This is a genomic window from Colwellia meonggei (assembly GCF_057537295.1).
Genome location: NZ_BAAJLZ010000005.1, coordinates 288,358 through 330,704, shown reverse-complemented (window position 1 = coordinate 330,704; position 42,347 = coordinate 288,358). Strand labels below are relative to the sequence as shown.

At 35.6% G+C, this 42,347-nt stretch carries 56 protein-coding genes and 1 tRNA gene (1 of these 57 running past the window's edge); 52 read left to right on the top strand and 5 right to left on the bottom strand.

Features of this window, described 5'->3' with window-relative positions; translation table 11 throughout:
* The first annotated feature begins 358 nt into the window (after positions 1-358).
* From AC27E9_RS14380 to AC27E9_RS14175, 42 genes are all read left to right on the top strand, one after another.
* Positions 359-610, top strand: a complete 252-nt coding sequence (locus tag AC27E9_RS14380; RefSeq protein ID WP_487131306.1) for a zinc ribbon domain-containing protein — start codon at positions 359-361, stop codon at positions 608-610.
* Between the two features lie 530 nt (positions 611-1,140).
* Entirely contained in the window at positions 1,141-1,437 is a 297-nt protein-coding gene (locus tag AC27E9_RS14375; RefSeq protein ID WP_487131304.1) for a hypothetical protein, read from the top strand.
* Between the two features lie 107 nt (positions 1,438-1,544).
* A complete protein-coding gene (locus AC27E9_RS14370) occupies positions 1,545-1,943 on the top strand; it encodes a hypothetical protein (protein WP_487131302.1) in 399 nt (132 codons plus the stop codon).
* A 235-nt stretch (positions 1,944-2,178) separates the two neighbouring features.
* Positions 2,179-2,655, top strand: a complete 477-nt coding sequence (locus tag AC27E9_RS14365) for a helix-turn-helix domain-containing protein (protein ID WP_487131300.1) — start codon at positions 2,179-2,181, stop codon at positions 2,653-2,655.
* 125 nt (positions 2,656-2,780) lie between these two features.
* The gene (locus tag AC27E9_RS14360) at positions 2,781-3,824 is read left to right on the top strand and encodes a hypothetical protein (protein ID WP_487131298.1); all 1,044 of its coding nucleotides are present in this window, start codon (positions 2,781-2,783) and stop codon (positions 3,822-3,824) included.
* Positions 3,825-3,952: 128 nt separating this feature from the next.
* Positions 3,953-4,213 carry a hypothetical protein gene (locus AC27E9_RS14355; RefSeq protein ID WP_487131296.1) on the top strand — a complete coding sequence of 87 codons (261 nt, stop codon included), beginning with the start codon at positions 3,953-3,955 and terminating at the stop codon, positions 4,211-4,213.
* 134 nt (positions 4,214-4,347) lie between these two features.
* Complete coding sequence (locus AC27E9_RS14350; RefSeq protein WP_487131294.1) at positions 4,348-4,812, top strand: hypothetical protein; 465 nt, start codon at positions 4,348-4,350, stop codon at positions 4,810-4,812.
* 116 nt (positions 4,813-4,928) lie between these two features.
* Positions 4,929-5,462, top strand: a complete 534-nt coding sequence (locus AC27E9_RS14345; protein ID WP_487131292.1) for a hypothetical protein — start codon at positions 4,929-4,931, stop codon at positions 5,460-5,462.
* A gap of 118 nt (positions 5,463-5,580) precedes the next feature.
* A complete protein-coding gene (locus tag AC27E9_RS14340) occupies positions 5,581-6,681 on the top strand; it encodes a serine hydrolase domain-containing protein (protein WP_487131291.1) in 1,101 nt (366 codons plus the stop codon).
* 127 nt (positions 6,682-6,808) lie between these two features.
* Positions 6,809-7,201 carry a hypothetical protein gene (locus AC27E9_RS14335; protein ID WP_487131289.1) on the top strand — a complete coding sequence of 131 codons (393 nt, stop codon included), beginning with the start codon at positions 6,809-6,811 and terminating at the stop codon, positions 7,199-7,201.
* Between the two features lie 110 nt (positions 7,202-7,311).
* Positions 7,312-7,662, top strand: a complete 351-nt coding sequence (locus tag AC27E9_RS14330) for a hypothetical protein (RefSeq protein WP_487131287.1) — start codon at positions 7,312-7,314, stop codon at positions 7,660-7,662.
* A 121-nt stretch (positions 7,663-7,783) separates the two neighbouring features.
* Positions 7,784-7,948 (top strand): hypothetical protein, encoded by a 165-nt coding sequence (locus AC27E9_RS14325; RefSeq protein WP_487131285.1) that lies wholly within the window; start codon positions 7,784-7,786, stop codon positions 7,946-7,948.
* 151 nt (positions 7,949-8,099) lie between these two features.
* On the top strand, positions 8,100-9,437 hold the full coding sequence (locus tag AC27E9_RS14320; RefSeq protein ID WP_487131283.1) for an SNIPE associated domain-containing protein: 1,338 nt from the start codon (positions 8,100-8,102) through the stop codon (positions 9,435-9,437).
* Positions 9,438-9,581: 144 nt separating this feature from the next.
* Positions 9,582-10,094 (top strand): hypothetical protein, encoded by a 513-nt coding sequence (locus AC27E9_RS14315; RefSeq protein WP_487131281.1) that lies wholly within the window; start codon positions 9,582-9,584, stop codon positions 10,092-10,094.
* 121 nt (positions 10,095-10,215) lie between these two features.
* Positions 10,216-10,551 (top strand): hypothetical protein, encoded by a 336-nt coding sequence (locus AC27E9_RS14310; RefSeq protein ID WP_487131280.1) that lies wholly within the window; start codon positions 10,216-10,218, stop codon positions 10,549-10,551.
* Between the two features lie 142 nt (positions 10,552-10,693).
* On the top strand, positions 10,694-11,131 hold the full coding sequence (locus tag AC27E9_RS14305) for a hypothetical protein (RefSeq protein ID WP_487131278.1): 438 nt from the start codon (positions 10,694-10,696) through the stop codon (positions 11,129-11,131).
* Between the two features lie 116 nt (positions 11,132-11,247).
* Complete coding sequence (locus AC27E9_RS14300; RefSeq protein ID WP_487131276.1) at positions 11,248-11,529, top strand: hypothetical protein; 282 nt, start codon at positions 11,248-11,250, stop codon at positions 11,527-11,529.
* A gap of 120 nt (positions 11,530-11,649) precedes the next feature.
* On the top strand, positions 11,650-12,024 hold the full coding sequence (locus AC27E9_RS14295) for a cytochrome c oxidase assembly factor Coa1 family protein (protein WP_487131274.1): 375 nt from the start codon (positions 11,650-11,652) through the stop codon (positions 12,022-12,024).
* A 143-nt stretch (positions 12,025-12,167) separates the two neighbouring features.
* Positions 12,168-12,872 carry a hypothetical protein gene (locus tag AC27E9_RS14290; RefSeq protein ID WP_487131273.1) on the top strand — a complete coding sequence of 235 codons (705 nt, stop codon included), beginning with the start codon at positions 12,168-12,170 and terminating at the stop codon, positions 12,870-12,872.
* 102 nt (positions 12,873-12,974) lie between these two features.
* On the top strand, positions 12,975-13,670 hold the full coding sequence (locus AC27E9_RS14285; protein WP_487131272.1) for a type II secretion system protein GspG: 696 nt from the start codon (positions 12,975-12,977) through the stop codon (positions 13,668-13,670).
* A gap of 114 nt (positions 13,671-13,784) precedes the next feature.
* Entirely contained in the window at positions 13,785-14,066 is a 282-nt protein-coding gene (locus tag AC27E9_RS14280) for a hypothetical protein (RefSeq protein ID WP_487131270.1), read from the top strand.
* A 125-nt stretch (positions 14,067-14,191) separates the two neighbouring features.
* The gene (locus AC27E9_RS14275) at positions 14,192-14,746 is read left to right on the top strand and encodes a hypothetical protein (RefSeq protein ID WP_487131268.1); all 555 of its coding nucleotides are present in this window, start codon (positions 14,192-14,194) and stop codon (positions 14,744-14,746) included.
* A 101-nt stretch (positions 14,747-14,847) separates the two neighbouring features.
* Positions 14,848-15,270 (top strand): tetratricopeptide repeat protein, encoded by a 423-nt coding sequence (locus tag AC27E9_RS14270; protein WP_487131266.1) that lies wholly within the window; start codon positions 14,848-14,850, stop codon positions 15,268-15,270.
* A 115-nt stretch (positions 15,271-15,385) separates the two neighbouring features.
* Positions 15,386-15,808, top strand: a complete 423-nt coding sequence (locus tag AC27E9_RS14265; protein ID WP_487131264.1) for an Imm50 family immunity protein — start codon at positions 15,386-15,388, stop codon at positions 15,806-15,808.
* Positions 15,809-15,939: 131 nt separating this feature from the next.
* Entirely contained in the window at positions 15,940-16,194 is a 255-nt protein-coding gene (locus tag AC27E9_RS14260) for a hypothetical protein (protein WP_487131262.1), read from the top strand.
* Positions 16,195-16,335: 141 nt separating this feature from the next.
* Complete coding sequence (locus AC27E9_RS14255) at positions 16,336-17,007, top strand: hypothetical protein (RefSeq protein ID WP_487131260.1); 672 nt, start codon at positions 16,336-16,338, stop codon at positions 17,005-17,007.
* Positions 17,008-17,119: 112 nt separating this feature from the next.
* Positions 17,120-17,917 (top strand): enhanced serine sensitivity protein SseB, encoded by a 798-nt coding sequence (gene sseB, locus AC27E9_RS14250; protein WP_487131258.1) that lies wholly within the window; start codon positions 17,120-17,122, stop codon positions 17,915-17,917.
* A 111-nt stretch (positions 17,918-18,028) separates the two neighbouring features.
* Positions 18,029-18,388, top strand: a complete 360-nt coding sequence (locus tag AC27E9_RS14245) for a S1 RNA-binding domain-containing protein (protein WP_487131256.1) — start codon at positions 18,029-18,031, stop codon at positions 18,386-18,388.
* Positions 18,389-18,497: 109 nt separating this feature from the next.
* Complete coding sequence (locus AC27E9_RS14240; RefSeq protein ID WP_487131254.1) at positions 18,498-18,836, top strand: carbon starvation protein CstA; 339 nt, start codon at positions 18,498-18,500, stop codon at positions 18,834-18,836.
* 109 nt (positions 18,837-18,945) lie between these two features.
* The gene (locus AC27E9_RS14235) at positions 18,946-19,311 is read left to right on the top strand and encodes a hypothetical protein (protein ID WP_487131252.1); all 366 of its coding nucleotides are present in this window, start codon (positions 18,946-18,948) and stop codon (positions 19,309-19,311) included.
* A 510-nt stretch (positions 19,312-19,821) separates the two neighbouring features.
* On the top strand, positions 19,822-20,244 hold the full coding sequence (locus AC27E9_RS14230; RefSeq protein WP_487131250.1) for a hypothetical protein: 423 nt from the start codon (positions 19,822-19,824) through the stop codon (positions 20,242-20,244).
* A 113-nt stretch (positions 20,245-20,357) separates the two neighbouring features.
* On the top strand, positions 20,358-20,714 hold the full coding sequence (locus tag AC27E9_RS14225; protein WP_487131248.1) for a hypothetical protein: 357 nt from the start codon (positions 20,358-20,360) through the stop codon (positions 20,712-20,714).
* Positions 20,715-20,825: 111 nt separating this feature from the next.
* Complete coding sequence (locus tag AC27E9_RS14220) at positions 20,826-21,473, top strand: hypothetical protein (RefSeq protein ID WP_487131246.1); 648 nt, start codon at positions 20,826-20,828, stop codon at positions 21,471-21,473.
* A gap of 65 nt (positions 21,474-21,538) precedes the next feature.
* On the top strand, positions 21,539-22,042 hold the full coding sequence (locus AC27E9_RS14215) for a GNAT family N-acetyltransferase (RefSeq protein WP_487131244.1): 504 nt from the start codon (positions 21,539-21,541) through the stop codon (positions 22,040-22,042).
* A 528-nt stretch (positions 22,043-22,570) separates the two neighbouring features.
* Positions 22,571-23,650 (top strand): serine hydrolase domain-containing protein, encoded by a 1,080-nt coding sequence (locus AC27E9_RS14210; RefSeq protein ID WP_487131242.1) that lies wholly within the window; start codon positions 22,571-22,573, stop codon positions 23,648-23,650.
* 128 nt (positions 23,651-23,778) lie between these two features.
* On the top strand, positions 23,779-24,183 hold the full coding sequence (locus AC27E9_RS14205) for a hypothetical protein (RefSeq protein WP_487131240.1): 405 nt from the start codon (positions 23,779-23,781) through the stop codon (positions 24,181-24,183).
* Between the two features lie 103 nt (positions 24,184-24,286).
* Entirely contained in the window at positions 24,287-24,805 is a 519-nt protein-coding gene (locus AC27E9_RS14200) for a GNAT family N-acetyltransferase (protein ID WP_487131239.1), read from the top strand.
* Between the two features lie 756 nt (positions 24,806-25,561).
* Entirely contained in the window at positions 25,562-25,936 is a 375-nt protein-coding gene (locus AC27E9_RS14195) for a DUF4870 domain-containing protein (RefSeq protein WP_487131237.1), read from the top strand.
* A gap of 123 nt (positions 25,937-26,059) precedes the next feature.
* Positions 26,060-26,596, top strand: coding sequence for a DUF998 domain-containing protein (locus AC27E9_RS14190; protein WP_487131235.1), 537 nt, complete (start codon positions 26,060-26,062; stop codon positions 26,594-26,596).
* Between the two features lie 622 nt (positions 26,597-27,218).
* Entirely contained in the window at positions 27,219-27,749 is a 531-nt protein-coding gene (locus tag AC27E9_RS14185; protein WP_487131233.1) for a hypothetical protein, read from the top strand.
* A gap of 1,029 nt (positions 27,750-28,778) precedes the next feature.
* Positions 28,779-29,081 carry a hypothetical protein gene (locus AC27E9_RS14180; RefSeq protein ID WP_487131231.1) on the top strand — a complete coding sequence of 101 codons (303 nt, stop codon included), beginning with the start codon at positions 28,779-28,781 and terminating at the stop codon, positions 29,079-29,081.
* A 550-nt stretch (positions 29,082-29,631) separates the two neighbouring features.
* Positions 29,632-30,228: a glutathione S-transferase family protein gene (locus AC27E9_RS14175; RefSeq protein WP_487131229.1), complete on the top strand. Its 597-nt coding sequence runs from the start codon at positions 29,632-29,634 to the stop codon at positions 30,226-30,228.
* A gap of 107 nt (positions 30,229-30,335) precedes the next feature.
* Here the strand turns inward: AC27E9_RS14175 and AC27E9_RS14170 are convergent.
* The 3 genes from AC27E9_RS14170 to AC27E9_RS14160 form a co-directional block, all read right to left on the bottom strand.
* Positions 30,336-30,412, bottom strand: a tRNA-Pro gene (locus AC27E9_RS14170).
* Between the two features lie 109 nt (positions 30,413-30,521).
* Complete coding sequence (locus AC27E9_RS14165; protein WP_487131228.1) at positions 30,522-32,207, bottom strand: DUF3413 domain-containing protein; 1,686 nt, start codon at positions 32,205-32,207, stop codon at positions 30,522-30,524.
* A 67-nt stretch (positions 32,208-32,274) separates the two neighbouring features.
* On the bottom strand, positions 32,275-32,496 hold the full coding sequence (locus AC27E9_RS14160; protein WP_487081911.1) for a YejL family protein: 222 nt from the start codon (positions 32,494-32,496) through the stop codon (positions 32,275-32,277).
* 80 nt (positions 32,497-32,576) lie between these two features.
* On the opposite strand from AC27E9_RS14160, the gene yejK reads away from it, so the two are divergent.
* The 10 genes from yejK to tehB all read left to right on the top strand — a co-directional run bounded on the left by yejK (position 32,577) and on the right by tehB (position 41,372).
* The gene (yejK, locus tag AC27E9_RS14155) at positions 32,577-33,665 is read left to right on the top strand and encodes a nucleoid-associated protein YejK (protein ID WP_487131226.1); all 1,089 of its coding nucleotides are present in this window, start codon (positions 32,577-32,579) and stop codon (positions 33,663-33,665) included.
* Positions 33,666-33,747: 82 nt separating this feature from the next.
* Complete coding sequence (gene pyrC, locus AC27E9_RS14150) at positions 33,748-34,776, top strand: dihydroorotase (protein WP_487131224.1); 1,029 nt, start codon at positions 33,748-33,750, stop codon at positions 34,774-34,776.
* A 14-nt stretch (positions 34,777-34,790) separates the two neighbouring features.
* A complete protein-coding gene (locus AC27E9_RS14145) occupies positions 34,791-35,672 on the top strand; it encodes a 6-carboxytetrahydropterin synthase (protein ID WP_487131222.1) in 882 nt (293 codons plus the stop codon).
* Positions 35,665-36,495: a M23 family metallopeptidase gene (locus tag AC27E9_RS14140; RefSeq protein WP_487131220.1), complete on the top strand. Its 831-nt coding sequence runs from the start codon at positions 35,665-35,667 to the stop codon at positions 36,493-36,495. Before AC27E9_RS14145 ends, AC27E9_RS14140 begins: the two co-directional genes overlap by 8 nt.
* Before the next feature lie 33 nt (positions 36,496-36,528).
* Positions 36,529-37,287: a substrate-binding periplasmic protein gene (locus AC27E9_RS14135; protein ID WP_487131218.1), complete on the top strand. Its 759-nt coding sequence runs from the start codon at positions 36,529-36,531 to the stop codon at positions 37,285-37,287.
* A gap of 95 nt (positions 37,288-37,382) precedes the next feature.
* Complete coding sequence (locus AC27E9_RS14130) at positions 37,383-38,456, top strand: endonuclease/exonuclease/phosphatase family protein (protein ID WP_487131325.1); 1,074 nt, start codon at positions 37,383-37,385, stop codon at positions 38,454-38,456.
* Between the two features lie 123 nt (positions 38,457-38,579).
* Positions 38,580-39,884: a DEAD/DEAH box helicase gene (locus AC27E9_RS14125; protein WP_487131216.1), complete on the top strand. Its 1,305-nt coding sequence runs from the start codon at positions 38,580-38,582 to the stop codon at positions 39,882-39,884.
* 34 nt (positions 39,885-39,918) lie between these two features.
* Positions 39,919-40,242 carry a hypothetical protein gene (locus tag AC27E9_RS14120; RefSeq protein ID WP_487131214.1) on the top strand — a complete coding sequence of 108 codons (324 nt, stop codon included), beginning with the start codon at positions 39,919-39,921 and terminating at the stop codon, positions 40,240-40,242.
* Positions 40,243-40,270: 28 nt separating this feature from the next.
* Positions 40,271-40,669, top strand: coding sequence for an NUDIX hydrolase (locus AC27E9_RS14115; RefSeq protein ID WP_487131212.1), 399 nt, complete (start codon positions 40,271-40,273; stop codon positions 40,667-40,669).
* Between the two features lie 136 nt (positions 40,670-40,805).
* Positions 40,806-41,372, top strand: a complete 567-nt coding sequence (gene tehB / locus AC27E9_RS14110) for a tellurite resistance methyltransferase TehB (protein WP_487131210.1) — start codon at positions 40,806-40,808, stop codon at positions 41,370-41,372.
* Positions 41,373-41,417: 45 nt separating this feature from the next.
* On the opposite strand, the gene AC27E9_RS14105 is transcribed toward tehB, so the two are convergent.
* Entirely contained in the window at positions 41,418-41,708 is a 291-nt protein-coding gene (locus AC27E9_RS14105) for a hypothetical protein (RefSeq protein WP_487131208.1), read from the bottom strand.
* 107 nt (positions 41,709-41,815) lie between these two features.
* Positions 41,816-42,347, bottom strand: partial view of a hypothetical protein gene (locus AC27E9_RS14100; protein ID WP_487131206.1) — the final stretch only. Its footprint extends 542 nt past the window's final position; the window shows 532 of its 1,074 coding nt (coding positions 543-1,074); its start codon lies off the right edge, out of view; the stop codon is at positions 41,816-41,818.

The window sequence follows — 42,347 nt, the reverse complement described above, 5'->3', positions numbered from 1 at the left end:
TCCCGTTAACAGAAAATTTGACGGGATTTTTGCTTTCTAGAGGTTTAAACCTCTAAACAACCTTTAGGGTTTGTAGCATAGCTCCTATTGGTAGAGTTCAAACCTCTATCTCACAGCCATATATAAAAAAGCCCGTTACGAAAGTGACGGGCTTTTTGCTTTCTAGCTTAAAGCTAAGGGAGCATAGCACTCTAAGTAGTTTTCAAACGTACTCAGCTTTTCTTTGATGTGTGGATAAGCATTCGCAAAGAAATAAAAGAAATAGCGTAAGTGCATATTTTAACGTAGTGAATTTTAGGTAACTCGTAGAAAGTGTACCTAATTCCTACTAATAAGCTGTTAGGTATACGGAGAAAGCATGGATGATTTCGATTGGATTGATACTGGCTCAGGAGAGCGATTCCATTCAGCTATTTACAATTGTCCAGATTGTACTAAAAAAGTATCATTCGGTGATAACTTCTGTAGGCATTGCGGTATAAAATTTACACCTGCAATGTGTAATCACATGAAGAAAAATTTAAAGCTTCTTGGTAGCTCTAACTTCAAACATTTAGTTATCATTATGTTAATAGTTATGGTTATTATATTTGTAACTGTACTTTCTTAGTGTGGTGGCCTTGTATACCTAACAAGGCAATCAAGCAGGACTGCTAAAGCTTGGCTCAGTTTCGCTCCGCTACACAGTTTAGCCAAGCATTATCAGCCCCTTATTGGGGCGTTAGTTGCCACAACTAGTTCTTAAAATGTTTGTTTGTAAATTGTGGTATTTCACATCAAAGGATTGGTGTTTGTTTCTCTTCCTTTGTTGTTCAAACTCTAGTTTTGATCGTTGCTCTTGTGCTCGTGGTTACACAGTTTTCGCCTTTCACTTTTAGTGTTCTTAATTTAAAGAAGTGTTAGCGGCTCAAAGGGTAGGTTTGCGGCTAAGTTGCGGTGGGGGTTTGTTGTATCTTCCGAATAACCCACAAACATGGTAACTTGTTGTTAGGTTTGGTGTTCTTAATTAAAAATCAACTAACAAGGCATTAAACAGGGACAAAAAACAGTTGGCTTTTTGCTCCTGCGTCGCTAATTTTAGCCAACAATTTTTCGCCCATTAATGAGGCGTTATATAACCTCAATAGAATGGAGTCTAAATTGAAATATTTCGTACTAATCCTAGTATCAATAATGTCTTTCGCTGCTGGAGCGTTTTGGTTCAAGTGGCAATTATTAGAATCCGATCCTGTATCTTTAACTCAAACCTTAACTGTTCAAGCGTCACCAGAGAATATCGGTGTTTTACCTAAAGGCACAATCCTTTACCCATATTCAAATGGCCCTGATATTGAAACTTATTTTATCTTTGTAAATTCAAAGTATTTAAATTCAATTGAACCTGCAAACTTTCAAAACAGCATGACAGTTGCACCATTAGATGGTTATAGTCAATAGGTTATATAACAAGCTAATTAATAAGGACAAAAAACAGTTGGCTGTTTTCGTTCCTCAACATTTTAGCCAACAATTTTTTGCCCATTATTAGGGCGTTAGGTATCGCAATGAAGTTTGTTATCACTTTAATATCTTTATTTTGTATATCCACAAGTGTTTGGTCTTGTTCTTTTCCCATGAGCGGGGAAAAATACAATAAGCAAATAGAAATTATTAGCACTAAAGATAAAGGTGTTTATAAATTCATTATTCCTTCCGAAATGGAGGGACTAGATGAGTTAGAAATTAATTTGGGTTACTCACCTAAAAGTGCTGAGGGTTTCAAGTTTATGCAAGAATCTCTAAAACTTGATTTTAAGGTTATTGATGGTAACGCTGTAGGCACTTTCACAGTGGTGCAAAAAGACAATTTATTACCTTTCTTGCATGTTATGTGGTGGCCTGAAACCGCTGGGTTATGTGGAGTAGCGGCAAGTAGTGATATTATTGGTGTAAGCAATACCTAACAAGTCGCTTAAAGTGGACGCAAAACAGTTGGCTTGCGCTCATTCTTCGCTAATTTTAGCCAACAATTTTGCGCCCGTTAGCGAGGCGTTAGTTGCCTAGAAATGTTCTGGCAGCGGCTTGTCATAAACCTGTCAGGTTAATGTCTTGAAATTGTCCGGACTGTTTTGAATAATTGTAATTACTATGGCCCTTCACTTAAAGCGAAATAAGTAAGGTCAAATCATGAGTAACGATGTGAAGTTAAATAAAGATACAATTCAAAAACTAAGAGCTATTAAATGTTGGAGCCAAGATGAGCTTGCAACTGCTAGTGGGTTAAGTGTAAGGACTATTCAGCGCGTTGAAAAAAGTGGTATTGCATCTTTAGAAACAACTAAAGCGCTAGCTTCTGTTTTTGTTGTAACACCTGATGAGTTGCAATCGTCTCAAAAGATAGAAAACGTCACTTTCAACTTTATTTGTAAATATGCTTGGCTTGTTGCGTTTGCTGTTTCAAGTGTTTTCTTCGGCCTTTGGATAGTTGATATTCTTATACCAACTTTAAAAGGTGCAGATTTTAATCAGCAATATGAAATTAATGGTAACTTTAGGTATCTTGATTTTGGTGGTATAAGTTTCTTTATAGGCTTTTTATTTTTAGGTTTAAATGTTTCTTTAGAGTACTTTACCAGTAAAAGGTTACTTAAAAACTCAGCTAGCATCGGCAACTAACAAGCCACTAAAGCAGGACAAAAAACAGTTGGCTTTTGCTCCTGCGTCGCCTATTTTAGCCAACAATTTTTTGCCTCTTAGTGGGGCGTTAAGTGCTTAGATCGTTCTAAAACCTAAGGAAGGCCATGAAGTCGATATATACAATTATAACGTTTTTCTTAATTGCACTTTCATTTCATGCTGTATCAGAAGATGCAGTTTCAAAGAATAAGTCTAAAGATAGCGAGATTGTAGAGGTAAAAGAAAAGTCTGAAATTCAGCCTAAAACCGAAGCCAAGTCCTCTATTCAAGACGATAAAAAGAGTGAAATACAGGAGAATAAGAAAGAAGAATTTAAACCCGCTTGGTGGGTTCCGCATCTTGTTACAATTTTGGGATTTGTTATTGGTGCAATAATTGTAGTATTTCAGCTAAATAGACAGCAGAAGAATTCTTTAAAGTTACAAAGTGAAAATAAGATAGAGGAATTAAAGTTACAGATTTACCATGATTTTGATGAAAGATTAAATGATCTTAGTGATTCATCTATTAAGGCGAGCAACTATTTGAACCGGCTTCCAGAGAATTTATTGCTTTACCATAAACAGCTTTCAAATAATGAAGTTCCAATTGAGATTACTCAACGAGCAGATGAATTCCTTTTAGTATTGAATGATCTGCTATCAAAAATTTTGAAAGTCATTCTTTTAATCGAAAAATATGAAGTGGTAGAGCCAAGGCTGAAAATATTTCAGTCTGCGTTCAATTCAGTACATCACAATTTAATGGAGTTCTATAAAGATCTTTTCTTGGCACTCGTTGCAGTCTTACCAAAAAATGTTAAGCCTGAAGACGTTGAGAAGTTCGGTTGTAATGTGATTACGCCACCCCCAATAAGCTCTTCTGATTTTGATATTTTAAAAAGTCTATGTGATAAGTTTAGTGATGCTGTAGGGGAAGTCGGTGAATATCACTATGATCTTAGAGTCGAATCTCAAAACTTATTTCTTGGTGAACTATTTGGAAATGTAGTTCCTCCACGTGAACCAATTGATCCAAAATGTAAAGTTGTTAGAATCATAGAGCCAGAATATTCAAAAGTTAAGTATTACTTTGACCATGAATCAGCCTGGGGGAGGAACTGTGATGAAGTTACTAAAGAGACGAAAGAATCCTTTAATCAAGGCTAAGATTGAAAAATGCACTTAACAAGCGGCTGCAACGGACTCGTCAAACTGTCACTTGTTTTGCAAAAAACCGCAAAACAAGCGCCAATTTAACTCACCGCTGAGCCGGGCGTTAGGTAGCAAAGGAAGCTATGCATATATCTTACGAGTTTTTGCCTAGGTGGAAAGAAGAGTTGGTCTGTAAGTGTAGCCAAGGTGACTTCATTCTAGATTATGCAATGGGAACACCTACGGTTTATTTACCTGCAAAAGATCGCTGGGTAATGGTGGCACCTAGTTGGTCACATAAGCATTGGGACAGTATTTATGCTCAACTTTCTGATTGGTGCTCCGAAAACAAAGTTGCTCTAGCTATTGATGCATATGCAGAACACAAGTTGGAGCAAGTATAGCTACCTAACAAGCGCATTAAGCACGGGACTGCTAACAGTTTGCTCGGTTCCGCTTCGCTTCACATTTTAGCAAACTATTATCAGCCCCTTATGCGGGCGTTAGGGTTAAATGGAATTCAGGTTTAAATTCGAATATGGAAGAAGAAATTAAATTCAAAACTAAAGGAATCTTTGATCGTTCATTAGAAATCGAGTGGCCGTCCGAAAAGTTTGAAGGTTTTGATATTTCTCAAATTAATGAATCCTTTTTTATAAGTTGCAACAATAGTGTTTTATCAAAAATTGATAACAGGCAACGTGTTTTTATAGATAAAAATTGCACAATAAAAAAGGATATGTACAACGTTGAGATAGTAACAGAAGAATATGGAGAGATATTCATTTCACTGGATACTGAAAATTCTCACTCTAAAACACTGGTATTCAATGTTAGTTTAAATGGTAATCCAATTGGTATTGCAACAATGGTTGGGGCTTGGTTTCATTGGAATAGAAGGTTTTCTTTTTTAGTTAAAAATGTGGCAGATGAAAAGCTACTTGCTTCTATTTCTTTGTTCATTTGGGATTTTAGTGTAACACCACAATTTTATACTATTTAGGTGCAGTTTAACCCTAACAAGTTACTCAAAAGGACGCAAAAATGCTTGGCTTGTGCTCCTTCGTCGCTAATTTTAGCCAAGCATTTTTCGCCTCTTAGTAAGGCGTTATATTACCTATGCATATTCTCCGCTTAATCTCACATACTTATATATTATTTTTAGCGCTGTCTTTTCTGACATGTGTTTTAATTTTGGATGATTATTTTACTAATTCTAATTTTACGATTTATTTTCTACCTTTAGGGCTTATCTGTTCTTTAGTTTATGCCCCTTTAATTATTAGTAAGCCGAATAGTGATTTGCCTCCTTTAAAATATAGGGTTAAACAATGCATTAGGTTTGTTATTACACCAATGGTGTTTCTATTTATACTTCTCTTCATAAGTGTAGCGTCGAGTGTTGCCTTACATATGGGGCTACACATTCTTTCGGATAAAGAAAATGAAACTTTTGTGCTTACAATAAAAGAAAAGCGCATCCCATATAAACGTTACGGATATTATGGTCATGTAATATTTGAAGAATTTGAATCAGGAACTTATGAGGTAAATGAAAGTACGTTTTCTAAAATTAGTACGGGCCAAAAAATACTAGCTAAAGGATACAAGTCAGCTTATGGTGTTGAATTAAGTAAAATTGATTTTCGGTAATATAACAAGCTGTTCAAGTGGGACTTTAAACAGTTGGCTGGCCTCACTTCGTTCGTTATTATAGCCAACATTGTTTAAAGCCCCTTAACAGGGCGTTATATGCCACAAGGAACGTTCGGTGAAATCTTCAATTTTAGCTTTAATCCTAGTTTTAGGTATTAGTTTTCCTTGTTCAGCAGACTCATCGCTGGAATCAAATTTCAATGAAAAAGAAAGTTTAAAGTTACTCGATAATCGAATTGAAGAACTAAGTAGAAATGGAGAAGTTAGCGGAAGCTTTTTGTTCGCCCGTAAAGGGGAAGTTCTACTTGAAAAAATAGTAGGTAAGCTTCATCCAAAAAGAAATGATTTAATTTCTTCAAGTTCTCCTTTTAATTTAGCATCCATATCTAAGCAGTTTACTGCAATGGCTATTATTCAGCTACATCATAAAGGTAAGCTCAAGTACGACCAGAAAGTAAAACAGCATATCCCACAATTTCCATACGAGAATATCACTATCAGACACCTACTCAATCATACATCAGGCATGATTGACTACGAGGAATTAACTGATAAACATTGGGATAAAAGAGACTTTACTAATCAAGATATGATGATGTTATATAGTCTTCATCATCCTAAGTTAGAGTTTACTCCTGGTGAAAAATTTGAATATAGCAATACAGGCTATGTTGTTTTGGCTCAGATTGTTGAGAGTATAACCAACCAGTCACTTGAGGATTATTCTGAAGAACATATTTTTAAACCTCTAGGTATGAGAAATACACGTATTTTTACAGTTCTCTCTAAACGTAATAAATTCAAATCAAGAGTTTATGGGCAACACGAAAATAAAATTTTCGATCTATACCATCTTGAAGGCATAACAGGTGACGGCTCTGTTTATTCCACAACTCGTGATTTATTAAAATGGCATAATGGGTTACTTCATAACGAACTAATACCTGCTTCTCTAAAAAAAGAAGCTTTTTCACCTGCGGTGCTAAATGATGGATCGCTATCTTATTATGGGTTTGGTTGGTCAATAGATTCAGACTATCCCTCTATAGTTGCACATTCTGGTAGCTGGGTTGGTTTCACTACTTATATAATTCGAAATATAGAAAAAGATGAAGTTCTAATCTTTTTAACGAATAGCACTGGAGGAATTCGCTTTAAAGATCTTAGGGAGTTAATATATTCCGCATTAGACACAAAGCTTAGTTACATATTATAACTTGTTGAATTAATGTGGCATATAACAAGAATTTCAAGCGGGACTGCTAACAGTTTGCTCGGTTTCGCTTCGCTACACATTTTAGAAAACAATTAACAGCCCCTTAAATGGGCGTTAGCAGTATCATATGATTTGGATTAAACGATTTAGCATAGCAATATCAATCTTAGCTTTTTTAGCATTGGTGTTCTTTTATTCTGTTTTATATTTCATCGGTGGGAATGATCCTTTTGATGATAAAGCATTCAATAAGCAAGTTTGGGTTTCTATGCACGAACAAATGTTGCCAGATAACCCTAGAGGTCAAATGTACCAAGATATTATCGAAAATCATATAAAGCTTGGTATGTCTAAAGCACAAGTATTAGAGTTGCTGGGAACACCTGATTTCAAAAATGAAATTGATTTTGTTAGTTACAACTTGGGTATGTGGTCTGGCATGGGCATAGATTACGATTCATTTGATTTATATTTTTCAAAGTCTGGTATTCTTACTAAAACAAGAAAAGTTCAGCACTAAATACTGCTAACAAGCCACTCAAGCGGGACTGCTAACAGCTTGCTCAGTTTCGCTTCGCTACACATTTTAGCAAGCTATTATCAGCCCCTTAGTGGGGCGTTAGGTGCAATGTGAAAAAGTCGGCCATTTATATATCAACAATAGCTTTGTGCCTTTCTGCATTTTATCTGTTTATTTATGCTCCTTACTTTTCGCCACCTATGTTTTTGATTACAAACCAAACAAATCAAGAAGTTCATGTGACTGCATACTGGCGTGACAAACAGAAAGTTGTTGGTGTAATTATGCCAAATCAGTCACTTCCTCTTAGTGTTAATGACGAAGCAGCGATGAAATTCAAAGTTAAATTTAAAAATAACGCACAACTAGAAAGTGAAGAAATATATTTTACTTCTGGTATAACTGTAATTTGTAATATTACAAATCAAGAAGTTACAGTTAAATATAGGTCTAGCACCTAACAAGCTGTTCAAGCGGGACTGCTAAAGTTTGGCTCGGTTTCGCTTCGCTACACAAGTTTAGCCAAACATTATCAGCCCCTTAACAGGGCGTTAGCAGGCACTAGAAAACGGAGAATTAAAAATGGATTTTTTGGAAATGTTAGGGTTAGGTTTAATTCTTGGTCCTATGAAAGAGTTAATCGATTCAATGCGTCAATCTAAAGCACTGACAATAATGGTTATCGTTGGTATAACTTTTTTTATAGGCTTTGCTTGGTTTTTAATAAAAATGGCAGGTTCGCAATAAATACTTCTATAGAAGTGGTGCCAGCTAACAAGTCACTCAAGCGGGACTGCTAAAGCTTGGCTCAGTTCTACTTCGTTTCACAGTTTAGCCAAGCATTTACCAGCCCCTTAGTGGGGCGTTATGTTCCTTTCTAAACTATGGAGTCAATTAAATGGAATTTCCCTTAGAAGCAATGTTAACAGCTTTAGCTATTGCTGTTTTTATTCTTGCTGCTTTATTAATTAAGTCTCGCGCTAAATTAAAAAAAATCAAATATAAGTATTCTGCAATTATCGATGTAGATGCGGAAGTCGAAAAATCCAAAAAACAAAAAACTGAACTTGATATCGATATAGCAGAGCTTCGAGAGAGCTATAAAGAAAAGAGAGCAGTATTTGATAAGCTAGTACGAGAAGCAGCAATATATGATGAAGAAATACAGCTTGCTGAATTAGGTTTTTATAAACCTCATTTTGATTTCGAGACTTCTGAAAAATATAAAGAAGAAATTTCCAAAGTTAAAAAAGAGCAAAAGGAAATGGTTTCTTCTAAAGAAGCTATTTATTGTACTACCGAATGGACAGTTGAAGGCAGCAAAGCTAAAGGCAGAACCATGACTAATCGAGGTATAAAATTAACTGCAAGAGCATTTAATAATGAATGCGATGCAGCTATTTCTAATACTCGTTGGAATAATGTTGAAAGAATGGCGCAACGCCTAGAAAAAGCATTCGATGCAATTAACAAAATGAACCAATCTAACGCAATATTCATATCTAACGACTATTTTAACCTAAAGCTTAAAGAGCTTAGGCTCGCATATGAATATGCAGATAAAAAGCAACAAGAAAAAGAAGAACAGCAAGAAATTAAAAGGCAAATGAGAGAAGAAGCTAAGCTTCAACAAGAACTGGATAAAGCAGAAAAAGATGAAGATAAATTCAAAAAGCTTCTTGAAAAAGCTCAACTTGAAGCAGAAAAATCAGCAGGTTCTAAATTAGAGGCACTAAATGAAAAAATAGCGTCACTCAGCCAAGAGTTACAAGAAGCTCATGAAAAAAGTGAAAGAGCAAAATCAATGGCGCAACAAACAAAAATTGGCCATGTTTATGTTATTTCCAATGTTGGATCATTTGGTGAGGATGTATATAAAATAGGGATGACTAGGCGCTTGGAACCTTTAGATAGGGTAAAAGAGTTAGGAGATGCAAGTGTACCTTTTATTTTTGATGTTCATGCAATGATACACTCAGAAGATGCTCCTGCACTTGAAAATGCACTACATAAAAAGTTTGATCTTAAGAGGTTAAACCTTGTTAATAGTAGAAAAGAATTCTTTCGTGTTAATTTAAGTGAAATAGAAGAAGAGGTTCATAATATCTCACCCGATGCTGAATTTATTGAAACAGCAGAAGCTAGAGATTACAGAGAGTCACAAAGTATCCTTGCTCAGCAGAGTGAATTAAAATCTAAACAAGAAAATTTAGATGAACTACCACTAGCTATATAACCGGAACATAACAAGTTACTCAAAAGGACGCAAAACGCTTGGCTTGTGCTCCTTCGTCGCTAATTTTAGCCAAGCATTTATGCGCCCATTAGTAAGGCGTTATACGAACTTCAGGTTTCGGTGTACTTTAATGATTCATAGGATATGACTAGTATTAAAAACCATATTACAACCCACTATAAATATGATGGATTTAGTTTAAGTTCCATTTTCTTTAAGGCTCGTTACTTAATACTTATGGGGCTTACAGCAACAGTGGGTGGCTATTTGTCAGGTGCGCCATTGGATTGGTTGTTAGTATGCATTACAGTTTTGCTAGGTCTTATTGTATCTCTAGTATTTAAGCAAAGAGAAGAAAATGGATTTCCTACCTTTAAAGTTAGTAATGAGTTCATTGAAATATATTATAAAAAACAAACTAGACGCTATTTATTAACTGATCTCAAATGTATTGAAAAAATTGATCCTAAATATGGTAGTGAAAAAAGACTAGGATTCAATATTGTCTTTAAAGATGGTACACAATATATTGTTCTGCAAAGAATTAGTGGCTATTTACAGTTTTATGAGTTTTTTAGGTTGCATAATATTCAAGGGGCTTCAAAGCCTATTTGTATTCACGATAATGTTAATGAATATGGCATTACCGTTGATTAAAGGTTCGTATAACAAGTCATTCCAAAGGACAAAAAACAGTTGGTTTTTGCTCCTGCGTCGCTTATTTTAACCAACTATTTTTTGCCTCTGAATGAGGCGTTATGTTTCACCTGGAAGGTTGATGTATTTATTTAGAATCATGGTTGAAGTCACTCACATGAAAGAAACGCAATTACCGCTCGATTGTGGTGGTGCATTTGTTGGTGTGTATTTGCGTTCGTCAAATATTCTAGAGGCAATAAAAAATGCAGAAAATGAGCTTCTTGATGATAAATATTTACCTGTGAGAACATTTGAAGCTGTTGAAATTGATATTGAAGATTTAACCGATGAAAATGAAGAATATGCATCTGAAGGTGATCCTGAATCATCTGATCTTATTGATATATATAATAACGGCGGGCTTTGGTATACAGCGTTCAATACTTTTCCAATACAGGAAGAACAGGCACACTGAAACATAACAAGGCAATCAAGCGGGAAAATTTACAGTTGGCTTTTTCTCACTTCGTTCGATATTTTAGCCAACTACAAACTTCCCCTTATTGGGGCGTTATATTGCTAAAACAGTTCAGTGTATTTTCAGCTACGGAGAACAGATGAAAAAGGTACTTACAGATATATTTGAAGTTGATTCAGTATTAAAGACTCTAGCTCTTTGTATACTGACTATCGGCTCATATTTGATATATAAGCTCTACCGTTTTTCAGGCCAAATCAATCAGCACACAGAGTTTAAAATATCTAAAATTTTTATCCTTACTACTATGATTTTATTTACTATCTCATTTGGCAGTTTAATTTATGGTTTAGTTAACATTCACGATACATCAATTTTAATAAGTTCTATTGGCATTCATATGGTTTCAAGTATTTTTGATGTAACTTGGATAGTTATGGTACGTAATCGTATCAATCTAATTTCGGGTTCAAATAAAGGTGACACACTTTGGTTAAATCCATTTATTACATCAATTTTTCATGTGATCTATATGCAACATAAAATTAATCAAAGCTCGGTTAAAGCCGCAATATAACAAGCTGTTCAAGCGGGACTGCTAAAGTTTGGCTCGGTTTCGCTTCGCTGCACATTTTAGCCAAACATTATTAGCCCCTTAACAGGGCGTTATAAGTATTAAAAAAGGAAGTGTTTATGTCACCGGATGAGCTCAAATCAATTGTTAAAAAATATAAGTTTAAGTCAGCTAAAATCTTAATGGGTTTTCTATTTATTGCTATAGCTACAAACTGGTACTCAATTAACTCAAACATTGATCGTCATTCAGAACTAGGTTTACCTTACGTAAGTAGTGATTCAGGATTTATTTGGGGCGCAATAATTATGGGGCTTTATACTGTTTTGTATTTATGCTTTTATTCAATTGAAAAAATACTACTTGAACTCTTAACTCAATCAACAGAGCTGTCTGAGTAAAATACTTATAACAAGGCGCTTAATGGGACGTTTAAAGTTTGGCTCGTTTCGCTGCGCTCACAATTTTAGCCAAACAGTAAACGCCTATTAGCTTGGCGTTAGGCATACAAGGAACCGTAAGTGTTAACTAAAGCTATTGATTTTCAAACTCTCCCAAAAACAACGAAATTGTTTCTCGTTATGGTATTTATACCGTCGTTCTTCCTATTTGTTAATCACCTCCTCAAAAATGAGGTTTACGATTTGTCTTTAGATAAAATTAACAACCACGATCAAGTTTTGCTTTATCTTGGCTCCCCTATAGAAACAGGGTATTTTGTATCGGGTGAAGCTAGCAGCATTGAAACAGAATTAACTTATACTGTTTACGGACCTTTAGGTTCAGCGGACGTTTATTTATATGCCGAAGTCATAAATGGATATTGGGTATTTCAAGATTTAGAGGTCACTGTAAATAATATTAACAAAAAGTTAGATGTATTAGATATGCAGTAGTGTATGCCTAACAAGCCAATTAAGACGGGACTGCTAACAGCTTGCTCAGTTTCGCTTCGCTTCACATTTTAGCAAGCTATTATCAGCCCCTTATTGGGGCGTTATATTTTCTTTTAGACCATCGTAGCCATGAATAAATCCATATGAAACAACAATTAGACCAAAAATTATTTGATGGCGAAAAAGTTGAAATATCTTTTGAAACTTTTCTATTTGATTCTAATGTCCATATTTACCATGAAGGTAAGTGGGTTAGAGAAGTAGCTAGCAAATCCTTTGTGTTTGATTTTGAATTATTAAATGGGACTCCTGTCAAACTAATAGTTGATGGAATACATGAAAATAAAGTGAAAATTTTAGTGAATGACTCTGTCACGTATATAGCGAGACATACTGAAGAAGAAAAACAAAAATTTAAAACTAACTCGATATTTGGAATTAGTCTTCTTTTCTTTTGTTTCTTTTTAATAGCCATATATTCGGGAATTCCTGATAACAGCGAGTTAAAGTCAAGAGAAGGGAAAGTTATTGGCTTTGATAGAGAAAGATTAGGTAAACATAAGACTGATTTCGTTTTATTATCTAACAAGCTATACAAGACAAAGCTGATTGAACCTTCAGGTAACCTCCAAATAGGTGACCAAATTAAGTTTAAAGGAAAATATAACTCAAATAATAAGGCATATAAAGCTTACGAATTGTATATAAATGGCAAGATTAAGAAGACATATGGCAGCAGTTTCTTCTCATATTATGTCTTCGATGTATTTGGTTCTCTATTTGTATCAATTGTTCTATTATGCTGGGGAATTGAGAGAAAGAAAAAATATAACAAGCCATTACAGTAACGGGACTGCTAACAGCTTGCTTAGTTTCGCTTCGCTACACATTTTAGTAAGCTATTATCAGCCCCTTATTGGGGCGTTATAAACCACAGGAGAAGTTCCGGCATGGATTCCAATATTGATTACTCAAAATATTCCCTTGATGAACTTATAGATGTTCGGGAGAACATCGATCAAGAAGCGCACCCAGATCGTTTTAACGAAGTGAACAGACTCATTACGGAGCAAATGCTAGATAAAAATCATGTGACTGAGCAGCCAAAAGATTCTACTGGATGTCTAGGTTATGTAGTTGGAGGAATGTCTTTTATCCCATTAATAGGTGTTTTGTTTGGGATCATTGCAATTATTTGGGGCTTCATAGCTAAAAATACTAAGCTCAAATATGTAGGTGCAGCTGGCATTTTATTTACAGTCATTATATATGGTTCTCTTGGATATATGGGGCTGGTCCAAGAAGATGGAGTTTACGACGAACTTAGATCTACAATGGCAAAAACTCAACTGACTAGTGCAGTTCAAGCGATTGAGTTTTATAAAGTTCAAAATGGTGCTTACCCAGAAACATTGGAAATATTACAAAAATCACTACCTGAAAATTCCATGGTATTTTTAAATGATGCCACTCAAGTTAATATGGATGAGATGAAGTTATATTACTATAAAGTAATTGATGAAAACTCTTATCATATTCGCTCTTACGGTAGAGATGGGTTAATAAATACGAAAGACGATATTTTACCAACACCAATCGAAAATGTTGGTTTAGTAGCTGATTATCAAGTTGTAAGTGGTTTATAACAAGCTGTTCAAGGCGGGACTGCTAAAGTTTGGCTCAGTTTCGCTTCGCTACACATTTTAGCCAAACATTATCAGCCCCTTAACAGGGCGTTATACGTAAAGGAGATTCAGCAGATGGAATTGAATTCATTAGATGATGTTAAAGCACTTACTGAATATCAAAAAATAGAGCAGATTCAAAGTATTGAGAATAAAATTCATAAGCTTAGTTTTGTTCCTATTTCTTTGTGTGCCATATTAATAAGTTGGGCGTTTGGGGGAATGTGGTTTGGTCAAACTACTTGGTCACCTATGTACTTTGTTCTTATTGCTATAACAATTGGTAGTGTTGGGTATTCAAATGTGCAGCGTACAGACTTACTAAGAAAGCTATTTGAGCTTAAGTACGGTAAGTAGTTTACGTATAACAAGTCGTTAAAGCAGGACAAATAACAGTTGGTTTTTGCTCGTGCCTCGCTTATTTTAACCAACTATCATTTGCCTCTTAACGAGGCGTTATATTGCTATAGAGTATTTCGAATATGGATGTAGATCTAATAATAAAAATATCAATGCCAATCGTAACTTTGTTCCTTGGTATATTGATAAATAGATTTATTGAAAATCGCGAGAAATTAATAACTCACCTAAGTTATATAGCGTCACATAAACTTGCCCCAAAAGAAGAGGGTCAAGAACCAACAACAGTAAATACTCATTCGGTTATCCTTAGAAATAGCGGTGACAAAGCTGCAAAAAATGTCCGTGTTGGTCACAACTTTTTACCTGACTTTAATGTATATCCAGACATAGAGTATTCTGTTAATGAATTACCGGGTGGTGGAAAGGAATTGTTATTTCCAACCCTTACACCAAAAAAAGAAATAACCATTTCATACTTATACTTTCCGCCAGATACTTGGGCGGGCATAAATACGCATATTGAATCAGATGAAGGTAAAGCAAAGGCTGTACATGTTTTACTTCAAACTCAGCCAAAACCAGTCGTTCTTAAAATTATTTGGTTTTTTATTATTGTTGGTTTAATTGCTTCATTTTATGGTGCAATAGAGCTAATAAAGTGGTTAGCAATATAACAAGAAAATTAAGCGGGACTGCTAACAGTTTGCTCGGTTTCGCTTCGCTTCACATTTTAGCAAACTATTAATCAGCCCCTTATTTGGGCGTTAGGTGAATCATGGAAGTATTAGAGTTAGCCCCACTTATAGAGTCAATTGATTCTTTATCATTTCGTTTCAAATGGATCGCTATCCTACTTTCATTGTTGTATTTTACTCTTTGTTTTGCTGGATGTTTATTCTGGTTTAAAGGAAAAGCATCAGATACACCAACGGAGTTTCAAAATGCTGATTTACTATTAGAGCAAGCAAAATATGAAGAGTTGTTTAAAAAAAGCCATAGAGTTTTAAAGCGCCGTCCAAATAATGTAGAAGCTCATTGGTATATAGCTTTGTGTTATTACCATAAATCTCGTTATGACAAAGCTACTGATTACTTTCATAAAACTAAAAAAGCAAACCCGCATTGGGCGGAAGGTGTAGATGTATATTTAAACTACATTAGTAAGCTGGAGCATAACACGGACAGCATGCAGCACTAATTCACCTAACAAGTAACTAAAGCGGGACAAATAAAGCTTGGCTTTTGTCACTGCGTTCCAAATTTTAGCCAAGCGTTTTTTGCCCCTTAGTTGGGCGTTATAACGCGGAGCAAGTATGGCACCTGAGTTCAAGGTTGAAGGCTCTTATTTATTATCTGAACAATTTGGGGAATGGCCTTCTTTCCATGATTCAGAGGTTCTTTCAATCGATTTTAATCGGAGTAAAGAAAGAGGTAATCCTACAATTGTAGTAAAAGTTCATGCATTTGAAATGACATCTAAAGTAAATGAAAATGGTTACTATAAACTCATAAATCACTGTGACATTGAATTCAATTTCGAATCTGTTGAAGATGTAACCCTAAATGGTTTCAATCATCAGAACGTAATAAGTGATATATGTTTTACGAAAGAAGTCGATTCGAATGGAGTATCAAAAATTCTAGTAGAATTCGAGCCTTGTTATGGTATGGAGCTTGAGTTTAAGTGTCAGAAGGTTACGGTTACAAGTGTCACTCCTAGTGAACCAGAAAAGTAAGAGGAAGCTGCTTTATAACAAGCTGTTCAAGCGGGACTGCTAAAGTTTGGCTCGGTTTCGCTTCGCTACACATTTTAGCCAACTACAATTTGCCCCTTAACAGGGCGTTATGTGTATGAATGAGGTTTGGCATGGATGAATCTTCTTGGGGTACTTTCGCAAAATTATGCGAGACAAAATTTAATGAGTGTGAATTCAAAAAAGAATTGTTAAATCTATGTGGTGAAGATCAGAAATTAGCAGCAGTAATTTATTATCAAACACAGTCGAATGCGCTTAAGTGGTTACATAAAAGTATACCAGCACTGGGAAATAACACGCCTTTAAAAAGCATCACATCTCAACCTAATAAGTTAAAATCAGTTTTAATGTCAATGGTTTATTAGTTCGGTGTAGTATACACATAACAAGAATTTAAAGCGGGACTGCTAACAGTTTGCTCGGTTTCGCTACGCTACACATTTTAGCAAACTAATAAAAAGCCCCTTAATGTGGGCGTTATGCTACTTGCAAATTTGGAGATAAAAATGGAACCAACAATTACGGATTGGATTATAGCTATTTCAAGTAGTATTGCTGCACTAAGTGTTGTCTTTGTGGCAATACAAACTTTCCTAGCTAAACGATCCTTGATTCAAGCCGCCGAAAGCATTGAAGTTGCGAAAGTTTCTTTTCAAGCTGACCACGATCGCTCAAGGAGAGAAAGAGCCTTAGAAATTTTGCGACATTGGACTGAAAGCGTATCTATCACACAGCCATCAGCGAGGAATTTAGTTGAGTCATTTACCGTTGAGCAATGCAATAGTCTCATAGCACACCAGCCCTTTGCTATAAATAAATCTCATAACAAGACCTTAGAAGCAGCTCTGAATGGTTACAAAGATTGTGACAAGCCCAAAATAGAAAACGATTTGATTTATTTAGATGAGACACATTTATTTAATTTGGGTTACCAGTGTATGTCTTTTTTAAATTCATTGGAAATAGCAATACAAGGGTGGCTACACCATATTGGTGATGAAGATATTTTGGAGCAGGAACTTAGCTATTTAGTAAAGCCTGAGAAAAATTACCATATATTAAAGGACTTTAGGGCTGCATTAGGAGGCACTTCTGTATATCCTGCTATTCATGCTTTTGTTGAACATGTTGAGGCAAAAAAAACTGCAACACCAGAACGAAAGCCTAAAGTAAAGTAGCATAACAAGCCAATTCAAAGGGCAAAAAACAGCTGGTTTTGCTCCTTCGTCGCCAATTATAACCAGCTATTTTATTGCCTCTGATTGGGGCGTTAGGCCTTCCGAGGATGAAATGGATATCGACGTAGAAAATAAATTAGAAGAATTATTGAGGTTGGCTGCTGATGAGCCAGCTCATCGCCCAGAGTTTTGCTCGGTTTTATTACAATCAAAAGTTTTTGTACTTGGTGATACTGGAGAGAAACCTACAGAATCAGATGAAGTAGATCTACTTGCTGGAAGTAAAATCAATATTCAAAATTGGGAAAAGCAAGATGGTAGCCCAGTAATTCCTTTTTTCACGTCCTTAGATGTTTTATCTAAAGCTCTTGATAGTGAGCAATCTTACTTAGAATTACCTGTAAGGTCTCTTTTTGAAATGACTATGGGTTCAGTTCTTTTTCTTAATCCCAAATCTGATTACGGGAAAGAGTTTATTCCTCAAGAAGTCGAACAACTTTTGAATAGTTGCATCAGTCAAGTTCCATCTCAAAGAGTTGTAGAAAAAGAAACAAAAGTTCTACTTGGCCAACCGGCAAATTATCCAACTAAAATGGTCGATTCTTTAACTCAGCTTTTAATTAAACATAAAGAAGTTAAAAAAGCGTATGTTGCTCTTATGCATGATCGTTCTATTGATGAAAAACCTCATTTACTTGTTGGGATCGAGGGGGATGGGGATTTAGAGTTAGCGATGCGAGAGGCAGGGAATGTTGCGGGTGATACTGCTCCAGCAGGAGAGGCTGTGGATCTATTCATTGTGCGGCCAAATGAAAGTGGCGTGAGCCAATACCTTATCAACTCAGCTCCGTTCTATGAGCGAACTTGGGGTAAGAAATTACGTTCGTTTTTTGGTGTAGGAAAGGCCTGACAAGGCATTTAAACGGGACTAAAAACAGTTGGCTTTTACTCCTGCGTCGCTTATTTTAGCCAACAATTTTTAGCCCCTTATTGGGGCGTTAGGTACTCAAGCAGATCGAATATGAATCAAACTTTATTTAAAGCTGGAAATTACTTTAAGGCTAGAATCACACGCATTGAACCAACGCTTGAGGCTGCGTTTGTAGATTATGGAGCTGAGCGGCATGGATTTTTGCCTTTAAAAGATATTGATGGTTATGATAAGTCACTCCATAAAGAGGGGTCTATTCTTAACGTTTGCATGAGTAAAGTCGAAAAAGGGCAAAAAGGAGCTCAAGTGTTTGCTCCTTCAAAAATTCCCGACGAAGTGACCGTGCATAAGTTAATCAGTGAAAATACTCAAGGTTCAAATAAAGCAATTCAGTTTACTTTTACTTCTATTGTTATATTTATTATCTTAGCGGTATTTACGAGTACCTAACAAGCGCATTAAGCATGGGACTGCTAACAGTTTGCTCGGTTCGGCTTCGCTTCACATTTTAGCAAACTATTATCAGCCCCATAGTTGGGCGTTAGTTGCAAAGGAATTTATGCGTACTCTTCAAATGTTAGGGTTTATATCAGCAGTTGCTGGAATGCTCTTGGCTTATATTTTCTTATCCCCAATTGGGCCTGATACTTCAGAGGCTGCTGCGGGTGGTTTGGGAATAGGTCTTATTTTTATTGTGTTCCCGGTATTGTGCTTTTCGGCATTAACATTAATTCCATCGTCATTAGCGTTACTAAATACAAGGATTCGCGTTAAAAGTTACTTTACTGGTAAATTATGGCATTGCTTGTGGGGCGTAAATAGTATAATTTCAACTGTCTATCTGTTTGTTATACTTTACTTTTGTTATCTATTTATAGCTAAGAGTATTAGCAACTAACAAGGCATTTAAACGGACTAATAACAGTTGGCTTTCCGTTCGTGCCTCACTTATTTAGCCAAACTGTCATTAGCCGCTTAATGTGGCGTTAGGTGTAAATGGAGGTTACATGAATATTGTCATCAATTTACTCGTTATAGTTATCGCTTTTCTGAGTGTAGCTGCCGGTATAGCCAAAGTTATACAAGCTCCTCAAGAAGTACAGTTCCTTCAAAACTTTGGTTTTAATAATGTACTAATTACTGTTTATGGAGTTGTACAAATATTAGGTGGTGCATTACTTCCAAATAAAAAATCAAGATTATATGGTGCAGTCATTGTCGTAGCCGGCTTGCTTTTATCTTCGGTTTTAATTTTTGCTAGTGGTAACATTGGGTTTGGTATGGTTTCATTATTACCTATTGTTTTAACGGGTGTTATTATTCAACAAACACTTAAATTACACCTAACAAGCAATTCAAACGGGACTTTTTAAAGTTTGCCTAGTTTCGCTTCACTACACATTTTAGCAAAACATTATCAGCCCCTTAACAGGGCGTTAGGTGCATGATGGGTGAGTTCAAGCTACGGGTACATATTCCAATAGGTGGTTTAGTTTCACTTGCAATTGATAGTATGGAAACTCTTCTATTTGTTACCACGCATTCAGGTAGAGGGGTATTCGAATTAGATTCTGGGCAAAAGTTGCTAGATTACAGGACGAAACATATCCTGAAAATGGTGAAATCAAGGGAATAGCTCCCTTTCTACAAGCATGGTAAATGTTTTAGAGTTTGACTTTGAAAATGAGTTAATCGTTTACTCAGAAAATAAGAAATACAAAGTAGTTGGTTGCTCAGATACTATTTCGGTGTACAAAAGCACCTAACAAGGTAATCAAGTGGGACTGCTAAAGCTTGGCTCAGTTTCGCTTCGCTACACAATTTTAGCCAATCATTTTATGCGCCCATTAGTAAGGCGTTAGGCTTTAAAAGGAGATAGGCTCATGGATAGAGTGAAAATTACGATGTTGGCTATTTTGCTTGGCGTTTTATATGCATACTTATCTGTTTATATCTTAGATATTGGTGCTGCTGTCGCTATTCCAGCAAGCATCTTGACTCCCGTCGCAAAAGCATACCCAATATTTGCATTTGCTATGGTAGATCTAATTACTATTGGCTTCCCACTATTAGTCGTTTACTTCTTCTTTGTTTTATCAGTTAAATATTTCAATTCGAGCAATAGTTATTTTCCTTATCTAGCATTATTGTTTCCCTTTTTCATTCAACATATTTATTATTTTGTAATAATGGAGCAGCCTCAAGATTTTGCATATATATTGGCTACAATAATGCCTAGGTACATCACAATTTTACTTTTTGCATTATATTTTGTTAAACGTGCGGTTAATCACGCTAAAGCCTGACAAGTAATTCAAGCAGGACTTTTTACAGTTTGCCTAGTTTCGCTTCGTTAATATTTTGGCAAACTGTAAAAAGTCCCTTAATTGGGCGTTATAAGTACAAGGAAGTTAAGAGTATGTGGAAAGATTTAAGTAATATTCAAAAGTTTTTATTCATAGCGGCTATGTGCTTGGTTGTGCCGTTCGCTCCTGAATTTATCTTTTTGGCTGATATCGGTGGTATGGAACTAGTGTTTGGTTTTTTAGTTCTTTATTACAAACCTATGATTGTTCGAGTTCAATCGGCCATTGAACGTGTAAAATTCGAATTTAAAATTTGTTCTATTGCATTTAAAAATAGCTCTATTTTTCAGCCTAAAGTTTATTTTACACAGGCCTTATTTTATTCGTGTGCACTGGTTGTTACAGGTTCAGTCATTTATTCCTCTGTCTTTTTTCTACCGGTATTAATGTTAAATAGTGTCTTGGTGTAGTGGATTTATAACAAGCTGTTCAAGCTGGACTGCTAAAGTTTGGCTCGGTTTCGCTTCGCTACACAATTTAGCAAACTATTAATCAGCCGTTAGGCTTACCAAGGAGTGTGCGTGAAGTTTCGTATTATAGGTGCAATAGCAATTAGTGTTATTTCATTTGGTTGTTTCGCTACAGCTCAAATCCCCGATGCTATCGAAATTAATGATGTCAAATACCGTTTAAACACAAATCCTTTAGAAAAATATCTGGCAGAGATCAAATGGGAAAAACCAGAAAATGCTTCTATTTCATCTGCAAATTGGAGAGGTTATCTAGCAGCTTGGAAAGTCGAGGCAGGAAATTTACTTTTAACAGATATGACAATTAGTGTTCACTCTGAAACTAAAAAGCACAGTTACTCTGATGTAAGTATTTTGAAGGATGTTTTCCCAGATAAAAAAGAGATTGTAACTGTTTGGTACAGTGGAGCCTTAATAGTACCTCATGGTGAAATGACCAACTATGTTCACATGGGTTACGGCTCAAGCTACGAAAACTACATTGTTTTACGAATAAACAACGGAATTGTTATTGAACACCTAGACTTGGTGGCAGCTGAATTCGAAGCATATAAAGATTCAAATTTTCAAACATTTAAGGAAACTAAAGAATTCCAAGAAGAGCTTGAAAACCTGATGAATGGTGAATACGACGGGACAGAAGAAGAAACACTAGATTTTATGCAAAGTTTTCATGCAGAATATTATCTATCTTTGTAAAATAAGCCTAACAAGGGTTTACAAGCCGGACTCGTAACAAGGCGTTATATCCCTAGGAATTCATATTGTCTGTATTAGAAACTGAAAGGTTATGTATTCGAAAAATTACTAATGCGGATGCTCAAGAACTTTTGAAAGTATTTGCAGACCCTACAGTAATGAAATACTCAACTGTAGGAGTTCATTCCGAAAAACAAATTCATGAGTATATTGCTAACTGCCAGAAGCAATATGACCAAAATGGTTATGGTCACTGGGCTATTTATGATTCCAGCACTTTTGAGTTTATCGGTGTTTGTGGTTTAAATAAACATGAGATAGATTCAGGTGAAGTTATACATATCAACTATCGTTTAGCTCCTAACCAACAAGGTAAAGGTTATGCTGTTGAATCTACGTTTGGAGTTTTAGGCTATGCAAAACACTCATTAAAACTTGATGCTATACACGCACTCATCGAACCTGAAAATACCAGTTCTGTTAAAGTAGTAAACCGAACAGGCTTTGAGTTTATTGAGACTTCATCATTTCGTGGTTTTAAAATAGATGTTTATCAAGTAGTTCTATAAAAACGAGATATAATAAGGTTTTAAAGTCGGACTCGTAACAGCTTGCTCGGTTCCACTTCGTTTCACATTATAGCAAGCTATTAATTAGCCACTTAGCTGGGCGTTATATGTTTAGGTAAGTTGATGAGATATTAAATTATTATACCTATTGCGTCATTGTGCACTTTTTTTATTTTTGCAATTTTATCTAGCCTTTTAGGTGATAAATCTACAGATTTAAGCCACAAAGAAATAAATCAGTCTTGGGAAAATAAACCTAAATCAAGCGTAGTTGAATATGTAGAACCAAAAGCCATAATTGATTTATCCAAAATTAAAGTAATAGATGGGTGTTTTAATGGTCCAAAACCTATAATGCATTATTTTGAGCTTCTAGAGCCGGTGGAACAAGGTCTTATTAACTATTCGCCTTTAATTGAAGTTGGCATAAAGTAGCTGATTGTGATTTAGTCACTATAACGAATAAAATATTTAACAAGTTACTCAAACAGACGTTAAATTGTGTCTCTGTCAAGGAAGAAAGAAACCATGAAAAAGGTTATAACTCAAGTTTTTCTGATTTCACTTATCTATTTAGCAAGCACACATGTATTTGGTGCTTTTCATCCTCAAGACAATAAAAGCGCTCTTATAGACAAGTTAAATTTAATACTTTCAAAGCAAAAAGAAGACCAGCCAGGTGTTAGTGTTTTAGTTAAAAAAAATAACGAAATTGTTTATCAGTTAAGTAAAGGGCTTGCTAACAAAGATAAGAATAATTCGATTAGCTCTCATACAGGGTTTAGAATTGGCTCAATTAGTAAGCCTTTTACTGCACTGGCAATTATGAAGCTAGTTGAGCAGAAAAAGCTTTCTCTAGATGATAATGTAACCAATTACATTCCAGAGCTACCCATAGGTTGGAAAGACATTACGATAAAGTATTTGCTATCTCATCGGGTATATATTTCTGAAGACTTCTTCTCAGACTCAAACCTAAACTTAGCAAATTTGGCTACCAACCAAGATGTTATAAAATTTATTTCCTCAAATAAAATTAAGGTTAAAGTACAAGCTTTCGATAAAGCGATATATTGTAATAGTTGTTACGTATTGTTATCTGAAGTTATAGCAAAAGTTAGTGGCGTTAGTTTTTCCGAATATTTGAGTAGAAATATATTTGCTCCTGCAAATATGAAAAGTAGCTACATTGTCGAGAAAGGCATCACTATTAAACCTAATGACGCCCTTAATTATGCTAAAACAGAATCTTTTTTTGGAATAAATCAATATACCACTGGGGCAATGGCTCAAGTTAGTAGTATTGAAGACCTGAACAACTTTATTGTCGCATTGAAAGAGGGACAAATTATTAGTCAAAAATCGTTGATTTTAATGACTAAATTTCATAGTGATGCGGGTGATGATGGCACCTTTGGTTTAGGTTGGATTATAGGTTGGGGTGATGAGCCTTTTTATTCTCATGGAGGTTCACAAGATGGTTATCAAACTGAGTTGTTTTTTCATCCGAAGAACGATCTTGAAATTGTTATTTTAACTAATGGCGGTGATGAGACTTATGAGCTTCAGTCGAAGATGATGAGAGCAATTATTACTCACTATGATTAAATTTGTTAAATGATGCCTAACAAGTTGTTCAAGTGGGACAAATAATAGTTGGCTTTTGCTCGTTCCTCGCTTATTTTAGCTAACTACAATTTACCCCTTAACAGGGCGTAATATGCCTAAGGATGGTCATGCGTAAATTCATATATTTATTAGTCTTGTTCACTTTTGCTACTAGCACACTAGCCGAAGAAGTTACACTAACGGAAAAAGACGCACTATGTTTAGGAATTAAATGGAAAGCGGCAAGGCAAACCGGAATTGAGTTGTTTGTTCCAAAGAATATTGGAAAATTCGTTGCTGATGCATATGTTGCTGATTTTACCATTTATGATGAAACTGTATTTATTATAAATGCCCCCATTAATATGAGTACTCCGCATCAAGGAATTAAAATAGGATTCTTGGACTCTAGACAATCAGGTGGAAAAATTAGTGTATACCTTCACTTTAAATCAGCCAACGGTATTAAAAAGAGAATATATAAATTACCTTACGTCTCAAAGTTAATGCAATCTGATTTTGAAGAGTGTTAGCGGCATATAACAAGGCAATCAAGCGGGACTGCTAACAGTTTGCTTGGTTTCGATAAGCTACACATTTTAGTAAACAATTATCAGCCCCTTAAATGAGCACTATATGGCTATCGAGTTTATGAAATTAATATCACCTAAAGTTGAATACCAGGATAGTTATATCTCCTACATTAAAGAACTTGGTGATGAGGAGCGTTACCCTTTTACTCTAGATTTTGAATACAAGGACTTTGTTGGTCTTTTAAAAAAGTTAGATAGTTACGCTAATGGTTCAAATATTCCCGAAAATATGGTTCCAAGTTCAACCTTTTGGCTTATTCAAAATAATGAAATAGTGGGGGTGACCAACCTTCGTCATTATCTAAACAAAGAAATTGAGTTTTGTGGTGGCCATGTTGGGATAAGCATTCGTCCATTATATAGAGGTAAAGGTATTGGTCGCTTTTTAATGGCTGAGTCCATTAAAAAGCTGAATTTTTTAGGTGTAAAGGCTATTCACATACATTGCTATAAAGATAACTCAGCATCTTCTGCAATGATAGTTGCCAATGGTGGAAAGTTGTTCTCTGAATTTTCATTGCAAAATAAAGTTATACAGCGATATATAGTAAGCGCGATATAACAAGTTCTTCAAGCGGGACTACTAAAATTTTGCTCGGTTCCGCTTATGGCGCCGTTAGTTGTTTTAAAGGAGTTATATGTTATTTTTACTGTTGGGCTTCGAATTAACATAGTTATTTGTTTTATTTGAAATTCTAAGTTCAGGACAATTTAATATAGCTATTGTAGTCAGTGGCATTTTATTTTGTATCGTTGCGTTTCTGCCGATCAATAAAAACAAAAAGAAGTTCAAGTATAAAATAAAGCAACTAACAAGCTGTTTAAGCGAGATAAATAACAGTTGGTTTTTGCTCTTCCGTCGCTTATTCTAACCAACTATATTTTGCCCGTTAACAGAGTGCGTTAGGCATATATATTTTCCAAACAAAAGGAGTTAAATTTTAAATGGACGTTTTTTGGTTATCATTCATTATTCTTGGTATTATTTTACATATACTTCCGTGGATACTAGCTTTAGTTTCAAAGAAGGCAGAAGGCTATACTAAGTTCTTCTGGTTTTTATCTTCTTTCTTCGTGTCTTGGCTAGGTTATTTCGTATTCTACTTTTTAGTTGTTCGTTCAGAATATATCAAGAAACATACCAAACCTGTTGTAATTAGAAATGAAAACGGGGTTATTATCAGGTAGCTATATACCTAACAAGGGTTTTCAAATCAGACCAAAACAGTTGATTGGTTACGCTTCGCAACACGTATTAGCCAACTACAATTTACCCTTTAACAGGGCGTTATGTTCCAATTTTTACAAGGATAGTTTTATGCCAGAAAATAGAAAAGAATACTGGGGAATGCCCCTTAATACTTATTGCATGATGATTCATTTGAGTCAGTTGACTAGTATTATAGTTCCAGGATTAGGATTTATTTTACCTATTATGATGTGGGCAATGAATAAGGATCAAAATAAGGAAATAGATAAACATGGGAAAATTACAATTAACTGGTTAATTAGCTTATTTCTATATTCCATAGTATGTGGAATTTTAGTTTTTGTGTTCATAGGTGTAATAGGTTTTATAGTACTAGCTATACTTAATTTCATATTTGCAATTATTGCAGCTATTAAAGCTAATGATAATCAATTATGGGTCTACCCCTTTAGTATCAAATTCCTCAAATATGAGATCCTCTAAGCTATATTAGAAACATAACAAACTTTCAAGCGGAACTGTTAAAGTCTAACTTGGTTCCGCTTCGCTACACATTTTAGCAAACTATTATCAGCCTCCTATTGGGGCGTTAGGTAAACCAAGAACATGGCGTTATTTCTACTTATTATTTATATCTATTTGGTTTGTGGAGTAGTATTTTATGCAAAAAAGCGTAAAGCATATAGTCACTTGAGACACTCAATAAGTGAATTGGGTGAATTAGGTTCAGAATACGAAAAGCAGGTTTCATATTTCATATTTTTACCAGTAGGGGTAGGTTGTTTAATTATTTCTTTTGTTACATATACTAATAACCATCCTGCTACGTTTTTATCAGGTGCAATTGGTTTTAGTTATTTTCTAAGTGCATTTTTCCAGTGCGATCCAGAAACACCTTTAATAGGCACTTGGAAAAACTCCATACATAATATTATAGGCGGAGTTTGTTATGCTGCGTTGGCATATCAATTAAATGAATTAATGAGCAGCACTGGAGCATGGTTTATTGAAGTAGCTTTTATATTGCTTTGTGCTTTCTTATTAATATTTATAATTGGGTTCCCTAAAAGCTTTATTGGTCTAGCTCAGAGGCTAGCTGAAGCAAGTATATTTGTATGTACGGCTTTGTTATTTTTGGTGTAAGTTTACTTAACAAAGCAATCAAGTGGGATTACTAATAGTTTTATCAGTTACGCTATACATTTTAGCGAACAGCTTTTAGCCCTTATCAGGGCGTGATCTGTATCGATAGTTAAGGATTATTTTAAACTTTGAGTACGCCCAAAAATTTTAGAAAAAATAAATACTTGAATGAATCAGGCACGAAGACTGGAAATTGATTTTTGAATAGGCTTGATTATTTTCAATTTCATGAGTATCCGGAATATAAAAGGCATAAATTAATTTGTGCGCTAGCTACTATTTTATTTTATTTCTTGAGTCTTAAGTTTTTCTTGGTAAGTTTTATCTTGTCGTTGCCTTTTTTATATTTATGTTATTTAACACCAAAGACTTTATATCTATTGCATACAAAAGTATGTCGGTATAATGGCTACTTTCTTTATCCTTCGAGAATTGTAAAGTTTTTCAAATCTCGAGAAATTGAAAATGATTTAAACGACTTTGACTCTATCACAACAATGAGTAAAAAATAGTGCTGTGTAAAACGCATAACAAACTGCTTAAATGGGACAAATTACAATTAGCTTCTTGTTCGTATTTTTAACCAATGTATTTTGCCCATTAACGAAGGAGTAATAATTATATGAGCACTTTCATGAACTTCAACCTATTGATTACTATATTGATATTAACTATTAGCTTTACTACGGAAGCTGCTAATTCAGCGCAAAAAGTTTTTAAGGCAATTTCTAAGCTAACTGGTGAATGGAAGGGCACGTATTCAAATGGTAATCAGCATCGAGTTAGTTACAAGCTGATAAGCAACGAAACTGTTTTAGTCGAAACTTGGACAATGTCACCTACCAGGGTATCCATGACAATATATTTTGTAGATGGAGAACGTTTGATAGCTACTCATTACTGTCCTAAAGGAAATCAGCCACGACTGACTCTTATGGAAAAGGACAACGATAATAGGCTCCAATTTGTTTTTTTAGATGGAACTAATTTGAATGACCAAAACGGTTCACATCAACACGCTTTCTGGTTGAATATTGAATCACCTGAATCTTTCACGCGCAGTGAAACCTATATTTCAAATGTGCAAACTAGTCTCTCAGATATGAAGGAAGGTGAGCCAGTCACTTATCTTCGCACGAAAATAGCCAAGTAATAGCGTCGTAGAATTAATATAGCTGTTTCCTTTGTGAATGATTCGAAAAGCAGAACAATCAGATTATGTAGAAATGGACTTAGTATTTACAGAGTCCGCCAAAACACTTTGTATAAGAAATTACGAATAAATAAATGTCTTAGTTTGGGTGGGTAAATTTTGGTCTGAACGCTTCATCGAGAGCGCAGAAAAAGGTAACGAACAATTTGTAAAAGTAAGCAATGGAAAAATCATTGACTTTGCCGAGTTAAATGCTAAAAACTTGACTTTGAACTCTGTATTTATTTTGTCAAATTATGCAGGGAAAGGTGCTATTACGAGCAATTAACCGTTGGCAAAATGGGCATAAATGTACAAATACAAATACTGGTTTTATGAGCAAATAGGGTAAACGTAATTTCCAATTCTGCATATGACGCTTTGAAGCTCTTTATTGTCACTACGTTATTAGAAAACGCCTTAAACTAGCAATTTTGGGCGTTTTTATATTAATAAGTAAATATTTTTTGGAAGCTTCTTTAACTTTTGCTATTACGTAATTTAAGTAACCAAGACGACTTATTTTTTTCGGCATCATAAAATATAGACATGGTGAAAAAAAACATAATCAGTAATATTGAGTGGGCGGCAAGGCTAATTCCGAAATAAACTATGCTCCCAATATAAACAGCGAACGTAAAGCTCCACATCCCAGCTAGGATGGTCATTATGTAAAATCTACTAACGGGATCTGGGATATGCCTAATAGGATTTTTGTTTGAATCAAAAATATATTTGTAGCCGTCGTATATCCGAAGTGCAAGTGCTTTCATAACATACTCTCTTATTCATAATTGCTTCACAATGGTATACGATTAAAACTTTCATTTGGATCTAAACGGTATTTTAAATTATTTGCTTAAATCCAAATGTTTAATTTAAGGCTATTCAATTTGGGCTGCTAAAGCTCAGGTATTTTGATAATGCTAAACGGTTTGACTATGTCATTTAATTCTTTATTAGAATTATATGCATAAAAATGGATTGGATATGAATATAAAAATAAATTTAGTATTCTCAACACTAATGATTTTTTTAGGCAATGGCTGCAGTGTTTATAGTGCTGATGATTATGGAGAGGTGGGCGAAAGACAAAAAGAATCTTCATGTATTAACATGGAGCCGGCTCAAGAAATGAAATGTAAAGAAAATGAAAAAAGCCTAATTATTGGTTTAGGGGCTGATAAGAATTGTAATCACCCGTATGAGTACGAAAAAAACAGATGTAAAAGTGCACAAGCAAAAAAACAGAAAGCGCTCGATGAATCTCTTAAAAAACATACGAATAAATAGTACTTACTAGCGATAAAGAACGAGACTTATAGGTTTAGCTCTGTTACGTTTCGCTGTATTAGATTAAGCAAATATTTATCAACTCACTAACGATGTGCTAAACCTCTAAGGAAAATATGTTTAAGTCGTTTAATAAAAGCAAAATAGCGGTTTGTTTGCTTTTAGGTATTAATTGTTTGATAGCCGTTACATCAACTTATCTTATGCTTTTTAATCACAACAGTGCATGGAACATTTCATATTTATCTAAGGTCATAATTACCTGTTTTGTGGTTTTCGCTAACGTTTATTTAATTTTCTATGTCTATAAAAGGCAAGCGAAGGCGCTTAAACTGTGCGTTTGGTTCTGTTTATTGTCTTTGGTAACAATTGAAAGTAAATTATTTTCTGTAGGTTTAATTTATGGTGTTAAATTCGGTACAGTTTTTGAGATTGGAAAAGCAATGGTATCTATAAATATCCTGGCTTTAGTCACGCTGTTTTTGTTATATCGAATAATTAACGGCCAAAAAAAAACTTGTTAACGCATAGATTCTAAAAGGAGAATGTAGTGAAAATTTATGGCGATATTCAATCGGGTAACTGTTATAAAGTTAAACTATTAGCTTCACTTCTACATATAGAACATGAATGGATTGAGGTTGATATTTTAGCGAGTGAAACTAGTACAGATTCATTTTTAAAAAAGAATCCAAACGGAAAAATACCACTACTTGAATTAGATGATGGGACCTATATTTCTGAGTCAAATGCTATTTTAAACTACCTCGCGTTTGAGTCTGCTTTGGCTGGCAATGATCGTTTTACAACAGCAAAAATATTGCAATGGCAATTCTTTGAACAGTACAGTCATGAGCCATTTATTGCGGTCGCTAGGTTTATTGCTAAATACCTTGGTATGCCTAAAAATCGAAAGCAAGAGTACGAAGCTAAACAAATTGGTGGTCATAAAGCACTTAAGGTAATGGAAGAACAGTTAAAAAAAACACCTTATCTCGTTGGAGCAAGTATTACCGTCGCAGATATTTCATTATATGGTTATACCCATGTTGCCCATGAAGGTGGTTTTGATCTGGCGGAATATCCTTACATTCAAAAGTGGTTAACCCGGATAGAGTCTAAAGCTAATTATATCGGCATGTCGTAATGCGGACTTATTTAACAACTATAAGCTTGTATATAGATAAGACGTGCAATATTAAGGTGTTCAATTGAATCAAAAAGCCCAGCATAAGCTGGGCTTTCTTATTGATATGGTCGGAGTAGCAAGATTCGAACTTGCGACCTCACGTCCCCCAGACGCACGCGCTACCAAGCTGCGCTATACCCCGTAACGTAAGCTTAATGGGGATGAAACTTACGCTGGTTATATTAATGATTTATCGAGTTAATGCAATGAAATGCCTTTAAAAATTCATTAAATTACAGTTGAGTGTTTAATTATTGTTCTTTATTTGCTTGTTGACTAAATTGCTTTATAAAATGAACACCATCAATCATCAATGGAAAGTCGGGTTTCGCAGTGATGGGAGCCGCTAATTGTATTGAGTAACTTTGAAAGTTGCCATTTTGGTCCACAAACATTGATTTGTCTTTATTAAATACAACGATGCCATCGGTCATGGTATTGGCAATTATGCGATCTTTCTTTAAACGTTTTACATCGTTGCCATTACTGAATGTGTTTGGTTCTATATCACAGTTTAACCAGCGCTTAATTAGGGTAGGCTGTACATCCATATGGCTTGTTAACTTATCGATAACCCTGTTTTTTCCCTCAGGTAAAACTAACAACGCAGGCTTAATTGATAAAGAAGTATCTTTAGATTTATTGCCAATCGAGCTTATCCAAACAATATCTTTTTCGGCTTTTTTATTTTGTGCTGACATCAATGCATCTAAAAATAATTCATATTGATAACTATCATCGCCAGCAAAATAAAACACATGTAAACCAGGTGAAAAATTATTAAGTTTATCTGCAAAGACTAAACTCGAGATATCAGCCAAGTAGTTGCTTTTTGAAAATAATGATGTGGTTAAATTGTTTAACTCTGAAGCACTGTTATGACTTTGCTCTCCAATAACAGTAAATGATTTAGCCAAGCTTTTCTTGTCAATAATTTGAAATAGTAGTGGGGTTGCTCCTTGTTCTAATAAGGCTTCCTTATAAATACTTGGTAGGCTATAAAACAAATTAAACCATGCATCTTTTGGTAACGCGTTATCAATATGGTTATCAAGAGAAACCTTACCATTCAAGGCTCTTTGCTTGATTTTATCTAATTGTTTGTTGTTAAGCGACTTATCAGTTAACACCATAAAAACAGATTGCGTCAATGCTGAATTACTGGGGCATTGCCCCTGATATTGTGGATATTGCGGTATTACATCAGTAAAGGCAAGAGGGCTTGTTTTCCGGGCAATATAATCAACTTCATCGAACATACCATATTTAGTTAACAGGGTTTTTGCGGTTGATGGATACGATAACGGTAAAACGGTGTCTTGACGTAAAACATCATATTCTAAGTTTGCATCTGCCCAAATGTGAACAATGTGACTGAAGAAGAAGAATACTACTAATGGGATAACAATAAAGCGCGCAAAAATGGTTTTTTGTAACTCTTTTAAATGTTTCCAAGCATAGTTTGACGCAAGTAACTCAAACGAGAGAATAACCATACAAAGCACTAAACTAACAAACCAGAAAACGCGACTGTTTTGCTGAATTTCATTAGTGATCAAGTCTAAGATTGGTGCGCTTGAAGAGATATTTAAATGATAGCCTAAACGACTATAAATAAAGGCATCAAGTAGTAATAATAGTAATTCGACGGTAAAAACAATGGAAGCGACAACCCGAATAAAGCGCGTTCGGGGAAATAATATGGTGATCGGGAATAAAATCAGCACAAAACTCATAAAGGTTAAAAATGCCATATGGCTTAACCAAGTTGTGGCTAAATATGTTTGACCAAGTAAGGTTTCAGGCATTGCTTCGTTAAATACATAAATAGAAGACAATAAAATAGCTGCTATTATGTTGAAAAATGTGAACCAGTGACTCCAGCTAATTAGCTGCAAGAGGCGCTTACTATAGGGTTTTGATTCAAATGAAACCATTGCGTCGTGTAATTCTCTTATTATTGTTTATTTGTCGCTTTTATATTATATGTACAACTTATACGTTTTATTCAGATTTTTGTATAGATTGTTTTAATGCACTGATAAAATTGTTTACTATAGTTTCTCGTTGTTGCTCTGGCACATTATTATTAATAATTTCTGTCAGTGTATTTCCTAGGCACATCAGCGCTAGATCAGGGGTTGCAGACTCATTTACTAATACATCATGCAAATCTTGAATAATTTTTTCTACACGTTCGTTGGAATACTTGGATACAATAGGCATCTTAAACACTTAATTGGTAATTTGATAAACAAGACATAAGTTTATCAAATGCCTGAACAATATAATACTGACCTTTATCTATGAGCTTAATAATTTCAAATATTGCACTGCATTTTTTAACAAAAAAAGAAGAAACTGGTGAAGTTGTACTCAGGTTAGGGCCTGAAAACATTGCAGCTAGCAGCAAAATTGAGAATTTTGTTGACGCCTTACATAAAATTTATAACAGCAAAGGCAGTAAAGCCTACGGACATTTTTCATCAATGCCTGCAGAAGGTGATAGTGCGCGTTTTGTTGATATTATGGAAAGTTACTTAGGTGACGTACAAAGTTTTTACCAATTTAGCAGTCAATCGGCAAATTTGTTGAAAAATGAAATTGAAAAATATGACTTAGCAGAAACCGGTTATTTGATCATTTGTCATTATGAATACATGGGTGGTCGTTATTTATTAGCGGCAATCATTCCTATTTCGGAGCATTACTCAGTTGATGGCGAGTTAAATATTTCTGCAGATCAACATTTAGATACCAACAAATTACAATTGGCTGCACGTATTGATTTATTTGATTATCAAGACAATGCTGATGGTAATCGTTATATTTCTTTTATTAAAGGTAGAGCAGGCCGTAAAGTTTCTGACTTTTTCTTGGACTTTTTAAGCTGTGAAGAAGGGCTAAATTCGAAAGAGCAAACCCAAACCTTAGTGCAAGCCGTTGAAGATTATGTTGCCGTAAATCAATTTGACGCCAACGAAAAACAGCAAACCCGTAAAGAATTGCTCAGTTACTGTAAAGAACAAAAAGAGTCAGCTCAAGATGTTTCCTTGCAAGAACTAGGCGATGTTATTAAGTCTGAGGAAAGTGGTAGCGACTTTTATAAATTTTGCCAAGAGCAATCTTACCCAATTGAAGAATCATTCCCGCATGACCAAGCCGTTGTGAATAAAGTGACGAAATATTCTGGCTATGGCAATGGCATTAGTTTGAGCTTTGAGCGCAGTCACTTCGGCCAAGATGTGGTTTATAATCCAGCTAATGAGAGTATTACCATATTTAAAGTTCCGCCAAATTTGAAAGACCAGTTAATGGCGTTGATTGAAAGTAATAAAGCTAATGAAAATGCAGCAATGCAGTCACCTAGCGGTGAATCTGAAAGCGAATTCTAATTAGGCCATTGATAATGGCAAATACAACATTCATACGTTACGCAAACGTGTAACATTTAGATAAAATATTTTAGGAAAGAAAATGACAACATTAACAATTACTCGCCCTGATGACTGGCATGTACATTTACGCGACGGCGCTGCATTAACCACTACAGTGCCAGACATTAGCCGTTATTTTGGTCGAGCTATTGTTATGCCCAACTTAGTACCGCCAGTGACTAATGCAGCATTAGCAAGTGAATATCATCAGCGTATTATGACAGCAAATCCAAGTAAACAATTTCAACCGTTAATGGTGTTGTATTTAACGGATCAAACCACAGCGGAAGATATTAAGGCGGCAAAAGCTTCAGGTATTGTATACGCTGCAAAACTTTACCCAGCAGGTGCTACGACTAACTCGTCTTCGGGTGTAACAAGTGTGGATAACATTGCGTCTGTATTAGCAGCAATGGAAGAAGAAAATATGCCATTGTTAATTCACGGTGAAGTCACAGATCACGATATCGATATTTTCGATCGTGAAGCGGTATTTATCGATACTATTTTGCGTCCGTTGGTAGCTAAGTACTCAACACTAAAGATTGTTTTAGAACATATCACCACTAAAAATGCGGTTGATTTTGTTAAAGAAGCCGGTAGCAATGTTGCAGCTACAATTACTGTACATCACTTATTATTTAACCGTAACGATATGTTAGTTGGCGGTATTCGTCCTCATTATTTCTGTTTACCTATTTTGAAACGTAACATTCATCAGCAGGCATTAATTGAAGCGGCCACCAGTGGTAGCGAAAAGTTCTTTTTAGGTACAGATTCCGCACCACATCCGCAACATGCTAAAGAGTCTGCTTGTGGCTGTGCTGGTTCATATACCGCACATGCTGCTATTGAGCTTTATGCTGAAGCGTTTGAACAAGCCAATGCTTTAGAGAAACTTGAAGCTTTTGCCAGCTTAAATGGCCCTAAGTTTTATAACTTGCCTGTTAATACTGACAAAATAACGCTAGTTAAAAGTGAATGGTATGTACCTGCAACAATGGCATTCGGTGATGATGTTGTTGTACCAATTCGTGCTAACGACACCATTGCTTGGCAAGTAAAGTAGCAGAGGGGCGATAAATGCAGTTATTTGTAAATGATTTAACCGTTATCGACTTTTCATATTGTTGCAACAAGCGCGGTATTGTAGGTGAAAGCTGGATCGTTGATGTATTACTTGACGGCAGTTTGAATGAAATGAGTATGGTGCTTGATTTTGCTGTCGTTAAAAAGCAAATTAAAGCCATTATTGACGAAGCCGTTGATCATAAATTATTACTACCTATTCAAGATGATTCAATAGTAGTTAGCAATGCAAAAGAACGCGTTGGACATGAGTTTGTCGACTTTACATCGCAGCAAGGAGAGTATTTTTTACAATCGCCTGCTTGCGCTTTTGCAAAAATTGACGCTACGTATATTAATATTGCTTCTGTTACGACACATTTAACGGCCATTATTTTGGCTCAGTTGCCAAAAAATGTTCAAGGGTTAACCTTGAATTTACGTCCTGAGAATATTGACGGCGCTTATTATCATTATACTCATGGATTAAAGCTGCACGACGGTAACTGCCAACGCATAGCACATGGTCATCGTTCAAAAATTCAAATATTTAAAAATGGTCAACGTTCACAGGCATTAGAAGAAGTATGGAGTTTACGCTGGCAAGATATATACATAGCTAGTGAAGCAGACCGAATTAGTTTAGCTGATATTGAGCTTTCAAGTGATGCCAGAAAGAATTTGACACCCGATCACCAATTATTTTCTTATTTTGCCCCACAAGGGCGTTTTGATATTGCGGTGCCTGGTAAAATACTTGATGTTGTAGATTGTGATTCGACCGTAGAGTTATTGGCAGATTTTATTTTTCGTCAACTCAAAAAGCAATCACCAAATGATGACTTTAAAGTCATAGCCTATGAAGGTGTTGCCAAAGGAGCCATTGCCAATGGTTAAGCCATTATCAAGGTTTTTATCTGTTTCTTTACTTATCAGCGCAAGTTTAAGCGCTTTTGCTTCTGCCGAAGAAAAACTTACTGAACAGTTTTTTCAAGGGGCATTAATTGTTGGTAAAACAGCTCCTGAAAATAAAGTATTGTTAAATGGAAAAGCACTCAAAGTTTCAAAAAACGGTGACTATGCACTTGGCTTTAGCCGTGACGAAAAAAATAATAGTGAACTTATTATTATTAAACCTGATGGCACGCAAGAAAATCGACTGTTAAAACCATTGAAACGTGAATACAACATTCAGAAAGTGACTGGCATCTCTAAGAAGATTATGAACCCCAACGAGAAAGCAGTTACTCGTGTTGGTGAAGATAATAAAAAAATTAGAGCAGCACGGAAAATAGATTCTAATTTAACGGCATTTGCTGAAGGTTTTATTGCGCCAATTGATGGCATTATCACCGGTGTATACGGTAGTCAGCGTTATTATAACGGTGTGCCTAAAACGCCACACTACGGTTTAGACTATGCCGGTAAAACAGGCGATCCAGTGAAGTCTCCTGCGGACGGTACTGTATTAATGTACGTACCTGATATGTTTTACTCAGGCGGTACTATGATCATAGATCATGGCCATGGTGTTAGCTCAACATTTTTGCATTTGAGTGATTCTTATGTCAAAGTTGGTGATAAAGTAAGCAAAGGAGAGCTTGTTGCGGCCGTAGGTTCTAGCGGAAGAGCAACCGGACCACACTTAGATTGGCGCATTAACTGGTTTAATATGAGACTAGATCCTGCGTTAGTGTTAAAACTTAAGCCTTTGAAATAAAAGTTCACAAACAAAGGCGATAAAAGGTAACCAATGAAAAACATCCTTATCGCCCTATGTCTCCTATCAGCTAGCGTTATAAGTTACGCTAAAGACCTCCATGTTGGCTGGGAGCTTTGGTATCCCTATCAATATCGAAACAGTCAACAAGAACTGCTTGGTTTAGATTTCGAAATATTTAACGCCATACTTTCTAAAGCTGGTTTTACCTCTGAATATACTGAATTACCTTGGAAACGACATTTACACTATATTAAAACGGGTGAAATGGATGTAGCAATGGGGGCTTCTATTAGTGACGAAAGAAAACGCTATGCTAGATTTACACAATCCTATCGCAAAGAAACTATTAAATTATTTGTTAGAAAAGGAAAAGCTAAAAGTATTAAATTAAATACGCTCAATGATTTAGCTCATAGTAATTATATGGTAGGAATCGAAAGTGGTTATTATTATGGTGATGAATATAAAGAGTTGATGAAAACTACAGAATTTCCAGAACATATTATTGAAGTTGTTGATATTGAAGAGAACGTAACCTTATTGCTGAAAGGGCATATTGATGGTTTTTTAGTGGATCCAGCAACAATAAAATCTTTTGCTAATAAATATCAGATGAATGGTGAATTTGAACAACATTCGCTCAATATTTATCAATCTGATATTCATATAATGTTTAGTAAAGTAGCAGTAGAGCAAAACGTTGTTACTGCCATTGATAACGCGATCAGTGTAATGAAAAAATCTGGGGAATTAGAAAAAATAATTAATAAGTGGAGTCAGTTGAATTAGATAATAAGCTTAACAAACCTAGTATAAAATAAGCTATAATTATTACATTATCCGCTGCTGCTCATTAAACACGTTAAACAAAGAGAAAATAAGAAATTACTCATCAATCACCTTTAGTAACTGCTCAAGTTACAGACACTCAGCTTAAAATTGCTACCTTTAATTTATTTAATTACCTCGAACCACCTAACGCTTTCTATGAATTTGAACGTATTTATAGCGCTGAACAATGGCAAAAGAAACAAAACTGGATTGCTAATTACTTGCAAGAATGCGCGCCTGATATTATAGGCTTTCAAGAAGTATTTAGTGCTGAATCTTTAAAAATACTGGTTTCGGAAAATGGTTATCAACACTTCGCAGTAGTTGACGAGCCACAAATTATCGATGACTTTATTTATAAAAAACCAGTTGTAGCTATTGCATCACGTTATCCTATTGTTGAAGTTGAGGCAGTAAAGCCTAATTTAACGCTTGCGGCGACATTAGGCTTAAGTCGTGAATTTGTTTTTAGTAGAAAAGTATTACGGGCAACTATCGATGTTCCTCATCTTGGCCATTGTGATTGTTACGTGGTGCACTTTAAATCTAAACGTTCAATGCTTGAACATGATGTGATAAAAGAGCAGTCAGTTGAAAAGAGTATTATTGAAAGTTTCAAAGCACAGGTTGCTGGTGGCTGGGGTTCAACTATTCAACGTGGCAGCGAAGCAACACTGTTAATGATAGAGATGATTGAACGACGCGAAACAAGCAATAACGCTATGGTATTAATGGGTGATTTTAACAATACCCTAACAGACGGGGTGTTGAGTCAATTATTAACCAGTACGTTACGCTTTGTTTCCGCCATAGACCGTGATGCTTACTTAGCCAAGTATTGCTTGCTTGATGCTTGGGACTTATTTGAAATCGCAAAAATAAATGATGGCGAGTTTAGCGAACAAGCAAAGCTTAAGCGCATTCCAACGCATTATTTTGGCGCAACAAGCTCGGTACTCGATTACATTTTGCTATCATGTGAATTTGACGCTAGCTACCATGATAGTCTGTATCAAGTAAGCGAGCATGATACTTATGACAGGCACTTAATTAACCCTATTTTTGACCGCGATGGTGAAAGTACCGATCACGGTATTGTGTCAGTCACATTAACCTTAAGATCCTAACTTGATCACACCGTGATGAAAATATTGAAATAATAGCAACGATATCAGATTTCATTAACTTAAAAGGTCACAAATAGGCTAAAATAATCGGCTATTAGTTTTCGTTTTGAGCCCTTTATATTAATGACTGACACTATGCCTGCCAACTTTGAACAACTTTCTCTTATTCCACCGTTATTAACGCGATTAGCTGAACTAGGGTATGAAAAACCAACGCCAATTCAAGCACAAGCAATTCCAAGTATATTAACAGGCCGAGATTTAATCGCTGGGGCAAACACAGGCTCAGGTAAAACTGCCACTTTTGCATTGCCACTATTACAGCAACATGCAAAGCACACGATAGCGAAACAAGGTAACAGCAGTAAAGGGAACAGCAGCCAAGGTAACTATGTTACTGGGTTGATTCTTGTACCAACGCGAGAATTAGCCAAACAAGTCGCTGATAGTATAAAGTCTTATGCGGTGCACTTTAACGGTGAAATTAAAAGCTCTGTTGTTTTCGGTGGCGTTTCTGTGAACACACAAATGCTAGCGTTACGCGGTGGCACTGATATTTTAGTGGCAACGCCAGGTCGATTACTTGATTTGATTTCTAACAATGCCATTAAACTCGACAAGGTAAAAACATTAGTGCTTGATGAAGCTGATCGCATGTTAAGCCTTGGTTTCACTGAAGAGTTATCAGCACTTTTAGCCTTATTGCCAAAACAAAAGCAAACTTTATTATTTTCGGCAACCTTTCCAGAACAGGTACAAGCATTAACGCAAGAATTACTGAATGATCCGATTGAAATTCAACTACAAAGTGCTGATGCTAGTACCTTAGTACAACGTGTTTTTACGGTAAATAAAGGTGAAAAAACCTCGGTACTTGCGCATTTGATTAAACAATACCAATGGCGACAAGCACTTATTTTCGTTAACGCAAAAAACAGCTGTAATCACTTAGCAGAAAAACTTTCTAAACGCGGTATTATTGCGGAAGTCTTTCATGGCGACAAAGGCCAGAGTACTCGTAATAGGGTACTTGATGGTTTTAAATCCGGTGAAATAGACGTGCTAATAGCTACTGATATTGCTGCCCGAGGCCTCGACATTGAAAAGCTACCTGTGGTAATAAACTTCGACTTACCAAGAAGCCCATCAGATTACATGCACCGCATTGGTCGTAGTGGTCGTGCTGGTGAAGTGGGGTTAGCTATTTCTCTGCTCGATTACGAAGATTATCATCACTTTAAAGTTATCGAAAAGAAAAACAAAATTCGACTAGAGCGTGAGCAAGTTGCAGGCTTTGAGGTTGATGAAATTATCACTCAAGCACATATTGAAGCAAGTAAACCAAAAGCAAAGCCCGAAGGCACCGGAAAGAAAAAGCGTAAAAACAAAGCAAGCGTCAATGCTGATATTTGGCTGAATAACTCTTAATCCTAACATCTAGAACTAATCATTAAAGGCTATCATGAATACTACTCTTGAAAACGTATCCGAAATAGTGGCAAAAGCGAATGACCTATTTGTTGGCAAGTTCGATAAAGTCGATACCATTATGGGGATCATGGATAAAACCCTACGTAAGCAAGGGATGAAAGCAGATGCTGTCACTATTGATTGTGTCGTATTAGATAAGAAAATTGTTGTTGTACTGCATGACGAAAAGCCCGGTTTAGTTGACGTTGCCCTAGGTAATAAAGCTGGAGATATATATTCTTCTACTGAACATAAAATTAGCGATTTAACACGGGAACTTATGCTAGGAATTATGGAAGCTAACTTCATCGCTTGATCGACATTGTTAACAAAAGGGGCTATTGGTGAATAAAGAAATTGATAAATTAGCCTGGCTATATATAGAAAACGGTAAACTTTTAAGTGCTCGCTCAAAAAATAAAACGCTTTTCTATATTCCTGGTGGTAAACGCGAGAAAGGTGAGTCAGATGAACAAGCCCTGATACGTGAAGTTAAAGAAGAAATTTCCGTAGACCTAATTTCTAATTCTATTAAATATGCTGAAACTTTTACAGCTCAGGCCGATGGTAAGGGTAGCGACACCGCAGTAAAGCTCACTTGTTATTTTGCAGATTTCAAAGGCGAACTCCGCCCTGACGCTGAAATTGCAGAAATAGACTTCATAAGTTATGAAAACAAAGCGCTATGTTCTCTAGGTTCAATTAAGATAATGGACTGGCTGAAGAAACAGAATTTACTCTAGTAGAAATAAAAACAATCCAACTTCAGGAGTTGTTGATTAGGGTCAAGTTAAGTTTATATAGTGCGCCAATTCATATTCAACTAGGTAAAGTTAGTAGTAAGATAATCGCCTTTATTTCAAAACCTAAGTAGTTACCATGATAGTTGATCTTAATAGCCAATACGGCTTAAATCCTGCCCATAGTGAAGTTGTTGAAGCATGCAAAATTATAGAGCCTTGCAGCACGCTTGATATGGGCTGTTCAAACGGCCGTAATGCGGTTTACCTCGGCCAACACGGATTTGATGTTACTGGTATTGACGCTAACCCAGGCGCAATTAATATGCTGCAAAGCATTATTAATGAACAGAGTTTTGAGAATATTAAAGCGCAAGTTTACGACATTAACCATGCCAACCTTAGCGAAAGTTACGGTTTTATATCAAGTACTGTTACCTTAATGTTTATCGACCCATCTCGTATTGATGCCGTTATTACCGATATGCAAAACTCTACCTTGGCAGGTGGTTACAACCTTATTGTGTGCGCTATGGATACTGAAGAGCATCCATGCCCTATGCCTTTCCCGTTCACCTTGAAAGCAGGGCAGTTACGCGAAGCTTATCAAGGCTGGGAAATGATCAAATACAACGAAGATGTTGGTACCATGCACAACGGCGCTCAATTGCAATTTGCCACTATGCTGGCGAAAAAGCCGAGCTAGATATAAAAGCTAACATAAACCCGTTATGGCCTTAATGCTAGCGTTTTACATTAAGGCATCGTAGGTTTTATTCATAATCTCAACAGAAATATTGTTATTATTTCTGTTACCGATAATTCGCTTGATGTTAAGTTGTTTTTGTCGAACAAAATCAATAAAAGTTCGAGTGTAATTGGGGATGACCTTAGCGATAGTATTATCAAAAGGAATATGCAAAAAATCTGATTGAAAAATAATGCCATCGCTCCTGAAATGAACAAAACTTTGTCGCTTAGCGTGCAAGTTTTCCAATACGTAAAAAACAGCACCATCAATGCTCTGTTCGTGTTCAATCATTCGGAACTTAAACTTGGCAACATCACCTGCAAAACCTGAGTAAGCTTTGATAGCAGCGATACTATACTCATCAGCAAGTATCTCGGCGCCTATGTCAGCATAGTCTTTTAGACCAGCAATTTGGTGCCCATGAGGATGAGTAACATAAACTGACGTAATTTTTTATTTGGAAATTGTTGATTGACCAGTTCAATCGTTTTTTTAGCAATACTGGCATAGCCACTGGCGCCAAATACCGCAATGTTATCGCCGCTAATTTTAAATAAACTATTACGCTTAGCTGAAGAGTCGGTGACAAGATAAAGATCGGTTGCTATTTCCGTTGCCACTAGCACACCGTCACTTTTAGGAAGTTCAGGACCGTATCCTATTGGTAGTTGCAGTTTATTCGGGTCTACTTGCTCAATAATGTCAAATTGATCAATAAATTTTATATACGCCGGCTCTGTTTCTCCGCCGTAATAAGATTGTAAAGAGCGAGCAAAAGTTAATCCTCTACTAGTTTGGTAATCATCGTAAACATAAATTGCACCTTCTGATTTTTTATTGATAGATAATAGCTGTAAAGGCTTAAGATTAAACTCATAATCGATAATATTATCATCGGATGTTAAATGTGTAAGCGTTATTGTGTTTGAT

What these genes read in the sequence shown, in the direction of transcription:
- AC27E9_RS14380 (WP_487131306.1), top strand. Translation starts at nt 359, where the DNA reads ATGGATGATTTCGATTGGATTGATACTGGCTCAGGAGAGCGATTCCAT.
- AC27E9_RS14370 (WP_487131302.1), top strand. Translation starts at nt 1,545, where the DNA reads ATGAAGTTTGTTATCACTTTAATATCTTTATTTTGTATATCCACAAGT.
- AC27E9_RS14360 (WP_487131298.1), top strand. Translation starts at nt 2,781, where the DNA reads ATGAAGTCGATATATACAATTATAACGTTTTTCTTAATTGCACTTTCA.
- AC27E9_RS14355 (WP_487131296.1), top strand. Translation starts at nt 3,953, where the DNA reads ATGCATATATCTTACGAGTTTTTGCCTAGGTGGAAAGAAGAGTTGGTC.
- AC27E9_RS14350 (WP_487131294.1), top strand. Translation starts at nt 4,348, where the DNA reads ATGGAAGAAGAAATTAAATTCAAAACTAAAGGAATCTTTGATCGTTCA.
- AC27E9_RS14345 (WP_487131292.1), top strand. Translation starts at nt 4,929, where the DNA reads ATGCATATTCTCCGCTTAATCTCACATACTTATATATTATTTTTAGCG.
- AC27E9_RS14335 (WP_487131289.1), top strand. Translation starts at nt 6,809, where the DNA reads ATGATTTGGATTAAACGATTTAGCATAGCAATATCAATCTTAGCTTTT.
- AC27E9_RS14325 (WP_487131285.1), top strand. Translation starts at nt 7,784, where the DNA reads ATGGATTTTTTGGAAATGTTAGGGTTAGGTTTAATTCTTGGTCCTATG.
- AC27E9_RS14320 (WP_487131283.1), top strand. Translation starts at nt 8,100, where the DNA reads ATGGAATTTCCCTTAGAAGCAATGTTAACAGCTTTAGCTATTGCTGTT.
- AC27E9_RS14315 (WP_487131281.1), top strand. Translation starts at nt 9,582, where the DNA reads ATGACTAGTATTAAAAACCATATTACAACCCACTATAAATATGATGGA.
- AC27E9_RS14310 (WP_487131280.1), top strand. Translation starts at nt 10,216, where the DNA reads ATGTATTTATTTAGAATCATGGTTGAAGTCACTCACATGAAAGAAACG.
- AC27E9_RS14305 (WP_487131278.1), top strand. Translation starts at nt 10,694, where the DNA reads ATGAAAAAGGTACTTACAGATATATTTGAAGTTGATTCAGTATTAAAG.
- AC27E9_RS14300 (WP_487131276.1), top strand. Translation starts at nt 11,248, where the DNA reads ATGTCACCGGATGAGCTCAAATCAATTGTTAAAAAATATAAGTTTAAG.
- AC27E9_RS14290 (WP_487131273.1), top strand. Translation starts at nt 12,168, where the DNA reads ATGAAACAACAATTAGACCAAAAATTATTTGATGGCGAAAAAGTTGAA.
- AC27E9_RS14285 (WP_487131272.1), top strand. Translation starts at nt 12,975, where the DNA reads ATGGATTCCAATATTGATTACTCAAAATATTCCCTTGATGAACTTATA.
- AC27E9_RS14280 (WP_487131270.1), top strand. Translation starts at nt 13,785, where the DNA reads ATGGAATTGAATTCATTAGATGATGTTAAAGCACTTACTGAATATCAA.
- AC27E9_RS14275 (WP_487131268.1), top strand. Translation starts at nt 14,192, where the DNA reads ATGGATGTAGATCTAATAATAAAAATATCAATGCCAATCGTAACTTTG.
- AC27E9_RS14270 (WP_487131266.1), top strand. Translation starts at nt 14,848, where the DNA reads ATGGAAGTATTAGAGTTAGCCCCACTTATAGAGTCAATTGATTCTTTA.
- AC27E9_RS14265 (WP_487131264.1), top strand. Translation starts at nt 15,386, where the DNA reads ATGGCACCTGAGTTCAAGGTTGAAGGCTCTTATTTATTATCTGAACAA.
- AC27E9_RS14260 (WP_487131262.1), top strand. Translation starts at nt 15,940, where the DNA reads ATGGATGAATCTTCTTGGGGTACTTTCGCAAAATTATGCGAGACAAAA.
- AC27E9_RS14255 (WP_487131260.1), top strand. Translation starts at nt 16,336, where the DNA reads ATGGAACCAACAATTACGGATTGGATTATAGCTATTTCAAGTAGTATT.
- sseB (WP_487131258.1), top strand. Translation starts at nt 17,120, where the DNA reads ATGGATATCGACGTAGAAAATAAATTAGAAGAATTATTGAGGTTGGCT.
- AC27E9_RS14245 (WP_487131256.1), top strand. Translation starts at nt 18,029, where the DNA reads ATGAATCAAACTTTATTTAAAGCTGGAAATTACTTTAAGGCTAGAATC.
- AC27E9_RS14240 (WP_487131254.1), top strand. Translation starts at nt 18,498, where the DNA reads ATGCGTACTCTTCAAATGTTAGGGTTTATATCAGCAGTTGCTGGAATG.
- AC27E9_RS14235 (WP_487131252.1), top strand. Translation starts at nt 18,946, where the DNA reads ATGAATATTGTCATCAATTTACTCGTTATAGTTATCGCTTTTCTGAGT.
- AC27E9_RS14230 (WP_487131250.1), top strand. Translation starts at nt 19,822, where the DNA reads ATGGATAGAGTGAAAATTACGATGTTGGCTATTTTGCTTGGCGTTTTA.
- AC27E9_RS14225 (WP_487131248.1), top strand. Translation starts at nt 20,358, where the DNA reads ATGTGGAAAGATTTAAGTAATATTCAAAAGTTTTTATTCATAGCGGCT.
- AC27E9_RS14210 (WP_487131242.1), top strand. Translation starts at nt 22,571, where the DNA reads ATGAAAAAGGTTATAACTCAAGTTTTTCTGATTTCACTTATCTATTTA.
- AC27E9_RS14205 (WP_487131240.1), top strand. Translation starts at nt 23,779, where the DNA reads ATGCGTAAATTCATATATTTATTAGTCTTGTTCACTTTTGCTACTAGC.
- AC27E9_RS14200 (WP_487131239.1), top strand. Translation starts at nt 24,287, where the DNA reads ATGGCTATCGAGTTTATGAAATTAATATCACCTAAAGTTGAATACCAG.
- AC27E9_RS14195 (WP_487131237.1), top strand. Translation starts at nt 25,562, where the DNA reads ATGCCAGAAAATAGAAAAGAATACTGGGGAATGCCCCTTAATACTTAT.
- AC27E9_RS14190 (WP_487131235.1), top strand. Translation starts at nt 26,060, where the DNA reads ATGGCGTTATTTCTACTTATTATTTATATCTATTTGGTTTGTGGAGTA.
- AC27E9_RS14185 (WP_487131233.1), top strand. Translation starts at nt 27,219, where the DNA reads ATGAGCACTTTCATGAACTTCAACCTATTGATTACTATATTGATATTA.
- AC27E9_RS14180 (WP_487131231.1), top strand. Translation starts at nt 28,779, where the DNA reads ATGAATATAAAAATAAATTTAGTATTCTCAACACTAATGATTTTTTTA.
- AC27E9_RS14165 (WP_487131228.1), bottom strand. Translation starts at nt 32,207, where the DNA reads ATGGTTTCATTTGAATCAAAACCCTATAGTAAGCGCCTCTTGCAGCTA.
- AC27E9_RS14160 (WP_487081911.1), bottom strand. Translation starts at nt 32,496, where the DNA reads ATGCCTATTGTATCCAAGTATTCCAACGAACGTGTAGAAAAAATTATT.
- yejK (WP_487131226.1), top strand. Translation starts at nt 32,577, where the DNA reads ATGAGCTTAATAATTTCAAATATTGCACTGCATTTTTTAACAAAAAAA.
- pyrC (WP_487131224.1), top strand. Translation starts at nt 33,748, where the DNA reads ATGACAACATTAACAATTACTCGCCCTGATGACTGGCATGTACATTTA.
- AC27E9_RS14145 (WP_487131222.1), top strand. Translation starts at nt 34,791, where the DNA reads ATGCAGTTATTTGTAAATGATTTAACCGTTATCGACTTTTCATATTGT.
- AC27E9_RS14140 (WP_487131220.1), top strand. Translation starts at nt 35,665, where the DNA reads ATGGTTAAGCCATTATCAAGGTTTTTATCTGTTTCTTTACTTATCAGC.
- AC27E9_RS14135 (WP_487131218.1), top strand. Translation starts at nt 36,529, where the DNA reads ATGAAAAACATCCTTATCGCCCTATGTCTCCTATCAGCTAGCGTTATA.
- AC27E9_RS14125 (WP_487131216.1), top strand. Translation starts at nt 38,580, where the DNA reads ATGACTGACACTATGCCTGCCAACTTTGAACAACTTTCTCTTATTCCA.
- AC27E9_RS14120 (WP_487131214.1), top strand. Translation starts at nt 39,919, where the DNA reads ATGAATACTACTCTTGAAAACGTATCCGAAATAGTGGCAAAAGCGAAT.
- tehB (WP_487131210.1), top strand. Translation starts at nt 40,806, where the DNA reads ATGATAGTTGATCTTAATAGCCAATACGGCTTAAATCCTGCCCATAGT.
- AC27E9_RS14105 (WP_487131208.1), bottom strand. Translation starts at nt 41,708, where the DNA reads ATGATTGAACACGAACAGAGCATTGATGGTGCTGTTTTTTACGTATTG.